This is a genomic window from Enterobacter sp. UCD-UG_FMILLET (assembly GCF_000762975.1).
GTDB lineage: Bacteria > Pseudomonadota > Gammaproteobacteria > Enterobacterales > Enterobacteriaceae > Enterobacter > Enterobacter dykesii.
Genome location: NZ_JRJC01000047.1, coordinates 115,344 through 171,690 on the forward strand (window position 1 = coordinate 115,344; position 56,347 = coordinate 171,690).

General features: G+C 54.3%; 63 protein-coding genes and 1 pseudogene (2 of these 64 only partly in view). 13 read left to right on the forward strand and 51 right to left on the reverse strand.

The features are described 5' to 3' along the window. From LA04_RS21695 to gspC, 13 genes and pseudogenes are all read right to left on the reverse strand, one after another. Positions 1–1,278, reverse strand: the start of a protein-coding gene (locus LA04_RS21695; protein ID WP_047653137.1) for a glycosyl hydrolase family 18 protein. The gene continues 1,491 nt to the left of window position 1, outside the view; the window shows 1,278 of its 2,769 coding nt (coding positions 1–1,278); it begins with the start codon at positions 1,276–1,278; its stop codon lies beyond the left edge, outside the window. A gap of 258 nt (positions 1,279–1,536) precedes the next feature. Beyond that, complete coding sequence (locus LA04_RS21700; RefSeq protein ID WP_047653138.1) at positions 1,537–2,334, reverse strand: prepilin peptidase; 798 nt, start codon at positions 2,332–2,334, stop codon at positions 1,537–1,539. Beyond that, entirely contained in the window at positions 2,331–2,816 is a 486-nt protein-coding gene (gene gspM, locus LA04_RS21705) for a type II secretion system protein GspM (protein WP_047653139.1), read from the reverse strand. The genes LA04_RS21700 and gspM overlap by 4 nt, the downstream gene beginning before the upstream one ends. Then, entirely contained in the window at positions 2,813–3,958 is a 1,146-nt protein-coding gene (gene gspL / locus LA04_RS21710; RefSeq protein WP_047653140.1) for a type II secretion system protein GspL, read from the reverse strand. Before gspL ends, gspM begins: the two co-directional genes overlap by 4 nt. Before the next feature lie 15 nt (positions 3,959–3,973). Then, the gene (gene gspK / locus LA04_RS21715; RefSeq protein ID WP_047653141.1) at positions 3,974–4,993 is read right to left on the reverse strand and encodes a type II secretion system minor pseudopilin GspK; all 1,020 of its coding nucleotides are present in this window, start codon (positions 4,991–4,993) and stop codon (positions 3,974–3,976) included. Next, positions 4,990–5,670, reverse strand: a complete 681-nt coding sequence (gene gspJ, locus LA04_RS21720; protein WP_047653142.1) for a type II secretion system minor pseudopilin GspJ — start codon at positions 5,668–5,670, stop codon at positions 4,990–4,992. Before gspJ ends, gspK begins: the two co-directional genes overlap by 4 nt. Next, positions 5,663–6,046: a type II secretion system minor pseudopilin GspI gene (gene gspI, locus LA04_RS21725; protein WP_047653143.1), complete on the reverse strand. Its 384-nt coding sequence runs from the start codon at positions 6,044–6,046 to the stop codon at positions 5,663–5,665. The genes gspJ and gspI overlap by 8 nt, the downstream gene beginning before the upstream one ends. After that, positions 6,039–6,525, reverse strand: a pseudogene (gene gspH / locus LA04_RS21730) (type II secretion system minor pseudopilin GspH). The gene gspI and the pseudogene gspH overlap by 8 nt, the downstream one beginning before the upstream one ends. Continuing rightward, positions 6,525–6,974: a type II secretion system major pseudopilin GspG gene (gene gspG, locus LA04_RS21735; protein ID WP_029739462.1), complete on the reverse strand. Its 450-nt coding sequence runs from the start codon at positions 6,972–6,974 to the stop codon at positions 6,525–6,527. Before gspG ends, gspH begins: the two are co-directional and overlap by 1 nt. Positions 6,975–6,976: 2 nt before the next feature. Further along, positions 6,977–8,185 carry a type II secretion system inner membrane protein GspF gene (gspF, locus tag LA04_RS21740; protein WP_047653144.1) on the reverse strand — a complete coding sequence of 403 codons (1,209 nt, stop codon included), beginning with the start codon at positions 8,183–8,185 and terminating at the stop codon, positions 6,977–6,979. Beyond that, positions 8,185–9,663, reverse strand: coding sequence for a type II secretion system ATPase GspE (gene gspE, locus LA04_RS21745; protein WP_047653145.1), 1,479 nt, complete (start codon positions 9,661–9,663; stop codon positions 8,185–8,187). The genes gspF and gspE overlap by 1 nt, the downstream gene beginning before the upstream one ends. Positions 9,664–9,675: 12 nt before the next feature. Further along, the gene (gene gspD / locus LA04_RS21750) at positions 9,676–11,601 is read right to left on the reverse strand and encodes a type II secretion system secretin GspD (protein WP_047653146.1); all 1,926 of its coding nucleotides are present in this window, start codon (positions 11,599–11,601) and stop codon (positions 9,676–9,678) included. A 13-nt stretch (positions 11,602–11,614) separates the two neighbouring features. Next, positions 11,615–12,346, reverse strand: coding sequence for a type II secretion system protein GspC (gspC, locus tag LA04_RS21755; protein WP_047653147.1), 732 nt, complete (start codon positions 12,344–12,346; stop codon positions 11,615–11,617). A gap of 299 nt (positions 12,347–12,645) precedes the next feature. On the opposite strand from gspC, the gene LA04_RS21760 reads away from it, so the two are divergent. Together LA04_RS21760 and LA04_RS21765 are read left to right on the forward strand one after the other, a co-directional pair. Continuing rightward, positions 12,646–14,220, forward strand: coding sequence for an ExeA family protein (locus tag LA04_RS21760; RefSeq protein WP_047653149.1), 1,575 nt, complete (start codon positions 12,646–12,648; stop codon positions 14,218–14,220). Continuing rightward, positions 14,220–14,804 (forward strand): hypothetical protein, encoded by a 585-nt coding sequence (locus LA04_RS21765; RefSeq protein WP_047653150.1) that lies wholly within the window; start codon positions 14,220–14,222, stop codon positions 14,802–14,804. The genes LA04_RS21760 and LA04_RS21765 overlap by 1 nt, the downstream gene beginning before the upstream one ends. Before the next feature lie 18 nt (positions 14,805–14,822). Here LA04_RS21765 and LA04_RS21770 read toward each other — a convergent pair whose 3' ends face one another. The 3 genes from LA04_RS21770 to LA04_RS21780 all read right to left on the reverse strand — a co-directional run bounded on the left by LA04_RS21770 (position 14,823) and on the right by LA04_RS21780 (position 16,854). Continuing rightward, positions 14,823–15,446, reverse strand: coding sequence for a helix-turn-helix domain-containing protein (locus LA04_RS21770; RefSeq protein WP_047653151.1), 624 nt, complete (start codon positions 15,444–15,446; stop codon positions 14,823–14,825). A gap of 257 nt (positions 15,447–15,703) precedes the next feature. Further along, positions 15,704–16,534 (reverse strand): N-acetylmuramoyl-L-alanine amidase, encoded by an 831-nt coding sequence (locus tag LA04_RS21775; RefSeq protein ID WP_047653152.1) that lies wholly within the window; start codon positions 16,532–16,534, stop codon positions 15,704–15,706. Beyond that, positions 16,531–16,854: a heavy metal-binding domain-containing protein gene (locus LA04_RS21780; RefSeq protein WP_023310944.1), complete on the reverse strand. Its 324-nt coding sequence runs from the start codon at positions 16,852–16,854 to the stop codon at positions 16,531–16,533. The genes LA04_RS21775 and LA04_RS21780 overlap by 4 nt, the downstream gene beginning before the upstream one ends. Before the next feature lie 97 nt (positions 16,855–16,951). Between LA04_RS21780 and LA04_RS21785 the strand changes: the two genes are divergently transcribed. From LA04_RS21785 to artJ, 6 genes are all read left to right on the forward strand, one after another. Beyond that, positions 16,952–17,470, forward strand: coding sequence for a lipoprotein (locus LA04_RS21785; RefSeq protein WP_047653153.1), 519 nt, complete (start codon positions 16,952–16,954; stop codon positions 17,468–17,470). A 226-nt stretch (positions 17,471–17,696) separates the two neighbouring features. Continuing rightward, positions 17,697–18,425 (forward strand): arginine ABC transporter ATP-binding protein ArtP, encoded by a 729-nt coding sequence (gene artP / locus LA04_RS21790; protein ID WP_047061479.1) that lies wholly within the window; start codon positions 17,697–17,699, stop codon positions 18,423–18,425. A gap of 19 nt (positions 18,426–18,444) precedes the next feature. Beyond that, a complete protein-coding gene (artI, locus tag LA04_RS21795; protein WP_033145049.1) occupies positions 18,445–19,176 on the forward strand; it encodes an arginine ABC transporter substrate-binding protein ArtI in 732 nt (243 codons plus the stop codon). A gap of 6 nt (positions 19,177–19,182) precedes the next feature. Then, positions 19,183–19,899, forward strand: a complete 717-nt coding sequence (artQ, locus tag LA04_RS21800; protein ID WP_023310941.1) for an arginine ABC transporter permease ArtQ — start codon at positions 19,183–19,185, stop codon at positions 19,897–19,899. Continuing rightward, positions 19,899–20,567 carry an arginine ABC transporter permease ArtM gene (gene artM / locus LA04_RS21805; protein WP_023310940.1) on the forward strand — a complete coding sequence of 223 codons (669 nt, stop codon included), beginning with the start codon at positions 19,899–19,901 and terminating at the stop codon, positions 20,565–20,567. The genes artQ and artM overlap by 1 nt, the downstream gene beginning before the upstream one ends. Positions 20,568–20,740: 173 nt before the next feature. Beyond that, entirely contained in the window at positions 20,741–21,472 is a 732-nt protein-coding gene (gene artJ, locus LA04_RS21810) for an arginine ABC transporter substrate-binding protein ArtJ (protein WP_047653154.1), read from the forward strand. Between the two features lie 67 nt (positions 21,473–21,539). Here the strand turns inward: artJ and LA04_RS21815 are convergent, their stop codons facing one another. The 11 genes from LA04_RS21815 to nfsA all read right to left on the reverse strand — a co-directional run bounded on the left by LA04_RS21815 (position 21,540) and on the right by nfsA (position 32,214). Beyond that, a complete protein-coding gene (locus tag LA04_RS21815; RefSeq protein ID WP_047653156.1) occupies positions 21,540–23,009 on the reverse strand; it encodes a sensor histidine kinase in 1,470 nt (489 codons plus the stop codon). Then, on the reverse strand, positions 22,993–23,700 hold the full coding sequence (locus tag LA04_RS21820) for a response regulator transcription factor (protein ID WP_047653157.1): 708 nt from the start codon (positions 23,698–23,700) through the stop codon (positions 22,993–22,995). Before LA04_RS21820 ends, LA04_RS21815 begins: the two co-directional genes overlap by 17 nt. Positions 23,701–23,772: 72 nt before the next feature. After that, complete coding sequence (gene rlmC / locus LA04_RS21830; protein WP_047653158.1) at positions 23,773–24,900, reverse strand: 23S rRNA (uracil(747)-C(5))-methyltransferase RlmC; 1,128 nt, start codon at positions 24,898–24,900, stop codon at positions 23,773–23,775. A gap of 40 nt (positions 24,901–24,940) precedes the next feature. Then, the gene (locus LA04_RS21835) at positions 24,941–25,414 is read right to left on the reverse strand and encodes a YbjO family protein (RefSeq protein WP_024907853.1); all 474 of its coding nucleotides are present in this window, start codon (positions 25,412–25,414) and stop codon (positions 24,941–24,943) included. Between the two features lie 65 nt (positions 25,415–25,479). Next, positions 25,480–26,325, reverse strand: coding sequence for a putrescine ABC transporter permease PotI (gene potI, locus LA04_RS21840; protein WP_047653159.1), 846 nt, complete (start codon positions 26,323–26,325; stop codon positions 25,480–25,482). Beyond that, a complete protein-coding gene (potH, locus tag LA04_RS21845) occupies positions 26,322–27,275 on the reverse strand; it encodes a putrescine ABC transporter permease PotH (RefSeq protein WP_047653161.1) in 954 nt (317 codons plus the stop codon). Before potH ends, potI begins: the two co-directional genes overlap by 4 nt. Before the next feature lie 9 nt (positions 27,276–27,284). Further along, the gene (potG, locus tag LA04_RS21850; protein WP_024907855.1) at positions 27,285–28,418 is read right to left on the reverse strand and encodes a putrescine ABC transporter ATP-binding subunit PotG; all 1,134 of its coding nucleotides are present in this window, start codon (positions 28,416–28,418) and stop codon (positions 27,285–27,287) included. Positions 28,419–28,515: 97 nt separating this feature from the next. Then, entirely contained in the window at positions 28,516–29,628 is a 1,113-nt protein-coding gene (gene potF, locus LA04_RS21855) for a spermidine/putrescine ABC transporter substrate-binding protein PotF (RefSeq protein ID WP_008503444.1), read from the reverse strand. 351 nt (positions 29,629–29,979) lie between these two features. After that, a complete protein-coding gene (locus tag LA04_RS21860; RefSeq protein ID WP_003858385.1) occupies positions 29,980–30,456 on the reverse strand; it encodes a YbjN domain-containing protein in 477 nt (158 codons plus the stop codon). A 63-nt stretch (positions 30,457–30,519) separates the two neighbouring features. Further along, entirely contained in the window at positions 30,520–31,422 is a 903-nt protein-coding gene (gene rimK, locus LA04_RS21865) for a 30S ribosomal protein S6--L-glutamate ligase (RefSeq protein WP_029739445.1), read from the reverse strand. 69 nt (positions 31,423–31,491) lie between these two features. Beyond that, complete coding sequence (nfsA, locus tag LA04_RS21870; RefSeq protein WP_047653162.1) at positions 31,492–32,214, reverse strand: nitroreductase NfsA; 723 nt, start codon at positions 32,212–32,214, stop codon at positions 31,492–31,494. 184 nt (positions 32,215–32,398) lie between these two features. Here nfsA and LA04_RS21875 point away from each other — a divergent pair, with 184 nt between their 5' ends. Next, positions 32,399–32,668 carry a GrxA family glutaredoxin gene (locus LA04_RS21875; RefSeq protein WP_006809455.1) on the forward strand — a complete coding sequence of 90 codons (270 nt, stop codon included), beginning with the start codon at positions 32,399–32,401 and terminating at the stop codon, positions 32,666–32,668. A 30-nt stretch (positions 32,669–32,698) separates the two neighbouring features. Here the strand turns inward: LA04_RS21875 and LA04_RS21880 are convergent, their stop codons facing one another. Continuing rightward, complete coding sequence (locus LA04_RS21880; protein WP_047653164.1) at positions 32,699–33,073, reverse strand: inner membrane protein YbjM; 375 nt, start codon at positions 33,071–33,073, stop codon at positions 32,699–32,701. Positions 33,074–33,346: 273 nt separating this feature from the next. Between LA04_RS21880 and LA04_RS21885 the strand changes: the two genes are divergently transcribed. The 3 genes from LA04_RS21885 (at position 33,347) to LA04_RS21895 (ending at position 37,774) form a co-directional block, all read left to right on the forward strand. Beyond that, positions 33,347–35,032, forward strand: coding sequence for an aspartate:alanine antiporter (locus LA04_RS21885; protein WP_014169303.1), 1,686 nt, complete (start codon positions 33,347–33,349; stop codon positions 35,030–35,032). A 452-nt stretch (positions 35,033–35,484) separates the two neighbouring features. Then, on the forward strand, positions 35,485–36,672 hold the full coding sequence (locus LA04_RS21890; protein ID WP_047653165.1) for a hypothetical protein: 1,188 nt from the start codon (positions 35,485–35,487) through the stop codon (positions 36,670–36,672). A gap of 1 nt (position 36,673) precedes the next feature. Further along, complete coding sequence (locus LA04_RS21895; RefSeq protein WP_047653166.1) at positions 36,674–37,774, forward strand: hypothetical protein; 1,101 nt, start codon at positions 36,674–36,676, stop codon at positions 37,772–37,774. Positions 37,775–37,921: 147 nt separating this feature from the next. Here the strand turns inward: LA04_RS21895 and LA04_RS24665 are convergent, their stop codons facing one another. The 23 genes from LA04_RS24665 to LA04_RS22005 form a co-directional block, all read right to left on the reverse strand. Further along, positions 37,922–38,086, reverse strand: coding sequence for a hypothetical protein (locus tag LA04_RS24665; protein ID WP_161785599.1), 165 nt, complete (start codon positions 38,084–38,086; stop codon positions 37,922–37,924). A 778-nt stretch (positions 38,087–38,864) separates the two neighbouring features. Beyond that, entirely contained in the window at positions 38,865–40,541 is a 1,677-nt protein-coding gene (locus LA04_RS21905) for a hypothetical protein (protein WP_047653169.1), read from the reverse strand. 3 nt (positions 40,542–40,544) lie between these two features. Next, a complete protein-coding gene (locus tag LA04_RS21910; protein ID WP_047653170.1) occupies positions 40,545–41,093 on the reverse strand; it encodes a baseplate complex protein in 549 nt (182 codons plus the stop codon). Beyond that, positions 41,065–41,790 carry a hypothetical protein gene (locus tag LA04_RS21915; protein ID WP_047653171.1) on the reverse strand — a complete coding sequence of 242 codons (726 nt, stop codon included), beginning with the start codon at positions 41,788–41,790 and terminating at the stop codon, positions 41,065–41,067. Before LA04_RS21915 ends, LA04_RS21910 begins: the two co-directional genes overlap by 29 nt. Then, positions 41,780–42,388 (reverse strand): tail fiber assembly protein, encoded by a 609-nt coding sequence (locus LA04_RS21920; protein WP_081957753.1) that lies wholly within the window; start codon positions 42,386–42,388, stop codon positions 41,780–41,782. Before LA04_RS21920 ends, LA04_RS21915 begins: the two co-directional genes overlap by 11 nt. Further along, on the reverse strand, positions 42,388–44,343 hold the full coding sequence (locus LA04_RS25090) for a phage tail-collar fiber domain-containing protein (protein ID WP_235211352.1): 1,956 nt from the start codon (positions 44,341–44,343) through the stop codon (positions 42,388–42,390). Before LA04_RS25090 ends, LA04_RS21920 begins: the two co-directional genes overlap by 1 nt. A 9-nt stretch (positions 44,344–44,352) precedes the next feature. Then, a complete protein-coding gene (locus LA04_RS21930) occupies positions 44,353–44,940 on the reverse strand; it encodes a hypothetical protein (protein ID WP_047653172.1) in 588 nt (195 codons plus the stop codon). After that, complete coding sequence (locus LA04_RS21935) at positions 44,933–46,117, reverse strand: baseplate J/gp47 family protein (RefSeq protein WP_047653173.1); 1,185 nt, start codon at positions 46,115–46,117, stop codon at positions 44,933–44,935. Before LA04_RS21935 ends, LA04_RS21930 begins: the two co-directional genes overlap by 8 nt. Continuing rightward, positions 46,114–46,443 (reverse strand): DUF2590 family protein, encoded by a 330-nt coding sequence (locus LA04_RS21940; protein WP_047653174.1) that lies wholly within the window; start codon positions 46,441–46,443, stop codon positions 46,114–46,116. Before LA04_RS21940 ends, LA04_RS21935 begins: the two co-directional genes overlap by 4 nt. Continuing rightward, positions 46,440–48,443 (reverse strand): phage tail tape measure protein, encoded by a 2,004-nt coding sequence (locus LA04_RS21945; RefSeq protein WP_047653176.1) that lies wholly within the window; start codon positions 48,441–48,443, stop codon positions 46,440–46,442. The genes LA04_RS21940 and LA04_RS21945 overlap by 4 nt, the downstream gene beginning before the upstream one ends. Beyond that, positions 48,440–48,634, reverse strand: coding sequence for a DUF6890 family protein (locus LA04_RS25365; RefSeq protein ID WP_404851517.1), 195 nt, complete (start codon positions 48,632–48,634; stop codon positions 48,440–48,442). Before LA04_RS25365 ends, LA04_RS21945 begins: the two co-directional genes overlap by 4 nt. Further along, entirely contained in the window at positions 48,631–48,891 is a 261-nt protein-coding gene (locus LA04_RS21950; protein ID WP_047653178.1) for a putative phage tail assembly chaperone, read from the reverse strand. Before LA04_RS21950 ends, LA04_RS25365 begins: the two co-directional genes overlap by 4 nt. Before the next feature lie 119 nt (positions 48,892–49,010). Beyond that, entirely contained in the window at positions 49,011–49,379 is a 369-nt protein-coding gene (locus LA04_RS21955) for a hypothetical protein (protein ID WP_047653179.1), read from the reverse strand. After that, on the reverse strand, positions 49,379–49,720 hold the full coding sequence (locus LA04_RS21960) for a M15 family metallopeptidase (protein ID WP_047653181.1): 342 nt from the start codon (positions 49,718–49,720) through the stop codon (positions 49,379–49,381). Before LA04_RS21960 ends, LA04_RS21955 begins: the two co-directional genes overlap by 1 nt. Beyond that, on the reverse strand, positions 49,717–50,010 hold the full coding sequence (locus LA04_RS21965; protein ID WP_039268767.1) for a phage holin family protein: 294 nt from the start codon (positions 50,008–50,010) through the stop codon (positions 49,717–49,719). Before LA04_RS21965 ends, LA04_RS21960 begins: the two co-directional genes overlap by 4 nt. A gap of 9 nt (positions 50,011–50,019) precedes the next feature. Continuing rightward, positions 50,020–50,475: a phage protein gene (locus LA04_RS21970; protein WP_047653182.1), complete on the reverse strand. Its 456-nt coding sequence runs from the start codon at positions 50,473–50,475 to the stop codon at positions 50,020–50,022. After that, positions 50,472–51,599, reverse strand: coding sequence for a DUF2586 domain-containing protein (locus tag LA04_RS21975; protein WP_047653183.1), 1,128 nt, complete (start codon positions 51,597–51,599; stop codon positions 50,472–50,474). Before LA04_RS21975 ends, LA04_RS21970 begins: the two co-directional genes overlap by 4 nt. Next, positions 51,596–52,303 (reverse strand): hypothetical protein, encoded by a 708-nt coding sequence (locus tag LA04_RS21980; protein ID WP_047653184.1) that lies wholly within the window; start codon positions 52,301–52,303, stop codon positions 51,596–51,598. Before LA04_RS21980 ends, LA04_RS21975 begins: the two co-directional genes overlap by 4 nt. Beyond that, positions 52,300–52,806 carry a phage tail protein gene (locus tag LA04_RS21985; RefSeq protein ID WP_047653185.1) on the reverse strand — a complete coding sequence of 169 codons (507 nt, stop codon included), beginning with the start codon at positions 52,804–52,806 and terminating at the stop codon, positions 52,300–52,302. Before LA04_RS21985 ends, LA04_RS21980 begins: the two co-directional genes overlap by 4 nt. Further along, a complete protein-coding gene (locus LA04_RS21990; RefSeq protein ID WP_200882539.1) occupies positions 52,803–53,255 on the reverse strand; it encodes a head completion/stabilization protein in 453 nt (150 codons plus the stop codon). The genes LA04_RS21985 and LA04_RS21990 overlap by 4 nt, the downstream gene beginning before the upstream one ends. Before the next feature lie 98 nt (positions 53,256–53,353). Next, positions 53,354–54,055: a phage terminase small subunit gene (gpM, locus tag LA04_RS21995; protein WP_047653187.1), complete on the reverse strand. Its 702-nt coding sequence runs from the start codon at positions 54,053–54,055 to the stop codon at positions 53,354–53,356. Positions 54,056–54,058: 3 nt separating this feature from the next. After that, complete coding sequence (locus LA04_RS22000) at positions 54,059–55,081, reverse strand: phage major capsid protein, P2 family (protein WP_047362322.1); 1,023 nt, start codon at positions 55,079–55,081, stop codon at positions 54,059–54,061. A gap of 59 nt (positions 55,082–55,140) precedes the next feature. Beyond that, on the reverse strand, positions 55,141–55,935 hold the full coding sequence (locus tag LA04_RS22005) for a GPO family capsid scaffolding protein (RefSeq protein ID WP_047653188.1): 795 nt from the start codon (positions 55,933–55,935) through the stop codon (positions 55,141–55,143). A gap of 172 nt (positions 55,936–56,107) precedes the next feature. Between LA04_RS22005 and LA04_RS22010 the strand changes: the two genes are divergently transcribed. Continuing rightward, positions 56,108–56,347, forward strand: the start of a protein-coding gene (locus LA04_RS22010; RefSeq protein ID WP_047653190.1) for a terminase large subunit domain-containing protein. 1,536 nt of this gene lie beyond the right edge of the window; only the first 240 of its 1,776 coding nucleotides appear in the window; its start codon is at positions 56,108–56,110; the stop codon falls past the right edge of the window.

Below are 56,347 nucleotides of genomic sequence, written 5' to 3' on the forward strand. Positions count from 1 at the left end.
ATTGACGCCGTTTTCAGTGGTGTAGTTAGTATCCGGTTTGTTCGCCGGCGCACGCAGCGCATTCTGATGGCCCAGCTCGGTGTTACTCCAGCCGCCGTAGAAGTCGTAGCTCATCAGGAAGATGTGGTCCATGTACTGCTGGGCAGTGGTGTAATCAACGTCTTCAATTTTGTCGCTGCCAGAACCGATTGCTGAGGTCAGTTCAAAGGTACGGCCGGTTTCGGCTGACAGTTCATTCATCATGGCGCGCAGTTCGCGCATCAGTGCGGTATACGTCTCTTTATCCTGCTGCGGGTTGCCCAGCGCGGCGTTTTCGCCACCACCGCCCGGGAATTCCCAGTCGATGTCTACGCCGTCGAAGAATTTCCAGGTTTTCAGGAAATCTTTTACGGACGCGACGAAGCGCGCGCGGATCGCCGGGTCGTGCATTTTGAAGAACGGATCGGAGAGGGTCCAGCCACCGATAGACGGCAGCACCTTCAGCCCTGGATTGGCTTTCTTCATCGCCATCAGCTGGCCGAAGTTGCCTTTGTACGGGTCGTCCCAGTTGCTGACGCCAGCCTGAGGTTTCTGCAGTGCGGCCCACGGGTCGTGAATCGCTACCTGGAAGTCCTGACGGCCCGCACAGGCGCGTTTCAGCGCTTCGAAGCTGTTACCGCCTTCGATGGTTTTCAGGCTGTCGTTGATGCCATCGCCGCCGCAGATCGGAATGAAGCCGTACAGAATGTGGTTGAGGTTAGCTGCCGGGATTTTATCCACCGGGAAATTACGATCGTAAACACCCCACTCAGGGAAATAGGCACCGACCACTTTATCGGTGTGCTTAGAGAGGGTTTTATTATTTTCCTGCATGGTGGTGTTGAGTGGCAGCAGATGGCTACCGTCGGTATCCGCGACGATAATCAGTTTGCTGGCGCTGGTGCTGCAGCCGCTGGCATTGCAGAGTTCAACCGTTTCCTGATAGCGACCGCCTTTCATCACTTTAAATGTTGCCGTACCGGACATGCTGCCTGCACCGGTCCAGACGGTTTTGCCGTCGAGCAGCACTTTCGCTGACGTCGGCGCCGCGCCGCTCCAGACATCCCACTGCACTTTAACATCGGCGCCATCATGGATTTTGACGAGGTTGTTGTAAGCAGAAGCAGACTGATCAACTTCAACAATGGCAAATTTATCATTACCACTGGTGATAGTTGCTTTACCGGGCACTGCTGCGAACACCGGGCTTGCAGCCGCTGCAACGAAGAGTGCCAGATATTTAGGCTTCAGAAATTTCATTATTTGATCCTGATAATACGATTTGTGAAATTAAATACCCATGCTTTTCCATTAAACATGGACAAACGTTATTTACTGATAAATTAATCGTGAACGTTTCTGGTTCGCGAAAGACCTGTTTATTATTGCGCTGTACCTTCCTCCACTCATAAAAGCTTCAACAAATCTTTTATTGCGGAGAGAAGAATACAGTGGGGAATTTATTTTCTCCTTTCATTCCCCCAATGAAAAATTTCAAAAAAAACTTGACTACATTATTTAAAGGATGAAATGCGAAGTTTGCGCGATAAATACAATCAGCCCGGAAAACGCAATATAGGGGCCAAAGGAAATAAGGTTATTTTTATTCTCAAAGGGCTTTAACAGGCAATGCACGATAATGCCCCCCAGCGCTGCGATAAGCACAATAGAGGGTAACGCCTGCCAGCCGCACCAGGCGCCCAGCGCCGCCAGCAGCTTAAAATCACCATAGCCTAATCCTTCCCGGCCGGTCAGCAGTCGGAATGCCCAGTAAACCAGCCAGAGTGAGAGATAGCCCGCCACCGCGCCATAGATAGCATCGGTCAGCGGTAGCGTATGGAACAGGGCATGGAACATCAGCCCCGTCCACAGCAGCGGCTGGGTCAGGCAGTCCGGCAGCAGCATATGGCGCGCATCGATCACCACCAGCGGCAGGAGCAGGCTCCACATCACCCACAGCGCGATCAGCGCCGAAAACGACGGTGCCAGCGCGGCGCTGGCGGCAAAAAAGAGAGTGCTACAGACTTCCACCATCAGCAGCCGCAGCGGAATCGCGCTATGGCAGCGGCGGCAGCGGCCGCGCAGCGCACACCAGCTAATGATGGGAATATTTTCCCACGCGCTCAGGGCGTGGCGGCATTCCGGGCAGTGAGAGGCGGGAAACAGCAGATTGCCGGCCCCCTCTTCTTCCATTAACAGCGGCGGAATACGCTCCGCCACTACGCCGAGGAAACTGCCGAGGATCGCGCCCAGCGCTCCGCTCATGACGCACAGACCCGGCAGATTCGCCTGCTGCAACAGCATTAGCGGGTTCATGCGCTTTTCGCCCAGCTCAGCGTAATGTGCGCTTTCACGTCACTCTGACGATCCACCGGCGTTAGCGCGAGTTTCTCCAGATGGATACCGGAAGAGACGTTCATCTCACGCAGCCAGTTTTGCAGGGCAAAAACGCTGACGCGCTCGACATCAAAGGTCAGCGACTGCCCTTCCTGACGCACGTCAGTCAACGCGACGTGCACGACTTTGGCACTTTCTTCCACCACGCTGCGCGGGTTCGGGGTATTGACCCTTCTGGACTGGAGATGGTTTTTATCAATTTCCTGGCGCATCCAGTTCAGCGTCTGCTTCTGCTTAAATAACACGGCCTCGTTATTTTTGATCAGCGTATCGAGCGGCATCATCGCGCCGTAATACACCATCGCACAGCAGAGTGCCCCACCGCAGAGTTTAAATAAATGACGCTCGCGTGAACTATAATTTTGCCAGCGGTTTTTTAACTGGGCTATTTGCGTTTTCATTTATAGCTCCCGGTAATAATGGCGGTATAAGGCGCCTCGCCGGAGATCGGCTGCATCGCAAAGTCAAAGGTTTCGGCGCTGCGGGCGACAAAATCCTGCAGGGTCTGTTTATCCATGGATTTCACATTCAGCGTCAGCTGATTTTGCGTTTCGTCATATTCCACGCTGTTGATCTCCAGAGACGATAATGACTGCCTGATTTGATTCAGCGCTTCGAGCTGCAGGAAGACCCCTTTCTTCGCCTTGCTGATATTTTGCCCGACGTAGTACTTCAGATTGCTGGTCTGGCGCAGGGTCGGAAAATAATGCTGCGCTACGGTGGTCATCTCCCCGCGGATCTCGTTTTGCTGATGAGCGAGCATCCACGCCATACCAACGCGGGGGCCGATCAGCAGGCCGACGCAAAGCAGCGCCGCCGCCGCGAGGGCCGTTTTCGCGTGGCGAAAACGCGGACCGCTGGCGCTGCGCCCGGAAAACTCACCGTGCAGCATGTTGATACGACAGCCCTGCCACTGGGGCTGGATCAGTACCAGCGGATGCTGCCACGCCAGCCGTTCATCCACCTGTACTTCCTGCGGCGCATCGCCGTAGCAGCACACTTCACCCGCCGGGCATTTACTCAACAGCAGAGGCAGAAGAACCATATCGGCTTCGCCAGCGCTGCCGGGGGAAAAACGCAGCCAGTAACTCTCCTCCAGGCTCACCAGCGTCGTGCCCCCTTCGCTCACCGGCAGCAGCCAGGCATCCGGCAGCGCCTGGACCACCGTGAGCCCCGCCTGAGCGAACAGCGCAAGCCAGTGGCGCAGACGTGCAGCGTCGATGGCCACGGCATCCACCTCCGGCCCCTTTTTGTTCAGCACCGTCCAGTGCAGCGTCTCCACCTCGCCGAGCAGCGTCTCTTCCGCCATCCACGAGAACGGCGCCGTCTGGGCTGAAAGCCCTTTTTTCGGCAGGGTAAAATGACGAAAGATCGTCTCGCTCGCCGGCAGCAACAGGCACACCTGCTGAGAAAGCGGGTGGCTGGAAAGTTCGCTCAGCGCGCTCCAGCCCGTCAGAGACTCCACCCGATCGTTACCGGATTCACACCACCAAATTTTGCCGTCCTCGCGGGTGTCGGGACGAATAAAAAGCACCTTTTTCATTATCTTCTACTTATCTTATTCAACCATTCGGTAGCGGCGTTGCCAGGTCACGACCTTGCCAGCCTCACTGTCAACGTGAAGCTGGCTGACGACGCGCAGCGTTAAATCATCGGTATTGCCGGTGGTATCCACCCGAAAATAGCGACTGTTGACCGCAACCCTGTCCTGAATCTGCGCCAGGATATCTTTGGTCTGCGGATAGTTGCTCTCCAGCACTTTGCTGAATGCCTCCAGCGACGCCCACCCCTCCTCCGGGCGTGAATCGATCAGGCGGGCAGCGTCGTCCGTGCTTAACACGCCGGTAAAAACCGCCGCCAGCAGCGGAGCCTGTTCGCGTGTTAAGGTATTCACATTTATGGTGCCATCCGTATCCGGCAAGGCGCACAGCAGCCTGCTGACCTTCGGCCACGCCGCCTGCGGAAAGGCGGGCAGCAGTCTGATTTCGTTGATGGTGCGCATCATTTGATTCGCCGGACCGCGGGCGGGCGTCACGTTCGCCCAGGCATCGGCCTCCTGGCCCTGTTTTACCGTCACGTCGTCGGCGTCAAGATAATCCACCAGCTGCTGGTAAATCTCTTCTGCCGCCAGCGTACCGACGCCACTTTCCGTCAGCAGTTGTTCGATAATTTGCTCTTTGACCGGTTTTTCCGGCAGCGCAGTTGAGTCGGCCGGGGCCGCTGGCGCCGCGTCAACGGCCAACAGACTATTGACGTTAAAGCAGGTCCGGGCATCCTCCACCTGACTCACCACGGTGTAGTTATCCCCGTGGGTTTCCAGCGGCTGGGCCCAGTCACCTCGCGGCGACAGCCCCGCCCCTTCTGAACTGGCCGCTTTCTGCAATACGTTTTCCAGTACCTTCTGTTGACGGGCAATGGCCCAGCGCAGCGTCTGCTGGCTGACCTGATAATGCGTTTTTTGCAGGTGGCGGCAGAACTGCTGACTGATTTTCGCCGCCAGGGCGGACATCATCACCAGCAGGATCAGCACCACCAGCAGCGCCACGCCACGCTCTTTTCGCGCTGTTTTGCCGCTCATGAACTCACTCCTGGAACGACTGCCGTATCGGGCTGCGGGGTTGTTACGGGCTGGGCCGCATTCTCCGCTGCCGGCTGCGCCGGGTCCGCATTCGTCTCTTTTGGCGCGGTCTGGATCTCAGGCATATCGCCGGGAGTGATAAAAACCCAGCGCCAGGTCTCGCCGTTTTCCATGGTCAGATTCAGCTCAACGCCGTCCGGCTGATGGCCGATGTCGGTCCATTTTTCCTGCCAGCCTTCGTGCCAGAAACGCCATGTCATCGCTTTCACATCGTTCAGAATCGGCACTTCTTCCGGCTGCGCGCTGGCGGGTCCGTCGATAGCAGCCCAGACGTTGCGCCACAGGCGCTTGTCCTTTAACGTCCAGCGCACCCGCTCCAGCTGCACCTGACCGCTGATGCCGTTCAGGGTTGTCAGTTCCAGACCATTCTGCTGCTGAACGAACACCTCGCCGCTGTTGCGCGGCGCGCGAGCCTGCAGCTGATAAAAGTCACGCGAGAGCAGGTTGTACGTGCGCTGAAGCGCCGTTACCTTCGTCGCCGCCTCGTCGCTGGCCGTCGAGGTGCGCATCGCCCCGTCGAGAATTTGCCAGGCGAGAATGGCGATCACCGCGAAGATGGCCAGCGCAATCATAATTTCCAGCAGGGTAAATCCCTGCTGACGCTGCACCTTACTCACTAGCCACCTCCGGTTCGGCGAGCTGAAGCGCCACCACCGGTTGCGCATCGCTTGCTTCGCTGTAAACCCGTACCTCATCGGCAAAGGTATTTTCGGCGGTTTTCACCCGCTGGATATGCCAGGTCCAGGTTTGTCCGCCCATGGTTTCGGTGCCTACCTGCTCGGCGTCCGGGAAATCGGCCTGCGCCAGCTGCGCTTGCGCCAGCTGGTTTTCCGCCACCCAGCCGGCCTGCAGCGTTTCCGACAGGCTGTGGGTAAAGCGCACGTTCAGGGTGACGGAGTTCATCAGCGCCAGCGCCGCGGTGGAGAAAATCACCAGCGCCACCATCACTTCCAGCAGGGTCATCCCCTGCTCTTTGGTTTTGCGTTTAGTCATCGTTTTCCACCACCACGGGAACAGAGCCCTGTGACGTCACGTGAAAGCGCTGCTTTTTATCCAGGCTTTCGAGGCTGAGCGTGAAGCGGCTAAGCTCGCCGTCCGGCAAAAAAATGATTTGCGGTTCATCGTCCAGCGTGGCCGCCAGCGTTCGCGATGAGAGGGAGACATGCATCTCCTCAGGAAACTCGCCGCGGGTGGNCGATTCGTCCCGCCTTGAGCGGCGCCCAATGGCGTTCGCCGCTATTGCCAACCTGCGTAACCAGTTCAAATTCTGACGAGGTCATCACCAGCCCGACAATATTTCCGTCCATTACCGCACGGTCAGAACCATATTCAACGAGGGATTTTAGCTGCTGACCAAATGTATCTGCGCCGCTGCGTGATGGAATGGTGGTGACCACCATCATGGCGCTCAGGGCGAATATCACCAGCGCCACGATAATTTCCAGCAGGGTAAATCCACGTTGCTTATTCATTACTTATCTTTTTTATCAAAAGACCAGTTGCTGATATCGTCGGCAGTATTCGCTTCTGCATCCGGACCAGCTGAGAAAATATCAACAGCGCCATGCTCACCCGGGCTGACCAGAATATAGTCATTGCCCCATGGATCCTGCGGCAGGCGACGAATATAGCCGTCGTCACGGTAGCCTTTTGGAATAGGCGCAATTTCAGGTTTGGTCACCAGCGCCTGCAGCCCCTGCTCGGTGGTCGGATAGCGATGGTTGTCGAGTTTGTACATATCCAGCGAACCTTCCAGCGCCACAATATCGCTGGTCGCTTTCTGAATATCGGCTTTTTCTTTATTGCCCATTAAATTAGGCACGACCATACTGGCCAGCACACCGAGAATAACGATCACTACCATTAATTCGAGCAGCGTAAATCCCGCCTGACGCTTCAGGCTATTTTTTTTCAAAGACATGATTAACCCACCATATTATTAAGTTGAAGAAGCGGTTGTAATATTGAAAGAACGATAAATAAGACAACGGTCGCCATAGTTACTACCAGTGCCGGCTCAAATACCGACAGCGTTAACGTAATTCGATGCTGTAATGCAGATTCCTGGTTTTCCGCCGCACGATCCATCAACGAGCCCAGCTCGCCGCTCTCCTCCCCGGACGCCACCATGTAGAGCATGGTGGGTGGGAAAATTCTCGCCTGTTCCAGCGCGTTGTAGAGGGATGCCCCCTGGCGCACGGTGTCCGCCGCCTGCTCAAGCACCTGCCGGGCATAGAGGTTTTCAATCCCGTCCATCGCGATGTACATCCCTTCAAGCAGCGGAACGCTGCTGGCCTGCAAAATACTCAGCGTGCGGATGTAGCGCGCGCTGTTGATGGCGCAGACCAGTTTTTTCAGCGGCGAATTTAGCAACAGCCACCGATGATAAACAAATCGGTTCTTTTCTTTTTTTATCCAAAATTTAAAGCTCGCCGACGCCCCGAACAGGCCGCCGGCGATAACGATGCCCCAGGCCTGTAAAAAGTCGCTCACCGCAATCAGCGTGCGGGTGGTCACCGGCAGCTCTTGTTTCATGTGGGTGAACTGGTCGATGACCTGCGGCACCACGGCAACCAGCAGAATGGAGATCACCGCGATCGCCACTACCGTCAGGGTGATGGGGTAGACCATCGCCTGGGTGAGCTTGCTTTTCATCTTCTGGCGCTGCTCGTTGTACTCGGCGAGCTTTTCCAGCACGCCGCCGAGATGGCCGGTCTTTTCACCGGCCATCACCAGGGTGCAGTAGAGCTTGTCGAAGCTGCGCGGAAACTGGCTGAAGGCGTCGAACAGCGTGTGACCTTCCACAATCTTGTCGCGGATCTCGGTCACCATCGCCGCCAGGGTTTTATCTTCCGTCTGCTTCGCAATCGCCTTCAGCGCACTCTCCAGCGGCAGCGCGGCATTGACCAGCGTCGCGAGCTGTCGGGTAAACATCGACAGCACCGGAATCGACAGTTTTGCCCCTTTACGGGCGTTTTTTCCCGCCGCCGGATCGCTGGTCGGCGCAATGTTCACCGGCATCAGCTTCTGTTCGCGCAGCATCTGGCGCACCTGCTTTGGCCCTTCGGCCTGCAGGGTGCCGCGCTGGGTTTTCCCCGCGGCGTCCGTCGCGGACCATGCATACCAGGCCATTACGCATCCCCCCCGCGCTCGGCGGTGACACGCATCACCTCTTCCAGCGAGGTCACGCCGGAGATCACCTTCAGCAGACCGTTTTCACGCAGGCTGTAGGCCTCTTTGAAAAGCTGCGTTTCGATGGACATCTCATCTTTGTCTTCATGGATCGCTCGGCGCATGGCGCTGTCGACCACCAGAAATTCGTGGATGCCTGCGCGTCCCTGGTAGCCGCTCTGGCGACACTGTTCACAGCCCGCGGCGCGATAAATCGCTTTCGGCGGCGTTTCCATAAAGGTGAACAGCGCTTTCTCATTGTCATCCAGCGGACTGGTCGTGCGGCAGTGCGGACACAGCCGACGCACCAGACGCTGGGCAATGACGCCAAGCAGCGACGAACCAATTAAAAATGACTCCAGCCCCATATCGCGCAGACGGGTAATGGCGCCCGCCGCACTGTTGGTGTGCAGCGTAGACATCACCAGGTGACCGGTGAGCGAGGCCTGTACTGCGATTTGCGCGGTTTCACCGTCACGAATTTCCCCGATCATCACCACGTCCGGGTCCTGGCGCAGAATGGCGCGCAGTCCGCGCGCAAAGGTCATGTCCACGCGCGGGTTGACCTGGGTCTGCCCTACCCCTTCCAGTTCATACTCGATCGGATCTTCCACGGTCAGAATGTTACGTTCATGACCGTTAAGCGCCGACAGCAGCGCGTACAGGGTGGTACTTTTCCCCGAACCGGTCGGGCCGGTCACCAGGATGATGCCGTGCGGACGTTCAATCAGTCCCTTTAACTTCACCAGCTCTTCGTCAATCAGACCGAGCTTGTTGATGTCCGGCTTAAGGTTGCTCTTGTCCAGCAAACGCATTACCACCCGCTCGCCATACTGGGAAGGAATGGTAGAGACACGCACGTCGATGGCCTTGCGGCCAATGCGCAGGGAGATACGGCCGTCCTGGGGGAGACGTTTTTCGGCGATGTCCAGTTTGGACATCACTTTGATACGCGACACCAGCAGCGGCGCGAGCTTGCGCGCCGGCTGCAGCACCGGACGCAGCACGCCGTCAACGCGAAAACGAATGCTCAGGGTGCGCTCGAAGGTCTCGATATGAATATCGGAGGCCCCCTCCTTCACCGCTTCGCCCATAATGGCGTTGATCAGGCGGATCACCGGCGAGTTCTCGTCGTTATCGAGCAGATCTTCGTTGTCCGGGATCTCCTCGGTTAACGCCATCAGGTCAATATCGGCGTCCATGTCGTCCACCAGCTGCTGCGAGACGCCGCTGTTCTGCTGCCAGATGTTGGTCAGCAGTTCGTCAAACGCGTCCGCCGTCAGGATCGTCGGGGCATAGGAGCGCCCCAGCACGCGGCGCATCTCCAGCAGGGCATACGCCTGCGCATCGTCGCGGATATAAACCTCATTGTTATAGAACAGGACCCCGTTCTCTTTCGCCCAGGTGCTGGTACAGAGCGCATTACTCATCTCGGTCATATCGCCTCCGCCTTACTCTTTAAACGGGTTGCGGGACGACACCGGCGCACTGGCGCTCACCGGCGCGGCGTGGTTTTGGGACGGATAGGCTGGCAGCATCGGTGAATCAGCATTCTCTACGATGCCCAGCTTGTGCTCTTCCATACGCTGCTGCTGACGCGCCTGGATCTGTTCATATTTCTCTTCCGACACCGCGCCGTAGTTGTCGTCGTCGCGCAGTACGGTGGTGTGGATAAACACCATCAGGTTACGTTTGGCGCTGTCCTGGGAGGTATAGCGGAACAGCTGACCCACTACCGGAATATCGCCCAGCAGCGGGACTTTCGAGACCGACTGTTTGGTGGCGTTTTCCATCAATCCCCCCAGCACCACCGTCTGCCCGCTGTGGACCATCACTTCGTTGTTGATGGTGCGCGTGTTAAAGGTTGGGCCGAGGCTGGCGTCTTCCGTCGCGCTGTTGTCGACGCTGGAGACCTCCTGCTCAATCTTCAGGTGGATCATGTCGCCGTCGTTGATTTGCGGAACGATTTTAAGCTTGGTACCGACGGTCTTACGCTCAACAGAGTTGAAGACGTTATCGCCGCTGGTGGTCTGTGAACCGGAGAGGACCGGAACATCCTGGCCGACGTTGAACGACGCCTCTTTGTTATCCAGCGTCACCACGCTCGGTGTCGACAGAATGTCGTTTTTGCCGTTAGTGGACAGCGCCGTCATCAGCGCGCCAAAGTCGCCGTTAAAGAAACCGGTCGCCAGGCCCGTATAGCTGCCAATGACTTTTGACTTCTTGATCTGGCTGATCGGCAGGCCGGTCGAACCAAACTGAACCCCACCGTGTTTACCGGTCCACTGCACGCCCAGATCCAGACCGTTACCGTCCTGAACTTCGGCGATGATCGCCTCCACCAGCACCTGCGGACGGCGGATATCCAGCTTGTCGATCACTTTTTCCAGTGAATTCATGACGTTTGGCTGGGCGGTGATCACCAGCGAATTGGTAGACTCGTCGGCGGTAATATTCAAATCGCCTGCCATCGGCGCGGCTTTGCTCTTGCCGCCACCCGCTTTATCTTTCAGCTGCTCGCCGATGCCCGTCAGCACCGGCACCACTTTGCTGGCGTTGGCGTATTTCAGGTAGAAGACGCGGGTGTTGCCCTCGTTGTTCTGCTCGCGATCGAGCTGGGAGATCAGCATTCGGGTGCGCTGACGCGCGTCCGGGCTGCCGCTGATCACCAGGCTGTTGGTTTCATCGTCGGCGACCACTTTGGTCGCCAGCTGCGGGGCGTTTTGCCCTTTCTGCTCTTCGTTGTTGAGGTTGTTCAACATGTCAGAAAGCTCTTTGGCCGAGGCAAAACGCAGTGGCACGATTTCACGGCGCTGGACGCCGCTTTGATCCACACGCTGCACCAGATCCACCAGGCGGTTAACCACCGAGGCTTTGCCGGTTAACAGCAGCACGTTTGACGGCTCAAAATGGACCACGTTGCCGATGCCGGAGGCGTCGTTCAGCTGACGCAACAGGGGGGCCAGCTCACGTACCGGGACGTTCTCCATCCGCACCACGCGGGTGATGATTTCGTCGCCTTTGCCAGGGTTTTTGCTGTCGGCAATCGGTGCGCCCGACATGCGGGCCACCGACGAGCGCACGACTTTCACCATCCCGTTATCCATCGGGATCACCGACAGACCATAGAGATCCAGCACGCTCAGGAAGAACTGGTAATATTCATCTTCCGTCAGTACGTTGTAGGTGCGGACCGACACCGTTCCCTGAACGGAAGGATCGACCAGAATGGTTTTATTGAGGTTACGCCCGACGGTATCGATAAATTCGCGGACATCGGTATTTTTAAAACTGGCGCTAAAGTTCGCCGCGAACAGCGAACCTGAATATAACGACAATGCGGTCAGCGCTACGCACGCCCATGGAAATTTCTTCATGTCTGTACACTTATTAATTGTTTAGAACATTGACCCGAATATTTTCAAGGTGAGCGTGACGCCGAATAATGACATCCGCTTCTTTCATTTTTGACCAGCGGGCAACGATCTCTTTTGCCTGCGCCTCTTTAGTCATATCCACATCGTCAACTTTTACCACCACATCCCCTTTTTCCAGGCCAGCATGGCTGTAGAAAGACGACGCATTGCGTGGATTAATGTTGTAGCCTTCCAGCTGGCCTTTTTCGATTAACGGTTTTAACACCAGATAATCATCCAGATGCAGATTATCCAACCCTGCATCTTTCTTCGATTTGGTTACCGGGGCGCTATCTACGCCGCCTTTGAAATAGTCTGGCTTGTTAAGTGAAATAACCTGCGGTGCGCCTTCATAATTCACCACCACATTATCGGCATGAATTTCGGCAATATAGGCATTGTCAAAACCGGCGAGCATTTCGCCCTCGCGATAGCTCTTTTGTCCGGCGGGGGTTTTTATCACCGCAAAGGACAGCCAGGCTTCATCGCTGCTGAGAATACCTTCGATTTCCGCACTGAGCGGCTTTTTCACCGCCGCTGACTGTTTCGCAGGCATCACCGCCGGCGTAAAAAGTACAAACTGGGTTTCATCGTGACTTTTTTTTTGCGTATTCTTTTTTGAATCAGACAACCTGTTCGTCACTTTCTTATAATCTTTATAAACCATATACCCTTGCTGGCCGCAGAAAATAAGCAGCACAAACATGACGCAGGGCATAATCAATTGAGCAACAAATGACATCCGCATTTTTAACGAGCCTTTCTGCCAGTCAGTAATTCACAGCACAGGGCTGTATGAGTGAGTGGTGCAAATGCTAATGTGTTTCCTCGCTCCCGCCCATTAACACTTCCGCTAACAATAATTTAGAAAAAGATTGATCGCTAAATAAACCTATGATAGAAGCGCAGACCGAGTATTTTTACCCTCCATTCAAATTGCCCCTTCCGCCTGTATCCTTTACTTTTCCGGCTCCTTGTTATGAATAAAAGAGACGGTAATACGCTATGTATATGCGCCATTTTAATTTCACTACCCAGCCTTTCCGGGCTATCACCCGGATGCCAGGTGATTTTTTTGTTCCGTATCATCAGGATGTGTTCGGTTTGCTGAAAGAGAAGTGCCAGACAACAGGCGTCACCGCGCTCTTTAGCGACGACAGCTATCTTGCCTCGCAGTTTTGCGATGCGCTGAAAAAGCATGACGGCACGCTGCTCGCCATTAACGCCTTCCCGAAACTCAGCGCCAGCGGCCTGCTCTATAAACTCAACACCACCACCAATGAGAGCAAAACCCGGATCCAGGCGATTGATGCTGTGCTGCGCCAGTGGCAGGACGAGATGTTGTCCCGCAAAACCACGCGTAAAGTGCTGGTCATTTCGCATATTCAGTCGATGAAAGCGAATTGCCATGACGCACTGTCCATGCTGTTAACCCGCGCGCAGGAGCTGGATGTGCCTCTGTCGGTTGTGCTGATGGGATCGGACGACCAGGAAGCCACCCTCCTGCAGTCCGGGTTGCGTGAATCTCTTCATACGCATCACACGCTCCGGCCCCTCACCTGCCGCGAGTCCCTGAGCTATGTTCAGGCCCAGTGTGAAGCGCATGGCAGCGACGCGACGCCGTTCACCCGGGCCCGCATGCGCAAGATGCACGCTCTGACCAAAGGACAGGCTGGCAAACTCAACGAGCTGGCGCACCTTGCGATGCTAGCCGCCTGGACCGAGCGTTCAGCGCAGGTATCGCCGCGCCATCTGCGCCTCGCCGCCGGAGAAGTTCTGCCGGCGAAACCGAAGGGCAAACGCCTTGCCGTTATGGGTCTTTTTGCCTCTGTACTGTTTGCCGCCTGCGGCTGGACATTCATGCCCACCCTTACCGCCAGACTGCCTGTAGAGCTGCCCGTAATGGCGAGCTGGAAACCGCAGGCGCCAAAAACCGACGCCCCAGCGGTGCCGGTTATTGATAATGAAGTGGTGAATAAGCCCGATGCGATGCATCAGCTCTATACCATGTGGGGTTATGACGCCACCATGGAAGAGGCAAACTGCCAGAATGCCGGGCGGGTCAACCTGATGTGTAAGGAGGGCAGCGCGCCGGTCGAGGAGCTGGCGAAAGAGGGTTACCCGTGGATCGGCGAGATCAAAACCGGCGATCACCTGAACTATGCCGTGGTGGCCAGAGTAGATGATAACTCGCTGGATCTGCTGATGAATAATCGCACCTGGCAGGTGAGCCGCAGCTGGTTTAACCAGCATGCAACGGGCAATTACACCCAATTGCACCGTCTTACGCCGCAGGGGAAAGATGCCGTGAGCGCCGAAAGCAGCGTCAAAGATCTGGGCTGGATGGATCGGCAGCTTAGCCTGGCGCTGAATCTTCCCGAAACCCACGCAAAGGTGTGGACCGCCGAACTGATGCAACGTACCCGCGAGTTTCAGCAGAAAATGCATCTGCATGTGGACGGGATTGCGGGTGAAGATACATTGATGCAGTTAATGCGTGAAGCCAGGACAACGCCAAGCGTACTTATTCAGTCCGCAAATATATCTGCGACCCCCACCGCGCAGGAGAAGCATTCATAATGTCGACGATTACTCTGGCTGCCCAGCGCAGCTATACCCTGAACGCACCGGTCTGGTTTTCTTACCGGCGCCCCTCGCTGAAAAAAGTGGTCTGCGCCACCCTGCTCTGGGCGATGGGAATAGTGATGACGATCGCTGCGGGACTCTACGCTCATCTCTACTGGGATCTGCGCCATCCGGTACCTGAGCCAATAAAAGCGAGCGCCGTTAAGCCAGAAACGACGCTATCGGATATGCATTATGTCTATGTCAGTAAACCGTTCCCGCAGCCTGAACCAAAGCAAGAACCTGTGACAAAAGAGATGCCGCCGCTGCAGGAGATGCCCATTGATAGCGGCGATGCCGACTGGCAGCAGGCGCCCGACGGTGAAATGCCGCATGATATTTCCCGGGAGACATTGCCAGGGACAGAGGTGAACCATCAGAACCTTGATGACGGGGCGATCAAGGCATTATTAATGAAGGCGTTAAAAGAACAGGAAAAAGATTATTCGCAGGGGAAAATGCCCACGCCTCCCGAGGAGGAAACCACGGCAGGAACGCAGGCAAATAATTCACTGAAACATAGCGCCCCTTTCACTTAAAAAGGAGTTGGAAAGCGATTAATATTTCTCCGGCAGTGCTGACAAATGCATTAGACGACCTTTGTCCACCTGAATGTAATTACCTTTCTTCAGGTCGGCGAGAATTTTAATAATGGTACTCCTGGCCAGGCTGGTATATTCCTGAATATAGTCGTAAATATTGATATCGCGCTGATGGTGTACCATCAGTTCGTTAATTTCCAGCAAGAATTCGCGAACAATCGAGTACGCGCTGCGGGCCACCAGCACTTCGTCACGCTTGCTGAGCAGGCAAACATACCAGGAGAGGACTTTACTCAAGGCTTCCCACAGATTTTTTTCGCTCATCAGACGGAAAAAATCCTCTTTTTTAAGGGTGCGCACCACGGTATTGGCACGAACCAGGCCGTACATATGCGTTGAGTTGTAATAAATAGAGGAGAGACCAAAAATACATTTATTCTGTAAGGTGAACATACACAGCTCATCCGACTCGCGACGAAATTCAACTTCACCGCTAACGATAAAATGAATATCTTCGTTGTTATCGGTACTGATACGCTGCCATTTGCGTAAGGTTCTTTCTTCAAGACCTTCAGTTGCCGCGATAATAGCGTCGATTTCAGCTTGTGGACGGCTATTTTTACCATAGATACTTAACATAGTTATACCTATTAAATTAAATTGAAAAGGTGAACGTGCGCAATCACAGCGCATAAATGCGTAGTCCATTTAACAAATGTAAAGTAAAGTTAAAACGTTAGCAGATCGGCGTTTCTTATTTGTCGTGCTGATATATTTTCAACCACGTTTGCGAGTAATTTCGACTGAGAAAACTATAAATCATCAACGCGATGAATGTGATTTAAAATCAGTCCAAAAGAAGACCGTGAAAAAGTGGAGTCGGGTAACCCGAAGGATTACCCCTGCCCGTAGCGCTCCAGCAGCGCCTCCGCGATAGCCAGCGTTTCGCGATCGGCCACGCCGTCCCAGCGTGCCGGGCGAAAATGCATCTGAAACGCGACGATCACGCGCTTCTGCTGTGCGTTCGTCATGTTATCGGTCACCTCATAGCCGTATCGCGCCAGCAGATCGAGCAGCACCTGCGGCTCCACGCGCTCATCGCGCGGCTTGCCGTTCAGGTAAAACGCCACTCGTGCCGGGTCGGGCCATGCGCCAATCCCCTGCAGCGCCAGCTCACGCCACGGGAACAGCGGGCCGGGATCGTCTTTGCGCTGCGGGGCGATGTCCGAATGGGCCACCACATTTTCAGGTTTGATGTTGTAGCGGGTGATAATGTCTTTGGCGAGCGGCACCAGCGCCGCAATTTGCGCAGGCTCAAATGGGGTAAATTGCTTAACGCCCGACGTTTTTTGCCAGCCACGGTTCTCAAGCTCAATGCCGACAGACGTATCGTTAATCCGGTTGGTGCCGCGCCAGAAGCTAATGCCCGCATGCCAGGCCAGTTCGCTTTCAGGCACCAGCTGCCAGATGCGCGGTTTGCCGTCCGGTGCCGGGGGGTTAGCCGGAATCAAATAGTGAGAGCTGACGTTCTTATCCGTCAGCGTGGCCAGCGAGCTGTCAAAGTCATCCGCGGTGTAGTGGATCACCAGCACCTTGATGCGCGGGTAAGCCGCCTGCGCCTGATGGCGCGTATCTAGCTCGTAGGCGCCTTTGTCGATAATCCCTTTTTCCGTGACGCATCCTGCCAGCAGCAGCGCCAGCAGGAGCGTGGCAAGCGAACGCCTCATCGGAGGGTTTTCACCGCCGTACCGCTTACGCTCACCATCAGCATGCTGGCATCTTTCCCGACCGTTTCGTAGTCGATGTCAATCCCCACGACCGCGTCCGCACCGAGGGCTTCCGCCTGCTCGCCGAGCTCTTTAAAGGCGATTTCACGCGCTTTGCGCAGCTCTTTTTCGTATGCACCCGAGCGACCGCCCACGATATCGCGGATACCGGCAAAAAAGTCACGGAAGATATTGGCGCCGAGAATCGCTTCACCGGTGACCACGCCGCAATACTCGGTTATTGTCTGCCCTTCCAGGGTTGGCGTTGTAGAAAACTGCATGGTTTCTCTCCTTCTTTAGCGTTCAATGCCTTAGGCACAGCATTATCGGTTCGTTACGCTATGATTGAAAGGATAGTTAATAAATAAGGAAATCAACATGCGCTATTCTGCTTTAACACTTTTCGTGCCCTGCGCGCTGGTGCTCAGCGCCTGTACCACCACGGTCACGCCAGCCTTTAAGGATATCGGTACCCGCAGCGGCCCCTGCATTGAGGGCGGCCCGGACGCCGTGGCGCAGCAGTTCTATGATTATCGCATTCAGCACCGCAGCAACGATCTCACCGGCCTGCGCCCGTATCTGAGCGATGGACTGGCAAAACTGCTTAACGACGCCACCCGCGATCCGCAGCATAACGCCCTGCTGAAATCCGACCCGTTCTCCAGCCGCGCCACGCTGCCGGACAGTGCTGAAGTAGCCAGCGCGTCAACCATACCGAACACGGATGCCCGCAATATTCCGCTGCGCGTGAAGCTGACTCAGGGAACCCAAACCTGGCAGGATGAAGTGCTGATGATCCGTGAAGGACAGTGCTGGGCGGTTGACGACGTGCGCTACGTTGGCGGCAGCGTTCATGCCCCGGCAGGCACGCTTCGCCAGTCGATTGAGAATCGCTAAACCCGCCGATACAACCCGGTAACCCCCGTAAAATGTGCGGCATTTCATGCGGAATGCCGACATTTATACTCGCCGACCTTACCGTTCGCTATTTTGTGCTATGTTTAAGAGGAAACACGGGTTATATTTAACTTTTAACGCAGAAATATTGCATAACTATTCTGTCAACGGTACTATCTGCGGCCTCAATTGCTATAGATTGCCTGGATGAGTAAAGACTGCCCCGATGAGTATTAAACTAAACGGCATTAACTGCTTCTACGGCGCACACCAGGCGCTGTTTGACATCACGCTGAACTGCCCGGAAGGCGAAACGCTGGTTTTGCTTGGCCCAAGCGGTGCAGGCAAAAGCTCCCTTCTGCGCGTCCTTAATCTGCTTGAAATGCCCCGTTCAGGTACGCTGGCGATTGCCGGTAACCATTTTGACTTCGCAAAAACGCCGTCTGATAAAGCGATTCGCGAACTGCGTCAAAACGTCGGCATGGTCTTCCAGCAATACAATCTCTGGCCGCATCTGACCGTCCTGCAAAACCTGATTGAAGCGCCGTGCCGCGTGCTGGGGTTAAGCAAGGATCAGGCGATCGCGCGCGCCGAAAAGCTGCTGGATCGTCTGCGTCTTAAGCCATATAGCGACCGCTTTCCGCTGCACCTTTCCGGTGGTCAGCAGCAGCGCGTAGCCATTGCCCGCGCGCTGATGATGGAGCCTGCGGTACTGCTGTTTGATGAACCGACCGCTGCGCTGGACCCGGAAATCACCGCCCAGATCGTCAGCATCATTCGCGAGCTGGCGGAAACCAATATTACGCAGGTTATCGTCACCCACGAAGTGGAAGTGGCGCGTAAAACCGCCAGCCGTGTGGTCTATATGGAAAACGGTTATATCGTTGAGCAAGGTGATGCGAGCTGCTTCGCGAACCCGCAAACCGATGCCTTCAAAAACTATTTATCTCATTGATTGTGTCAGGGGAAATATAATGAAAAAAGTATTACTTGCCGTGCTGCTTGCTGGCGTTACCCTTTCCGCTACCGCAGCCCAGACCATTCGTTTCGCCACGGAAGCCTCTTACCCTCCGTTTGAGTCCATTGATGCGAATAACAAAATTGTTGGCTTCGACGTTGACCTGGCTAACGCCCTGTGTAAAGAGATCGACGCGACCTGCACCTTCAGCAACCAGGCGTTCGACAGCCTGATCCCAAGCCTGAAGTTCCGTCGTATCGACGCCGTCATGGCCGGTATGGACATCACCCCGGAGCGTGAAAAGCAGGTTCTGTTCTCTACGCCTTACTACGACAACTCCGCCCTGTTCATTGGTCAGAAAGGTAAATTCACCTCTGTCGATCAGCTGAAAGGCAAAAAAGTCGGCGTGCAGAACGGCACCACGCACCAGAAATTCATCATGGATAAACATCCGGAAATCACCACCGTTCCGTATGACAGCTACCAGAACGCCAAGCTGGATCTGCAAAATGGCCGTATCGATGGCGTATTTGGCGATACCGCTGTCGTGACCGAATGGCTGAAAGCCAACGACAAGCTGGCGCCAGTGGGCGACAAAGTGACCGATAAGGATTACTTCGGTACCGGTCTGGGGATTGCCGTTCGTCAGGGCAACACTGAGCTGCAGCAGAAATTCAACGCTGCGCTGGAAAAAGTGAAGAAAGACGGCACCTACGAAACCATCTACAAAAAATGGTTCCAGAAGTAATTCCTGATGAATGAAATTTTTCCTTTAGCAAGCGCCGCCGGGATGACCGTCGGCCTTGCCGTTTGCGCACTGATTATCGGCCTCGTGCTGGCGATGTTCTTTGCGGTGTGGGAATCCGCGAAATGGTTCCCCGTCGCCTGGACAGGCTCCGCGCTGGTCACCGTGCTGCGTGGGCTACCGGAAATTTTGGTGGTCCTGTTTATCTATTTCGGCTCCTCGCAGCTGCTGCTGACGCTGTCGGACGGCTTCACGATCAATCTTGGCTTTGCGCAGATCCCGGTGCAGATGCAGATTGAAAACTTCGACGTCAGCCCGTTCCTGTGCGGCGTGATTGCCCTCTCCCTGCTCTACTCCGCGTACGCGTCGCAAACCCTGCGCGGTGCGCTGAAAGCCGTGCCGCAGGGTCAGTGGGAGTCGGGTCAGGCGTTAGGCCTGTCGAAGTCAGCCATCTTCTTCCGTCTGGTCATGCCGCAGATGTGGCGCCATGCCCTGCCGGGCCTCGGCAACCAGTGGCTGGTGCTGCTGAAAGATACCGCGCTGGTGAGCCTGATAAGCGTTAACGATCTGATGCTGCAAACCAAAAGCATCGCCACCCGTACCCAGGAGCCCTTTACCTGGTACATTGTGGCGGCGGCTATCTACCTGGTGATCACGTTACTCAGTCAGTACATCCTCAAGCGTATTGACCTGCGTGCGACGCGCTTTGAACGGAGACCAGGCTGATGCTTGAATATTTCCCCGAGCTGATGAAAGGGCTGCACACCAGCCTGACGCTGACCGTGGCGTCCATTATCGTGGCGCTGATCCTGGCGCTCATCTTCACCATCATCCTGACGCTGAAAACGCCGGTGCTGGTGTGGATTGTGCGCGGCTACATCACCCTGTTTACCGGTACGCCGCTGCTGGTGCAGATCTTCCTGATTTACTACGGCCCGGGCCAGTTTCCGTCGCTGCAGGAGTATCCGGTTATCTGGCATCTGCTCTCTGAACCGTGGCTGTGTGCCCTGATTGCCCTTTCGCTGAACAGTGCGGCCTATACCACCCAGCTGTTCTACGGGGCGATCCGCGCCATTCCGGAAGGACAATGGCAGTCCTGCGGAGCGCTGGGCATGAGCAAGAAAGACACGCTGGCGATCCTGCTGCCATACGCCTTTAAGCGCGCGCTCTCCTCTTACTCCAACGAAGTGGTGCTGGTGTTCAAGAGTACCTCTCTGGCCTACACCATCACCCTGATGGAGGTAATGGGTCACGGACAGCTGCTGTACGGACGCACCTATGACGTGATGGTGTTCGGTGCGGCAGGCGTGGTCTATCTGGTGGTTAACGGCCTGTTGACGCTGATGATGCGCCTGATCGAGCGTAAAGCGCTGGCGTTTGAGCGCAGAAATTAACCACTCGAGTGCATAAAACTAAATTCATGAAGCGGGTAACCTGATGGGTTATCCGCTTTTTTTTGTCAGATAAATAATACTTAATCATTTTTATTGCATATAAATTCATTAAGTGGCATTGTACATCCATGCCGCAGACACGGCGCATAAATAAGACAGACGGGAGTATTACAATGAAAAAGTTAGTTCTGGCCGCATTACTTGCCACCTTCGCCGCTGGCGTATCCGCAGCTGATAAAATCAATTTTGGCGTGTCCGCCACCTATCCGCCGTTCGAATCGCTGGATGCCAGCAACCAGATCGTGGGCTTCGACATTGACCTGGCGAAAGCGCTGTGCAAACAAATGCAGGCCGACTGCACCTTTACCAACCATGCCTTCGACAGCCTGATCCCGTCGCTGAAGTTCAAAAAATACGACGCGGTGATCTCCGGGATGGACATCACGCCTGAGCGCAGCAAACAGGTGGCGTTTACCGACCCGTACTACGCCAACTCGGCGGTCGTGATTGCGAAGAAAGGCGCGTATACCTCTTTCGATCAGCTGAAAGGCAAACGCATCGGAATGGAAAACGGCACCACGCACCAGAAATACCTCCAGGATAAGCATCCGGAAGTGAAAACCGTGGCTTATGACAGCTACCAGAACGCGATTATCGACCTGAAAAATGGCCGTATCGACGGCGTGTTCGGCGATACCGCCGTGGTGAACGAATGGCTGAAAACCAACCCGCAGCTGGGCACCGCAACGGAAAAAGTGACCGATCCGCAGTACTTCGGCACGGGCCTCGGCATCGCGGTACGTCCGGATAACAAGGCCCTGCTGGAAAAACTAAACGGTGCGCTGAAGGCGATTAAAGCGGACGGCACCTACCAGAAAATCAGCGAGCAGTGGTTCCCGCAGTAAGATTTTTTTGCCGGGTGGCTCGGCCTACGGGGGTGGTAGTCTGTAGGCCGTGCCACCCGGCAATTTCTCACAACGGCACAAAGAACCTGAACCGCGCCCCGCTCACCGACTCCATCAGCCTGATCCCACCGCCGTGCAGCTCCAGCATACGTTTCACGATTAACAGCCCCAGCCCACCGCGATTCTCCCGTGATGCCTGGGTATTCAACGCCGATGGCCGCTGGAAAAGATCGTCGCGCAGCGCGGCATCCACGCCCGTTCCGCTGTCAGCCACTTCAACCTGAAGCCGTTCATTCTCCTGCCAGACCGCCAGACGAATTTCCCCACCAGATGGCGTATGGCGCATCGCGTTATCCAGCAGGTTGGTCACCACGCGTTCGATCATTGACACGTCGGCGTTAATCAGCGGCAGCGGTCCCGGCACGTCAATATGCAGATTCACCTCGCGCGTGCGGGCGGTGAGCTCAAACTTCTGCGCCACGTCGGAAATCAGCTCCCCCATCGCGAAACGCTCGCGCTGTGGCTTAATGCCGCCGTGCTCAAGGCGCGCCAGCTCGAACAGCTGCTGCGAAAGATGACGGACTTTTTGCCCCTGACGCAGCGCGGTGGTGAGATACTGCTGGTGCTCCTGCGGCGTCAGCGTGGCGGACTTCAGCGACAGGGTTTCCAGATAGCCCAGCAGCGAGGTCAGCGGCGTGCGTAAGTCGTGCGAGATATTGGCGATAAATTCCCGGCGCTGGCGATCGCTGTCGGCCAGCTGGTCCCACTGGCGGGTGATTTTGCGCGCCAGCTCGATAAAACTGTTGCGCAGGATCGCCACTTCATCCTTTGCCGCCGCGTCCGACGGCTGTGCCGCCAGCTGCCTGATAGCGCTTATGCTGTCCTGCTCCAGCCCGGCGACTTCGACCGTCAGCTGTTTTACCGGGCGCGTGACCCAGTACCAGACCAGTAAACCTGCCAGCAGGCCAAACAGCGCGACCCACAGCATTGACCACAGCACCGTGCTCCACAGCGCCTTGTGCCAGGCCATTTCCGCCAGGGCGTTGGACTCCTCGCCTTGTAAAATAATGTACAGGTAGCCTTTTAGCTCGCCGTCCTGCCGCAGCGGCGTGGCGCTAAAGACCTTTTTATTTTGACTGCGAGGATCGTCGCCCAATACCGGCATGGGCGCGCCGCTCAGGAAGCTCTGCACCGGTGCCAGGTCGATTTTTTGCCGCTGAATATGGCCCGGAGGTGCGGCATCGGCGAGGATATCGCCGTCCGGGGAGACGACGTACAGCTCAACGCTCGGATTAAAGGTCATCAGCCGATCGAACAGCGGCTTGAGTGCCGTTCGGTCGACCCTGCCCTGCCCGTCCAGAATCGGTTCCCGCTGAACGATCTGCTGCGCCAGCCCACCCGACAGCCGCTGCACCATCGCGTTACCGTACTGCGTACTGCTGTAGAGCTGTACCGCGCAGGCGACGGTGGCGCAGAGCATCATCAGCAGGATGAACAGCAGCGTCAGGCGCTGGCTCAGGCTAAAGCGGCGCATCATGATTTGGCTCCGCAAATTTATAACCCTTGCCCCAGACGGTGCGAATAATCTCCGGCTCAGCGGCGTCCTTCTCAATCTTGATGCGCAGGCGGTTGATATGGGTATTGACGGTGTGCTCGTAGCCTTCGTGCTGGTAGCCCCAGACCTGCTCCAGCAGCGCCAGACGGGAAAATACCTCGCCGGGATGACGGGCAAAAAAGTACAGCAGCTCGAATTCACGCGGGGTGAGATCCACCACATGGCCGTGAAGCAGCACGCTGCGCGCCAGCGGATCGATGGTCAGACCGTGGGCCTGAATTTGACCGTCGGTTTGCGCCTGCCCCATCGCCTGCTGGCGGCGGAACAGCGCTTTGATGCGCGCAATGAGTTCCTGCACCGAAAACGGCTTAGCCAGATAATCATCGGCGCCGGTTTCCAGCCCGGTGATGCAGTCGGTTTCGCTGCTGCGGGCGCTGATGATGATCACCGGCAGGTAGCGCGTCATCTGACGGACACGGCGGCAAATCTCCAGACCGTCAACGCTGGGCAGCATCAGGTCGAGGATCACCGCATCCCACGGCTGTTTTTCAAGACGCAGTAAGGCCTTGCCTCCGTCGGGCTCGTGGGTGATGGCGTAGCCTTCGTCTTCTAAATTGAGTCGCAGAAGCGCCGCGATATCGTGGTCGTCTTCCACCAGCAGGATCTGCTTCATGGGTAAGCCTTTATTGATTTCTTATGACGTAAGCTTACCTGATTTCGCAGGAATGAAGAGTTCACATTTTGTTTAAGACTTCACGAGCAGCGTCAGCACTTCATAATGCGCGGTATGCGGGAACATATCGAAAAGCTGAACGCGTTCAATGCGGTAGCCCGGCAGGCTGGCGATGTCTTTCGCCATGGTCTGGGCGTTACAGCTGGAATAGACGATGTACTCGGGCGCCATCTGGCTCAGATAGTCGCACAGCGCCTTGCCGATGCCGCGGCGCGGCGGGTTGACCAGCACCAGCTCCGGCACGTTGCCCTGGCCGGTCGCAAACTGCGTGGAGTCCAGCGCCTGGAAGTGCAGATTCGTTAACCCCAGCCCGGCGGCGGACTGCTTCGCGCAGGCAATTGCTTCGGCAGAGATCTCAATGCCGGTGAGCTGCATCTCCGGCGTGGCGCAGTGCAGGCCAAAGCCGCCCACGCCGCAGAAGAGATCCCACATATGCTGGATGTTTAACGCACGGACCCAGTCGCGGGCGGTGGCGTACAGGCTGCTTGCCACGGTCGGGTTGGTCTGGAAGAAGCTTTGCGGGCGGATCCACAGCGGTACGCCGTTGAAGCTTTCGGCCAGCGCGTGCTGGTCGGTGAAGAAAATCTCTTTCTCCCCTTCCATGATCGCCATATGCACCGGCTGAACGTTTGCCGTAATGACCTTCAGCTGCGGCAGCTGTTCCTGCAGCCACGGCAGCGCCGCGCGCAGCTGCTCCAGCTTGGCTTCCGAGCGCAGCACGAAGCGCAGCATCATACCGCCGTCGAGTTGGCTTTCGGTCAGCAGAAGATATTTCAGCTCGCCGCGCTTACGAGCCACGCTGTAGGGCGTTAACCCTGCCCGCGCGATAAACGGTTTCAGGGCGGCAAAGACGGGCCCAAAGGAGGCGGGATAGAGCGGGCAGTCGGTTAAATCTTCCTGCGTGCCGTCGCGGTGCAGCATCCCCAGCAGCGGTTTTTCAACGCTGCCGCTGACCACCATTTTGGCTTTATTACGAAAGCCCTGCTCCGGGCCGCTGACGGGTGCGCACCACTCGCCCACCGCGTGTGCTGCCAGCAGCAGTTGCAGGTCGGCCATTTTGGCGGTGAGTTGTTGAGAGACCGGCTGTTCTATCCACTGACAGGAGCGGCAGCGTCCGGCGTCATAGAGTGCGCACTGCATATGAGAACCTTAAGAATCACGAGGGCTGCGATTATACACATTATTGCAGGCGGAAGAACCGCCGACTGGAGGCGGGAACAAACAGCAGGAACAGAACCAGCATGTCCGGCAGTTTTTGCATAAACAGCGCGCGCAGGATCTCGCGCTTGGATTCCCCGGCAATGCTGAACAGCTCCGGGTAGCCGTATCCCAGCGAGGCGGCCCACAGATAGCTGGCGGCGGTAATTTGCGTCAGCAGATAGACCCAGCGCGCCCAGTTGCGCCCTTTGACCAGCGAAAACGCGCAGTAGATCTCGATAAACACCAGCACCAGGCTGCTCAAAAAGACCAGCGTCAGATTCCACGTCTGCACGCTGCGGTGAATGAATTCACCGATGCCGCGCACGCCCAGGGTGTTCAGAATCATCAGCACGTCCAGGCAGCGGATCATAATAATGGCGAGCGCCGCCACCTGAACCAGTGCAGGTACGTTAGGACGCGCGTGCGTAATACGTGATTTTTTTAATAATCCCAATGTTTTACTTCCCTGAAAAACAGTGCCGCGTCATGCGCGGCACATCACTGGAAATTTTAAATCCTTCAGCCGCGTCTTGCACGCTGGATATCGCGCACGCGCTGTTTTTCCGCGCGCGCCATCAAATACCAGGCGATAAATCCGACAATTCCGACCACGCCGAGGATGATAGAGGCCAGGGCATTAATCTCCGGGTTGACCCCCATGCGCACGCTGGAGAAGACCAGCATCGGCAGCGTCGTCGCGCCCGGCCCGGAGACAAAGCTGGCGATAACCAGATCGTCAAGGGAGAGCGTGAACGCCAGCAGCCAGCCGGAGATCACCGCCGGCATAATCATCGGCAGAGTAATGATGAAAAAAACCTTCAGCGGCGTCGCGCCAAGATCCATCGCCGCCTCTTCAATGGAGCGATCCAGCTCGCGCAGGCGCGAGGAGATCACCACCGCCACGTACGCGGTACAGAAGGTGACGTGCGCCAGCCAGATGGTGAGCATACCGCGGTCTGCCGGCCAGCCGATGGCGTGCGCCAGGGCCACGAACAGCAGCAGCAGCGACAGACCGGTGATCACGTCCGGCATCACCAGCGGGGCGGTGATCATAAATGCGAACCCGTTTGAGCCGCGAAAACGGCCGAAACGCACCATCACCAGCGCGGCGATCGTCCCCAGCACGGACGCCATGGTCGCCGCCAGCGCCGCAATGGTCAGGCTCAGCCCCACCGCGCTCATCATCGCATCATCGTGGAACAGCTCGCTGTACCAGCGCGTCGACCAGCCCGCCCAGACCGTTACCAGCTTAGAGCTGTTGAAGGAGTAGATCACCAGCATCAGCATCGGCGCATACAGGAAGGTAAAGCCAATAACCAGGATCGCTATTCGCCACGGGGAGCGCACTACCGGTAAGTTGTTCATCCGTGATCTCCCATCTGTTTCTGCTGATGCTTGTGGAACCACATGATCGGCACGATCAGCAGCAGCAACATGACAATCGCCACCGCAGAGGCCACCGGCCAGTCGCGGTTATTGAAGAACTCCTGCCACAGCACGCGGCCAATCATGATGCTGTCCGGGCCGCCGAGCAGTTCCGGGATCACGAACTCCCCTACCGCCGGGATAAAGACCAGCATTGACCCGGCGATAATGCCGCCTTTGGTCAGCGGGACGATCACGCTGAAGAAGGTCTTCAGCGGACGCGCGCCGAGATCGAGCGACGCTTCCACCAGCGAATAATCAATGCGCGTCAGCGCCGTATAGATCGGCAGCACCATAAACGGCAGGTAGGCGTACACAATACCGATATAGACCGCGAGGTTGGTGTGCAGGATCGTCAGCGGCTGATCGATAACCCCGAGCCACATGAGAAAGTTATTCAGCACGCCGTTGTTTTTCAGGATCCCCATCCAGGCGTAAACGCGGATCAGGAACGAGGTCCACGACGGCAGGATCACCAACAGCAGCAGGATGTTGCGCGTCGACGGCTTGCTGTGCGCCACCGCCCACGCCAGCGGGTAGCCCATCACCAGACAGCAGAGCGTCGAGATCGCCGCCACCTGCAGCGACTGCAGATAGGCTTCGAAATAGAGCGGGTCGTCGGTGAGCTGCAGGAAGTTGCCGAGATTAAGCGTCAGCGTCAGCTGCCCGTCGGCCCAGTCCAGCAGGTTGGTATAGGGCGGGATCGCCCGCGCCATCTCCGCCAGGCTTATCTTGAAAACAATCAGAAACGGCAGCAGGAACAGCAGGATCAGCCACACGTACGGCATGGCGATCACCAGCTTGCGGCCGTGCTTCATCTGCTTGCGCGTCAGCCACTGGGCAAAACCGCCCGGTTTGCCTGCGCGGGCTGGAGGTTCAAGTGCACTCATGATCGCTCCTTATACCGTCAGCACTACGCAACTGTCAGCATCCCAGCACAGGCGCACTTCGTCACCCCATGTTGGTTGCCCCTTGCGGTAGCGATGTTCGTTCTGTAGCTGTGCGCTGAGCATCTGCCCGCTTTTCAGCCGCACGTGGTAGATAGAGAGATCGCCAAGATAGGCAATGTGCACCACTTCGCCGACGGCAAAGTTATAGCCATCGGCAGGCGGATCCTCACAGAGCATGATTTTCTCCGGACGCAGCGCGACGTAGACCGGCACGTTGTCCACCACCGAGTTATCCGGATCGACCTTAAGCGGATGCTGCAGCCCCGGCGATTCGATGACCAGGCCATCTTCCTGACGATCTTTCAGCAGCCCTTCGAAGACGTTGACCGAGCCGATGAACTCCGCGCTGTAGCGGGTGGTCGGGTGCTCATAAATCTCTTCCGGCTCGCCAATCTGCACGAACTTCCCGCGGTTCATGATCGCGATACGTCCGGCCATGGTCATCGCCTCTTCCTGGTCGTGGGTCACCATCACGCAGGTCACCCCCACGCGCTCGAGGATATCCACCACTTCGAGCTGCATACGGTCGCGGAGTTTTTTATCCAGCGCGCCCATCGGCTCATCGAGCAACAATAATTTCGGGCGTTTTGCCAGACTGCGGGCCAGGGCCACGCGCTGGCGCTGGCCGCCGGAGAGCTGGTGCGGTTTGCGCTTCGCGAACTCCTGCATGTGCACCAGGCTCAGCATCTCGGCCACGCGCGCGGTAATTTCGGCCTTCGGCAGCTTGTCCTGCTTCAGGCCAAAGGCGATGTTCTGCTCGACCGTCATGTGCGGGAACAGCGCGTAGGACTGGAACATCATGTTAATCGGGCGCTGATACGGCGGCACGCTGGAGAGATCCACACCATCGAGCATGATTTGCCCGGCGGTGGGCTGTTCAAAACCGGCCAGCATACGCAGCAGGGTCGATTTACCGCAGCCAGAAGCCCCCAGAAGGGCAAAAATCTCGCCTTTATAAATCGTCAGGCTGACGTCGTCCACGGCATGCTGGCCATCGAAAGATTTGGTGAGGTTACGAATTTCAAGAAGCGGGGTCAGCGCTTTACGGACTTTCGCCTGCGGGCGGGGGATCGCGTCATTCACGGGGTGTTCTCCGGCAGAAATCAAAACATGGTGCAGGCGCACCAGAACGGTGCGCCTGTTGCCGGGGCGCTTCGCTTCCCCGGCCTACAACAACGGGTTATTTACCGCTTTTCACCTTGGTCCACGCGCGGGTACGCACGCGGTCAATTTTTGGATCCTGGACTTTCAGGGTGAAGAGCTTGGCGAACACATCCGCTGGCGGATAGATAGCCGGGTTGTTACGGATTTCTTCGCTTACCAGCGGCACGGAGGCCTTGTTACCGTTCGCGTAGTAAACGTGGTCGCTGATGTGGGCGATCACCTCAGGACGCATCAGGTAGTTGAGGAACTGATAGGCTTCGTCTTTGTTTTTCGCATCAGCCGGCATCGCGAAGACGTCGAAGAACGCCAGCGCCCCCTCTTTCGGAATGAAGTAAGAGACGTTCACGCCGTTTTTCGCCTCTTTCGCGCGGTTAGCCGCCTGCCACACGTCACCTGCCCAGCCGATCGCGACGCAGATGTCGCCGTTCGCCAGGTCGTTGATGTACTGAGACGAGTGGAAGTAACGAATGTTTGGACGCAGCTTCAGCAGCAGATCGGTCGCCGGGCCGGTGTAATCATCGGCTTTATTGCTGTTCGGGTCTTTGCCCAGGTAGTTCAGCACGGTGGCGAAAATCTCTTCCGGCGCATCGAGGAAGGAGACGCCGCAGCTTTTCAGCTTCTCAAGGTTTTCCGGCTTCAGCACCACGTCCCAGCTGTCCAGCTTGACGTCCGGGCCCAGCGCCGCTTTGACTTTATCCACGTTGTAGCCGATACCGGTGGTCGCCCACAGGTAAGGCATCGCGTATTTATTGTCCGGGTCATGCTTCGCCACCAGCTTCAGCACTTCCGGATCGAGGTTTTTCCAGTTCGGTAACTTGCTCTTGTCCAGCGGCTGGAAGACGCCTGCCGTCAGCTGGCGCTCGAGGAAGCTTGCGGAAGGCACCACGAGGTCAAACCCGGTGCTGCCCGCCATCAGCTTTCCTTCCAGCACTTCGTTGGAATCGAACACGTCGTAGACCACTTTAATGCCGGTCTCTTTTTCAAAATTTGCCACCGTGTCCGGCGCAATATAGTCAGACCAGTTATAGACGTGCAGCGTTTTTTGTTCCGCAGCGAGCGTGCCGGCAGAGACGGCCATCAGAGCACCCGCAACCAGACCCGATAACCATTTTTTATTCAAGGCGATCATATCTTTATTCCTTCTGAAAGCTCGTTAACAAACGAACTAAAACTGTGCAATCTGAAGATATGCAATAATCATGCATAGTTTGTCGCTCTGCTCAAAATAAAAAGAAACCTCTTTACCCGGCAGCTTCCGCTCGCTTTTTTAAGCATCGCAAGAATAACTGTAGCCCGTGTCCCCGGCTATAGCCCAGACGAAAAAACGCCTTTTATCAATTTTTTATGCAGGTTATGTCTACGTGATAAGCCGAAACGGCCTTCAGGGAGGTGAAAAATTCTTTAAAGAAAGGTTAAAAGCAGCAGAAAAAATGGCCTTCTGCAGCCGCTATGGCAGCGACTGCGCAAAAGTCAGACAGGCTTAGTGAAGAAAATTGGGAGATGCATCATTATTCTCTGCATCATCTTCCGCGCTATACAGCAGATGGTGTGCATTGGCTTCCATCATAACCATGGAAATTTGCTCTTCGCTCAAGCGCATAAACCAGGCGAACTGCTTGAACGACAGCCCTGCCCCGGAGAATAAAGACTGGCAAACGACCAGTTTTGGCAGATTATCATCCTGTATGTCGAGAAATGCCTTCACCGTCAAAGAACTGGCATTGATTGCCGACAGGTCGGAAGCCAGCGCCAGCAGCGCGGAGGGCTTCACTTCGGCCAGCGCGGAGAAAAGGATCACGTCGTTAATGAGATCGATTTTGGCATCGAAAATGCCGTCGAAATTCTGCATATGAGGCAGATGCAGCGCCTGGCAGGAATCGCATTCGAAGAACGTAATTCCGGCATCATCAAGCCATTGACGTAACGTATCCAGTGTAGGTACGACCTGTAAATCCATCGCTGTGCAGCCTCTTCAATATAATCTGTGCATAGGGTACGCAAAAAGTGCGCGGTAATCTATTCAACCACCCGTTTTCAGGCAGTAGCCCGGCGTGGCATGACGCTCGATCCATGCGATCATTTTACCCGCAATATCGACACCTGTGGTTTTTTCCACGCCTTCAAGCCCCGGCGAGGCGTTCACCTCCATGACCAGCGGCCCGCGCGTCGCCCGCAGAAGATCTACGCCCGCCACGTCCAGCCCCAGGGTTTGCGCCGCTTTGACGGCAATTTCCCGTTCGCGATCGCTGATATCGGCTACCCGCGCCACGCCGCCGCGGTGAAGGTTAGAGCGGAAGTCGCCCTCTTTCGCCTGACGCTCGATGGCCGCCACCACTTCATTGCCGACCACGAAGCAGCGAATATCGCGCCCTTTCGCCTCTTCGATGTACTCCTGCACCAGGATGTGCGCATTGAGGCCCCGAAAGGCGTCAATGACGCTCTCCGCCGCCTGACGCGTTTCCGCCAGCACCACGCCAATGCCCTGCGTGCCTTCCACCAGCTTAATCACCAAAGGCGCGCCGCCCACCATGTCGATAAGATCGCTGGTGTCGTCAGGTGAATGGGCAATACCCGTGACCGGAAGATCGATCCCCTGGCGGGCGAGGAGCTGCAGCGAACGCAGCTTGTCGCGGGCGCGCGAAATGGCGACGGATTCGTTAAGCGGATAGCTGCCCAGCATCTCAAACTGGCGCAGCGCGGCGGTGCCGTAATAGGTTATCTGGGAGCCGATGCGGGGGATCACCGCATCAAAGTGCGGCAGCTTGCGGCCTTTGTAGTGAATCGACGAGGCGGCCGGGTCAATGTTCATATAGCAGGACATCGGGTCGAGGATCTCAACCTGATGCCCGCGTTTCGCCGCCGCTTCTCGCAGGCGCTTACATGAATAGAGCGTTCCATCCCGGGACAATATGGCAATTTTCACCCTGCACCTCTCTGAAGACATGGAAAAATCCTGCATATCATATACGCAGGCAGGCGCAGGCGGAATGGACTATCGCGTCGCCCAGCCCTGTTTGTGCAGGTAATCAAGAATAAACGGACGGTTTTCTTTAATGATGGTGCGACGAATATGGTCAGTCCAGGTATCACGACGGTTATTGCTGTCGCGCGTCAGGTAGTAGTTCGCCAGCTCTTCGTCATATTGATTCAGGACGTCCCGATCGACCGGCTGGTAGTGGTTTTCGTGCACCAGCATGGCGGCAGGAATGCGCGGCTTCAGATCTGGGTTATCCGCAGGCCAGCCGAGGCACAGGCCAAACAGCGGGAGGACGTGTTTTGGCAGCTTCAGCAGCTCGGTTACGCTTTCAATGTTGTTACGCAGCCCGCCGATGTAGACGCCGCCCAAACCCAGCGACTCCGCCGCCGTAAAGGCGTTTTGCGCCATCAGTGCGGTATCCACCACGCCCAGCAGCAGCTGTTCGGCCAGCCCCAGCTGCGCTTCAGGGCAAATTTGCAGGTGGCGGTTAAAGTCGGCGCAGAACACCCAGAACTCGGCGGCCTGGGCAACATGCTTCTGCCCGCCGGTCAGCGTGACCAGCTGTTCACGCATGGCCGGGTCGGTGATGCGGATAATCGAGCTGCACTGCAGGAAGCTGGAGCTGGAGGTCGCTCTGGCGCTGTTAATAATCGCTTCGCGCTGCGCCTCGGTAATCGGCTCGTCGGTGAAGTGGCGAATGGAACGGTGGGATGTGAGCAGGTCTATGGTTGGCGTCATCTTGTCTCTCTTTGTCTTGCTTAAACCGTATGGCAGCCAGTATAGGCAATGATTTGCGCGGTGTAATTGGCGAAACATAGCCTTACTGTATCAAAGCGACAGGCGAAACCTTCTTTAATGGCGACAGGTTATCGGGCACTATATGTCCTATTCGCCGTCAGGCTTGTTTTTTGAGGAGAGAGAAATGTTTGCAGTAATTTTTGGTCGTCCAGGGTGCCCTTACTGTGTGCGCGCGAAAGAGCTGGCTGAGAAACTGACCGAAGAGCGCGATGACTTCAACTTCCGCTACGTGGACATCCACGCGGAAGGCATCACCAAAGCGGATCTCGAAAAAACCGTCGGCAAGCCGGTTGAAACCGTACCGCAGATCTTCCTCGATCAGAAACACATCGGCGGTTGCACTGACTTCGAAGCCTACGCCAAAGAGCATCTGGGCCTGTTTGCCGCCCAGTAATGCGAAGACGCCCTCACCCGGAGGGCGTTTTTATTTGTGGTGCCGTTGATGCTTAATCAGGCTGCACACAAACAAATAGCACAGCGCGCCGACGGCGCACCAGAAGACGCCGCTCAGCAACCACGCCAGCTCCTGCCAGAAACTTCGCGTTGATACATACAGCATGCGCATCAGCAGCAGACACAGCGGTGCCGCCAGCATTGCGCCAATAAGCGGCTTGACCACCTCCCCTTTACGGGAAAGAAAACTGGCTGCCGCTCCCGGCAGGGTAAAAAAGAGCAGCCCCAGCTCCGGGTGTCCGGCAGCCCTGAATGCCCCTTTCACATTAAAAGCGAGCGACATGCACACGACGGTAAACAGCAAAAAGCAGCTGATCACCCCCGCCCAGTTTCGTTTAATGTTCAAACTATCCTCCTGACTTATCTCTATCAAATACACCTTCGTCGGGTAGACGCCCAGTCAGATAAAGCAATGCGGCAATCCATGCCAAAGTACGCAATGGGTGATGCGATAATAGGTAGCTGTCAGTAGCTAATACGATTAAACTATCGGCCAGCTAATGTTTTAGGGAATAAATTAGGTAACAGGGAGGGTTGAACGCGTTCCCTGTCCTAAAAAACAGTAGCCCAAATAGTCCTTTCATTCAACAACTTACTGGTAAACAAGAAGTTAGCCTCCGTGAATATAAACGTCGCAGACTTGTTAAATGGGAATTACATCCTGTTATTATTTGTGGTACTGGCGCTGGGCCTTTGCCTGGGTAAATTGCGCCTGGGTTCAGTTCAACTTGGTAATTCCATTGGCGTTTTAGTGGTTTCCTTATTATTAGGCCAGCAGCACTTCAGCATTAACACGGACGCGCTCAACTTAGGCTTTATGCTGTTTATTTTTTGTGTTGGCGTGGAAGCGGGACCGAACTTTTTTTCAATTTTTTTCCGCGACGGCAAAAATTATCTGATGCTGGCGCTGGTGATGGTCGGCAGCGCGCTGCTGATCGCGTTAGGGCTGGGTAAACTGTTTGGCTGGGATATCGGGTTAACGGCCGGTATGCTGGCAGGCTCCATGACCTCCACCCCCGTGCTGGTGGGTGCCGGTGATACCTTGCGCCATTCCGGCATGGCCGGCGCGCAGCTCTCTACCGCGCTCGACCACCTGAGCCTGGGCTATGCCCTGACCTATCTGATCGGTCTGGTGAGCCTGATCGTTGGCGCGCGCTACCTGCCAAAACTGCAGCACCAGGATCTGCAGACCAGCGCCCAGCAAATCGCGCGCGAGCGCGGTCTCGATACCGATTCCAAACGTAAAGTCTATCTCCCGGTGATCCGCGCCTATCGCGTCGGGCCAGAACTGGTGGCATGGGCAGACGGCAAAAACCTGCGCGAGCTGGGGATTTACCGCCAGACGGGCTGCTATATCGAACGTATCCGCCGCAACGGCATTCTGGCGAACCCGGACGGCGACGCGGTGCTGCAGATGGGCGACGACATCGCGCTGGTCGGTTACCCGGACGCCCACGCCCGTCTCGACCCGAGCTTCCGTAACGGCAAAGAGGTGTTCGACCGCGACCTGCTCGACATGCGTATCGTCACCGAAGAGATCGTGGTGAAAAACCATAACGCCGTGGGCCGCCGTCTGGCGCAGCTGAAGCTGACCGACCACGGCTGCTTCCTCAACCGCGTGATCCGCAGCCAGATTGAGATGCCGATCGACGATAACGTTGTGCTCAACAAAGGCGACGTTCTGCAGGTCAGCGGCGACGCGCGACGCGTGAAAACCGTTGCCGACCGCATCGGCTTTATCTCCATTCACAGCCAGGTCACCGACCTGCTGGCCTTCTGCGCCTTCTTTATTGTTGGCCTGATGATCGGGATGATTACCTTCCAGTTCAGCAACTTTAGCTTCGGCATCGGTAACGCCGCCGGGCTGCTGTTCGCCGGGATTATGCTGGGCTTCCTGCGAGCGAACCACCCGACCTTCGGCTACATTCCGCAGGGCGCGCTGAACATGGTGAAAGAGTTCGGTCTGATGGTCTTTATGGCAGGCGTGGGCTTAAGCGCGGGCAGCGGCATCGGCCACAGCCTGGGCGCCGTCGGCTGGCAGATGCTGGTTTCCGGACTTATCGTCAGCCTGGTGCCGGTCGTTATCTGCTTCCTGTTCGGCGCCTACGTGCTGCGCATGAACCGCGCCCTGCTCTTCGGGGCAATGATGGGCGCGCGTACCTGTGCGCCTGCGATGGAAATCATCAGCGATACCGCGCGCAGCAACATCCCGGCGCTCGGCTATGCGGGCACGTACGCCATCGCTAACGTACTGCTCACGCTGGCGGGTACGCTGATCATTATCATCTGGCCCGGACTCGGATAACTCCTAAGAATGCGCGTGGCGGAAAATATTTTCGTTACGCGCAGAACTTTTTTATCAGGGGGCAGTCATAACTAGTGCCACTGCTTTTCTTTGATGTCCCCAATTTGTGGAGCCCATCAACCCCGCCGTTTTGGTTCAAGGTTGATGGGTTTTTTGTTGTCTGCTATTTTATCCCTTATGAAACCGCGAGTTAGTTGAATCCATTGCTTCCAATGGCGACAAAACGGCGGCAAAAGATTTCAGCGTTTTCCAATCACTATGTTTTTTATCGAACCAGTTCATCGGTGAAAGAGGGGATCTCGCTTATCATATAGATGTTGCTTAACCTAACGACGGATTAGGACACTCATGACCAAAAGCAGCTGTTACTGTTCTGTTCTATCCAACCTTCGTAATTTCGTTAAGTTAACATAACTTTTTTTTAACAATTCAACGAATGGTAGAGAATTTTTATGCAAGATAGCCCAGTTATCAAGCTACGTGACGCAAGAAGTTCTTGCTGGTCAATCATGGCTACAGTTTCCGCAAAAGATTATTTAGAGTTAGTCGAGGCATCCTATGCTAATGATGGTGGTTTAGATGGACAGCGACCAGCGATTAAATCAAAGACTGGTCTTAAAATAAGAAATAGATTAGTAAGAGATATTAAGGATGGGGCTGTTATTCCCCCTGTTGTAATTGGTGTCGTATGTACCAGAAGTGATTATGATCTTTTGAGCGAAATCAATAATTCTAATGAACTGATAAGTGAGATAAAAAATAGAAATCTTGAAGTTAGTATTATTGACGGAATGCAAAGGACAACTGCACTCAAAGAAGCTAACGCGCAAGATAGTTTAGTTCGAGTTGAAATATGGATTTCAGAAAAAGTTGACACTCTGATTTATAGAATGCTTGTACTTAACACAGGGCAGGTACCTTGGGATCTAAAAAGGCAATTAGATGTATTATATAAACAATTAATAACAAAAGTTAATGAAAGTGTGGGAAGCATTAGAATAATAACTGTTGGGGATAACTCCAGGAGAACTCAAGCTGGCACCTATAAAAGCTCACGAGTAGTCGAACTATTTTTAGCTTTTACATCTCGTTCGATAGATGTTGATATTAAAGATAAAATGGCGGAAGAGTTTTCAAAAATTGATATTACCGATGCTGCTTCAGATGCTGATTACTTCCCTCTTTTCTTAGATGCCATAAGATTATTAGTGAACTTAGACGAGAAATTTGACAAAGTCACAAGGACAGATATTGATGCGGAGGAGGAACCTAGAATTAAATCAGGAAGAGACATATTCACTTCAGCGCCCGGTTCTATCGGTTTTATTGTAGCTGTAGCCGAATATACTCTTGGTTATTCAGGTTTTGATTATGATTTAAATGATGCAAAAAACAAGATGGAAGATTTGAAAGCTAGAATGGACAAGCTTATTGCTTATATGGATAGTTTGAATAGCATTCAATTAAATGAATTTGTTGACATACAAACACTAAATGAAGTTCTTTCGACAAGAACTAGAACTAGCCGGATTGGGGAATTAGAACGAGGCTATTATCTTAAAGCTTTCACTACCTTGTTTAAGCACGTTGAAGCTGTTATCGAAAATAATAGTATGTACCCATGTTGGCGAGTGATTTGATATGGCTGAAATGACTGATCTTGGTGGCCTGACTAAGAAAGCAATGAATTACATGGAAAACCAGTTTACAAGATGGTTTAATTCTAACTCAGGTGTTAATGCAGTCAAAAAAGTTATGGTCGTCCCCTGCGACCCTGAAGATGAAGCCACTTATTGGCCGCTAGCCATTGAAGGTGGCGATTTTTTTAAAAATTGTCAGTGGGGAATTGCACTTCACAAAGACGATTATTATATTCTACAATTATTTTCAAATGATAAAGAATTCTTTATTTATTGGAATAAAGGCTTTGAATATAAAGACTCAACCCATATGTATACTGGTGTTGTTGAGGATGACTGTCACTTTTTATCACATTTAGTTTTCTATACAGAGTTTAACATACAGCCGTCAGGGCAGTTAAATTTAATTTTAACTGGTGAATATGTTTTCGAAGAAGAATTAACCCAACTCCTTCCAAAACTTTTAACCCTTAGCCTTGAAAAGCAATATACGAACGAAAAACATGAGTTAAAAATCATAAGAGTCCTACTGCATGTCGAGCTACTTGATAAAAAGCATGAAGCTATACATGATAAAATTTTAGAGCTCGCTTTATCTTTGCCGGAAGAAAATCATGACTGGCTTTACTTCGAATTAATAAGGGCCATTCGGGCAAAAAAACAAGATAGTATGTTTTTATGTCTTTATAAAATTCTAGAGTTTTTCTTTCCATTGAAAAATGTTTTCAGTTTTTCCGAGCGCATCAAATTCGCAGGCTCCCCTATACAACTTTTAGAGCATTGCAGGAATGAACTGAATTGGAATGTTAATCATAATTATGGTCTAAGAGCAGCCAAGGAATATGCAAGTCATAACTTTTGCTCGTATCTCGGAATTGATACATCAGGTCTAGAAGTTCTTCCTGAAGATGAGAGAACAAAAAAAATTGGCCAATTAAAATCAGATGGACTCGAAAAGCTAGCATTATTAAGACACTCTTTGACTCATCAGAATTTTAAAGACTCGGATATTAAGGAGGAAGAGATATCAAAATCGATTACTGCCATAATAATATTCTTGACAGAATCATTCAAGGAATATGCACAAATTTTAGCTAAATAATAATAAGACAAGGATGTGTTACTTACCAATCATCCTTGTTTTTAAATAATACTCATCAACTACAATAATAATTTAATCTCTGTGAAATCAACCAATGGCTTGAACGAATAAGTCATCATGGCATACGTATACACTATCGAGCTCAAGTCAAAAGAAATTGTTGGCCTCAAGGTGACTGAAGGGAAACTCTGACTGGTAATCGTCATGTTTTTTCTGCGGCGCGGTTTTTTTACTTCGATTCATCCAGTGCTCATATGCTGCTTGCCATGCTTCCGCCTCATCGGCAAACAGCGTTTCGTTATCGGTAGCCATTCCACCCCCTCAGCGCCAAACACCAAATAACGCACGTCCCACCCATCCCCGCGCGGCCATAAAACATATTTACTGTCCGGCAGTCCGTTGGAAGGCATCCAGTCAGAATCCTTAAGCTTTTCACCTCTGGCCATAAAGATAAAAACCGCGCCGTTGATTGAAACTTTCCGCATTGCCCCTCCAAAATTACTGTATGCATAAACAGCATTATAGTGTGCAACTTTTTCAGTTTACCAGTACCTTTCTCTTTGCCCCTGCGCCGCGCCAGGCCTGGCTTCAGCTCTAGCAGAGTAAAGGTCGCCAGAAAATAAAAAAGATCCCGCCAACTCACATAAAATCAACATTCCCCTTATTTTTCTGTTAGTTATATTTTCCGCTAGATCCTTCGCAGATCCATGAAAGTGAAAAACACTGATATTCTTTTCAATCTTTTCAGTTCTGGTTTTACACATAGCCGCCAGCACTGTCGCGGTCTGGCGGTATGGTTTGTAGAAAAATAAAACTGAAAAATTTTTATGATCCAAAAACCGCAGGCGGGTGCGGTGTAGTGCGATTTTTGTCTGCGAAAGATTTTTTTTGCCATGCTGTGACGTGCCAGCGCCCTGCTGTGGGTGTGATCTGCTTCAAGGGTGACGCTGACTGCCTGAAAGGCTGGAACACGCCACAGCGCTACTGATTGCGCGTAGCAAAGTCTGTTTGTGAGGATTGAGAAGTGACACCCCGCTGGGAATGAAGGGCATAAAAAAACCCGCTTGCGCGGGCTCAGGTCTTAAACGGCTTATTTGCCAATCACCGGGGAGTACTTGCCGTTCAGCGTGTCCGCTTTCGCTCCGGTGCTCCGGATGGCTCCCGCGTTGGTTGGTGCTCCTGTATTGCTGTGCGTGTGGTCTGCCGTTTGCTCTGCCAGCTCTTTTACCACGTCCAGCGTGTCCAGCATCAGCTGTGCAACGTTGATGGTGCCAGAGCCAATCCACACTACCGGGGCAATAATCTGCTGTTGTACTGCCGCCACGCTTTTACGTATTTGGCCAATTTTCTCGATCAGGTCTTTACCCGTTGTGACTGTCTGGCTCCCGGCAATGTCCATTTCATCATTGCCGCCGATACTCGCAACGCGGTTATTGACTGCCTGGCTGTAATCGCCTGTACATACCTGCTGAATGGCTCCGGCCATCAGCGTAGACGTGCCCAGCACCGTAACTTTATCCGTGGCCTTAATGGTAGTTTCCCGGCTCACCAGCTCCCGCTGTTCCGTATCGGCCTTAACCATCCGCGCCATAGATGTTTCACTGATCGTCTGGTCTGTCTGCCTCACCCAGTCGCCCGCCTGGGTGACGCGCTGCGACACTTCCGCACGCTGCTGTTGCAGCTGCTCGCCAGGCTGGATATCCGGTAAGCTGGTTCCCTCCGGCACGGTCTGCCGCACAAAGGGCTTATCCGGCCTTCCGCCAGTAAAAGCAATTTCAACCAGCGTCCCTTCAGGGGGAAACTGGAACATACCGGAATCGTTACCCGCCATAGGAACCGGCAGAGGCACAGCTGAGTAAACAGGCGTGTCTTTATCCGGGTTGCCGTCCGCGTCTAACAGCTGCACATCAACCGCATAACGAGGACGGAACGGATCGGAGAAATTGCCGCTTTTCACTGCCTCAACGGGATTCATGACGCGGGCGAATTTTGGTAAGTGCATCCCGGATGCCAGCTCCGGATAATGGCTTTCAATCTGGCGCTGAACGGGCGTTTTTTGCAGTGGATTACCCGTAGCACGGTTGCGCGGCGTCCAGGTCACAGCCATGGTGTCATTGTGCAGGTGGACTTTTGTCACCCTCTCCCCGTTCAGATCCACGCCGGGGCGCAGACTCTGCACCAGGGGAAGCATCATGGAGTTCCCGCCAGCCGCCCCCTGGTTAAATTCATGGGGGATCTCAATCGGGCGATCAGCAAACAGGGCTTTTTCCGCGCCGCCTACATATACCCCGCCGTCCGGCAGCTGGTACCAGACGTAATCCGTAACGCCAAAAGCTTTACCCAGATTATCCAGCAACTGATAACCCGTACCACTATGGGTAAAGTGTGGGATCGGACGGTCTGAATACTCTGCATCCGGTACACTGATTGTCAGCCCGCTATGCTCCGTCAACCAGCTGGCTACATCGCGCAGCGTAGGATGCTGGAACGAGCATGGCCACAGACGTTCAAACACGCCGACCAGCTCACGAACAAACAACCGCTGGAAACCATTTTCGGCAGGTTGCGAGCGCTCCACATACCCGGTGAACCAGCGCAAAACCAGATCGGTATAACCCACATCGAGACGCACCAGTTTGCCTGTGTAGTCCTGCGTTGTTCCGGCAGTAATAAACCCCCGGCCGCAGCTGTTCAGCTCCAGAACCAGGCTGGCATCAGCCAGGTGGATTTCATCCGTTGAAAGGTACAGGCGTTTAATCGGCTTCATTTTTTATCCCAGCGCATCATTTACGGGCTTGAGTACCTTGCGTTCAAACCACGTCAGTTTTTCTTCATCCTCGCCAGCTTCCTGGCTTCCGTTCTGGCCGCTGCCACCTCCCGGCGTTTGTTTCACGGCTTTGTTTTTGCCGCTTGCCCTGGCCTCACGTTTTTCCTGCACGCTGATATGCTCGGTTAACGTGAACGTAACCAGCCAGGACATGCGCCCGTCCTGCGGCGGCGCGTCCAGGGTTCCGGTAAAAGTCGCCTCACGAAAATTCACAGCCCGCGCCGCCTCATGCGCAACGCGGTATTTCTGGCGCTGGCCGCTGGCATCCGTCGCGCTGCCCAGCTCAAAGATACGGCGCAGGATCTCCGGATTTTTATACGGAATTTCACCAGATACGCGCAGCTCTTTGCCTTTGATACCCTGCTCTGATTTAGTCGTGGCACTCGTCTGGCCGGACTGGTCTTTGTCCTGAAATTGCTGGGAAACCGTAACGCGCATGTTTTTCAGCAGTATGGCTTCACCGTTAAGCGCCAGTGTCGGGTTCGATGTCATGGATCATTCCTTTTATGCCGTCGAGATTGTCGCCAACCAGCATCATGGCGGCGGTATACACTGAGGACTGAAGCGGAATCCCTTTTACCAGCTCCAGAAGCGTGGACGGCAGATCGCCACTGGCGGTAAATACCCATGCCCTGGCGCTTTTTCCCTGTAATTCCGTCAACCCGCTGGCAATTTCAGAAATCAGGCTTTCACGCTGCTGTGTGAAATCTTCCATCAGTTTTTTTACGCCAGTTAAATCCGCAACGGCAGCAGCTTCCTGCTGGGCTTTCTTCACCGCTGCTGCTGCCAGTGCGGTGCGACTTGTGGGCACTGAAAGCGGGATCGCTGCGGGTAAACTCTGACTATATTTTGCCGGGATTTGCATCTTCTCAGTTGCCAGTTGCGCGGCGGACTGCGCCAGCCTCCGCACCTGGGTGAATGCCGGACTGGGGAATACTTCAACAAGGCTATTCAGGCTTTTCAGGAAATTTTCATGCGTCTGGCCAGAAACCATCATGATCACCAGATCAGCCTCTCCGCCCGTTCCGGCCAGTTTTTCAGCCAGATACGTGATTGCATTAACCGGGCTGAGATAAGCGCCGTTATCCGTCTGCTGCCCCAGCCCATAAATCCAAGGGTGAGCAGGAATAACGGAACAATTCAAAGCCGCAACAGAATCGCTGAATGCAATCCGCGCCTCACGCCACATTTCCCGGGACCTCCGGCCAGACAGGGGCAGTAACATCAACCCGACTCAATAAGACACGATATTTTCTCCACTGCGTAAGATCGTCAGCATCTTCTACAGTGGCCATATCAAGTTCAACCGCATCCTGAAGCGTGGCAATCACGTTATTAGCCTGGTTCAGTAGCTCCTGTTTTCTGCTTTGCGCTTCAGCTGCATAATCGACTGGCGCGGCAATAATCTTTCCACCATCAAAAAGAAATGCGCCACCTAATGCTTTTTCGCCCGCTGCGGTAAATTCATCCGGTACATTCTCCGGCGCGACTTCAACGACAACCTGATTAATCGGGAAAATTGCGCTTGCATCATAAGAGAAATGGATAATTTCTTTCGTGTCAGGGTTAAATGATATTTTTAGCGTTTCCTGTGAAAGCGTCTTAAGCCACAGATACCAGTCATTGCCGTTATCATCTCTCAGGAAAACAATATTCACCTCTGGTGATTTTGCAACGTAATATAATTCGAGTTCCTCCGGCGATAGTTTGGCTACCTTCGCCGGGGTATATTTCCCCCACTTATCTAATGGGTCATATTTTTTAAACACTCCAGACTGCTTCGTCATTAAGCCACCCATGCTGTGTACCAGTTTCCGCCGATGTTATATTGAAGAGAACGATACTGTACCGCCGTGTAATTCGTTCTTTGTTGCACAGCAGTAACTACCGTTCCGTTAGGCGCATACGCAAATTCGTTATCATTATTTCCGTTTGTGGCGACTCCTGCCGAAGCCAGCCTGAGCCCCCCTTGCAGGAAGTTAGCGATAGTCCATGATGTTGTTGCATAAGCGCTTAAATTTGGGGGGTTGTTTGAAGAATAAACCCGCACACCTGGAGTATCGAAAACGCCAGCGCCAGCTACTACTTTGTCACCTGCGGAAATTGCACCGGTAGATATTAAATTACCATCCTTATCTATTCTCAGGCGCGTATATCCGTTGTGCTGAAATACTAAACCGTTTGTGCCGGTGCTTCCGTCGCGGGTAATGCCGACTGTGAATTTTTGACCGTACCAGTTAAATTCAACACCTGACACAACCCCGCCATCACCAGCCCGCACATTATAAAGAGCAGACATATTTGATTCTGTTGGCAAGGTTTCAACTCTTCCCAGCTTGAATGTGGCGTTATAATCACCTCCATTCGCAGACACCGCACCGATATCTGATGGTACAGGTTTATTGGCTGAGTCATACTGTTTTGCCCATGGCGTCCATGTACCATTATAATAAATACGGATAAATGAGCGTGAATCGGCATATATCCGGTATACCTGCGTAACACCTGCATGTTTGTATACTTCAAGCGACCCGGCCACCTTTTCGGGATAATTAGTTCCAGCTTCCGCCTGCGCATTGGATGACTGGTAATATAATCCCGGTGTAGTAAAGCTATTCAGATCGGCAGCATTCCCAATCAGCACGGCCTGACCGTTAAAAATGTCCTGCGAAGTGATATTGATATCTTCTGTCAGCGCTCGCCCGTTAACCTTCCGCCCTGACGGCACGCGGCCATTTGCATTGTCGTTAGCCGCCTTTACTGCTTTCGGCGTTGCCGCTAGCGCCTCAGAATCGCTATCGGTGGCGCTACTTAATTGGGTAAAGCCTTTGGCAGCCGTTGTTGCGTCAGGGTGGTTTCGGGATTGTTCATGCTTTTTTAGCGCATCACTGGCGGACTGATCATTTAGCGTTCCTTTTGGGCGCAGATCTGTGATATTGCCGTTTGGATCAATGCTGGCTACTGCAAATACGAAGTGCTGAACACCATTCTGCACATAATCGGCCAGTTCATTGGCGACGGTGATTTTACTTTCCACTGCCCAGGCGCTTGTCAGCGTCCCTGTCCAGGCTACGTCCAGCCAGATTTTTACCGGCTTCGTTGTCACAATAATATTTTGGCTTACCGTGAGCTGTGTGCGCAGCCCGCGTACGTACCCCACACCTGGAGTTACGTAATACTGCGCGCCATTTTTACCAACCAGATAGCCGTCACCGAAGAATGCCGCCGCGCCGTAAATGTCGATATTCTCCAGGCGCTGGCGTTCATCCATCCCGGCCATACGGGCAGTGAAGTCAATCTGCCAGGTTTCCGCTGGCGTGTTGATTCCTGTTTCAGTCTGTGCGCCGTTAAACTCCATTAAAAACGAACGGGTAAGAACGTTCCCCTGCTGTCCATCTTTCGTTTTCAGCTTTTGCTGTAACGGTGCGTGCACAATCATGGCCAGCGTGTTACTTGCTTTGTTAATCAGGCCGATCCAGTTAAATGAAAAATCGCCCACGTCAGCACCCAGCACAACGGAGTGCACCACAGCATTTTCGTTTACAACGCCCTTACGGCTTACAGCCTGACGGTGAACAATTTGCGCATCTGGCGGCAGCGTTTCATTTCGATCAATTGGCTTAGTGGCATCCAGTCCCGGTACGCTGGCGAAAACAAATTCATCCAGCAGAACGGGCTCACCAGTGACGGACTGGCTTGCTTTCCACTGCTCAAAAGCCAGTGTGATAGCAGTCTGTGACATAAATACTCCCTATAAACTCGCGCTAAACGTAGCGCCTATGGCTTCCGTGCTGTTTAGCCGTGCCGGATAAACCACATATTCACCCTGATCCCATCCCGCCCGGATGGCCAGGCGCTCCGACGTAATCACTTCAAACTGATAGCGGCGGCAGGTTCGTCCGTACTGCCGGATTATCTGAATCATCAGCTGCGTGTTGTCTGCTATCTGGCTATCCGTGACACGCACCATGATCACGTCCCAGTCAATGTCCGGCTGGCGTTCAACCAGCTCCACGTAACCAATCCCCAGCCGCTCGAAAATGTTAATAAATCCCTCAACCGAACCTGCATCCCGCGCGTTAATAAAGGCGTAGGCCACACGCTTACGAAAGAGGCTTAAGGTTTCACCGCTAAAGCGGGTAATGTCCCTGTCATAAGCGATTAAATTCAGAACCGGCTCAATACAGGTCAGCGGATCAAACTGCCGCAGCGGCCATGTTATCCAGTCGTACACCTCCGCCCAGAACGTCCGCGCGGTCTTAAGCAATTTCAGCGGCTCGCCCTTATTCATCCAGGACGGCAGCGCCATACTGGCCAGCTTTTTCAGAAATTCAGTCATCTTGCAAAACCACCGTTAAAGAGTTGAGGCGCGGTACATCCAGAACGCTCGTAATATCTTTCAGTGAAAACTCAACCGAATCCGCATCAGAAAAGGTTTTATGAATCTCCCGCCCCAGCTGAGAGAATGAAAACCGGGAATAAGGCCACGTCTTTTTCACGTCGTAATCCGTGTTTTCCCTGAAAGCACAGCGGATCAGGTTTTCAATCCCTTTTTTCAGCGTGTCCTGCTGTTCCGGTTCAAGGTTGCCCAGGCTCCTGACATAAACCGTAACGCTCAGATCGTGTCGGGTTTCCGGCATCGCAAAACACTGCATATCATCCCCGTGGCCGTGGTGGCCTTGCGTGTTGATATAGTCATTTACCGCCTCAATAAACGGCTCGGACGTTACCCCGCTATCCAGCAATAAATACGCGTTCGCCGTACCTGGCCCACGCGGCGCATCGTGAAGAAAGAAGATGCGATCAATACTCAGCCCTGCCACACTGGCAATCATCGAACGGTAAACTGCATCCGTGTGGTAGTTCCCCACCAGGTTGAACTGATTGCGGCAACGCTCACGCAGTTCATCATCGCTTTCCTCATCCGCCCCCGGTACTGTCAGCCAGTCCTCTTCACTGGCCACATGGCTGATGCCATCCACGGCCACGGGCAAAATGCGAAAATAACCCGGCGCGAGGTTGTACGCGCCGCCTGTTCCCGTAGCTTTGACGGCAAGCAAAGCGCTGGCCGTGCCGGACGGGATCACCACATCAGCTACGGTTGCCACGGCGTAAATTTTGCCGTTAATCCTTTCAGTCTGAATGACCGTCCCGGCCTTCACGGTGACGGACTGGTTTACATCCTCTTTGTAGAATCGGATCACCCCTTCCGCCGCGCTGGCGGGTTTAGCCGTAACGTTCACCGCCCAGGCCAACAGGCGCAGCATCTGCCCACCCGCCGTGGCCACAAACATATTGACCATGACTACAGAAACCAGCGCGTCCTTAAGCCACATCACTGGCGCGGTCACAATCGCGGTAATGAGTCGCCAGAATGGCGACATGCGCGACGTGTTAGTAATGAGCCCTTCCTGGGCTGCAATCGCATTAAAACGGGTGCGCACAGCCTCTTCAGTCACGGGCATCCCGCTGGACTTCACTACCTCTTCAAAATCAACCTGCGGCTTTTCCGTCATAAATCCACCTGTGCCGATATTCCGCCAAAGTCGTACGTGCTGGCCGTTACCCATAAACGCTTCTGGTTTTCTTCGCTGACCTCCACCGTGCCAGGCACAATCCGTTCATCCTCTTCAATCAGCAGCTCCAGCTGCGTGAAGATATCGGCGCGTAAAGTCGGGCTGCGCTCACCAATTAATTGCGTGGCCAGCCCACTTTCCAGAATGCTGTGAATAATGTCCTGGCCGATACTTTTTCTGTTATTACACAGTTCCGGCTCTTTCCCGGTATTCAGTACGAAATTACCGTTTTCAATCAGCAGATCGATGTAAAGCAATTCACTCATGCGTTTAGCTCCTGCCACTCCTGCAATTGTCCCGGTGAAAGCGTCTCTTTCGGATAAATATTTACCGTTCCAATTTTCCGGCTGTTGTCCGTCACAGATTTAGTATTACTGCTTATGGTTTTACTGATTCCGCCTCGCTCAATCCCTTTAAGCTCGCCTCCCGTTAAAAGAGCATTAGGAGAAATTACAGAAGGCAGCTCAGGCAATAATGTATTTTGCGTTAACTGGTGCGCTTCAGTACCTAAAGAAATATTCACGCCGGGAATTTTATTTAATTTCCCAACAATCCATCCCCACGACTTATGAAAGCTTCCTTTAATGGTTTTCCAGACATTATCAAACATCGTGATAATACCGCTGGCCATTCCGCTTAATGCCTCAGAAGGTGAAAAACCTTTGAGTAACGCAATGAAATTATTCCAGCCGTCACTGATATACTTCCAGGCGCTGGAAAATATACCTGCCAGCCACTCCACTACAGCAGCAACCACAGTAAAAGCTTCAGTATTCATTACCGCGGCTTTGATCGCATCCCAGTGTTTAATCAGGAGATAGAACCCAACGGCAAGGAGAGCTATAGCACCAATAATCAGGAGAATGGGCCAGCTCATAAAATTGATACCAACCCCGGCCAAAATCGCTGCCATTCGAACCGCCAGAAGTATTCCGCGCAGCGCACCCAGCGTAATATTCCAGATAAGCACCGCCTTTTGCGCCAGCCAGATTGTCGCGGTGTAAATCTTCGTTACCGATGTAAGGGCTTTCCAGAGCCCACGCAGCCCCCCCATTACAAACGAGGAAACGCCCATAACGATATTGGACACAGCTCCTACAGCAGCAAACCCCAACAATGCCATCGTGGCATAACCCACCACCCGCGCGATATTGGGAAACAGCTGCATCCAGCGTGCAAAGGTCTGCCCCATATCTGCCAGGCGATTCAGCAGTGGATAAAGCACCGGGATCAGCGTCAGGCCAATCACTGTCTTAATGGCCGTCAGGATGGCGATGAAGCGATCCCACGGCTTCACCATTTTGGTTGCCATTTCCTGGGTACGCTTCAGCCCGTCAGCACCGCCCAGCTCGGTGATATTCCGCTGAAGTAAGGCCACATTCCCGTAAAGCTGTTTGACTACCGCCGAACTGTCCCCAAACGCTTCATCCAGCTCCGCCTGTGCCTTCAGGTTCCCTTCCAGGCTCTTGCCATATTTGCCCTGAAGCTTCGCCAGCATTTCAGGCATGGACAGCATTTTTCCGGTAGCGTCTGTGAATGACAGCCCCAGCTTTTTAGCGCCATCAATCGCGCCCGTCATAAAGCCCTCGTAGGCGCTGCTCGCTTCCGTTCCCAGGGTGCGGCTAAGTTGCCCCAGCACGGCCAGCTGTTCATCCAGCCCGATGCCGTAGTTAGTCCCCACGCCGCGCGCGCCTTCCATCAGGTCTTTGATAGTGGCCATTTCCGTGCCGAACGTTTTGCGCATGAAAACCATCTTTCCTGCCAGCTGCTCTGCAAACTGCACTTTGCCCAGGCGGGCAGCATCAGAGGAAAAGTTGCCGAACATCTGCCCCATGAATTCCGACGTTTCCGCAGCGGTTGATTTCATGGCAAACGCCAGGACGTTGGCAACCTTTGTCACTTTCGGCAGCTCATTGCCCGTGAGCCCGGCGATGGCTGCGTTGATTTCCTCCGTGGATTTAACAAACTCCACCGCGCTGGCTCCGTATGTGGTACTGAACGTCAGCGCATCACGCTGAACTGTTTTAAGCGCGGTACTGTCAATTCCTTTTGCAGCCGCATCATTCAGCGCGTCATACATTTCAATGGCCGGGGACAATGCACCTTTAATGGCCATTCCCGTTCCGGCCAGCGCCAGCACGCCGCCGCCAATACGCGCAAACGCTGCTTTTGATTTATCCGCAAAGCCGGTCACATTGTTCTGCACCTGTTTTAACGGGCGGGACAATTTATCGATCAGGCTTAATGTAAAATCTAACTGTTTCATTCAGCGCCTTTAAAAGCAGTGCTTATTCCGTTTGCAGTGGCAATACGCATATTTTCCCAGTAACGATTATCCAGCCAGACAGCGGCAGCGATATCATCAATGGAATCATCCCCGTGGGGTAAATAGTGGCGGCGTAAAATTAAATACTGGTCGAGTCCGTTTTTCTCTATAGCCCGGACTCGCTTTGTCAGTTTTTTACTTCAATTTCCAGCTCAGGCGCGTAAATGTCATTTACCTTACCCGTTAGCTGCAACGCCGCACCGGGGCGTTTCAATACCTCAATGAGCGCATCCTTACTTTCTGGCTCCACAATGCGGGTCAGATAGTTATGCGCCGGGGCAACTTTGTTATCCATCGCCATTTCATTAATAAATTTGTTGTAGGCGGTCTGATTAGGCGCGAAAACAATTTCTTTACCACATACAACCAGATTAATTTTCTGTTCCATTTAATAAGCTCTCTCGTTTATTTATTTCGTCAATCAGCGCGTTATGACGCGCCGCACACACAGAATATAAATTCTGATATTCAACAGCAGGGGCAGCAACATCCGCCCCGGTATTACCTTTAATGCGCGGAAGATTTTCCGTTGGGCATTTGCGCTTCAGGTTTTCCTGATAAGGTACGTTCGGTATTTTCGACGGTTGCGTTATACATCCGGATAAATTCATCAGACACGCAAACATTAGTGAATACCGGCTTAAGGATTTCCGTCCTGATTTCCTTCGGTCTGCCACTCTCCAGCGCCTCCAGTTTATCTTCCAGCCCCCTGGCGGATTCGCTGGCTATCTCCAGCATCGCCTTTTGGGACTTGTTACCCGCAACCTGCGCGGCGGAGTTGATCGCCAGCTCCAGGCTGTCACGCCGCCAGTCAGCGGTCAGCCAGCCCCAGACAAACGCCAGCGCAACCACTACCAGCCACTGGCCGTTTGTCATCAGCGCACCCCGTTATGTTCCAGGCTGAAGTGATTGCCGTCCGGACGGGATTTGAAGCGGCCGCCCCACGTACCACCCAGCGATTCCCAGTATTCACCCAGTGGGAGATAATCGGCGGTGTCTGTTTTGTACTGGCCATTCACGAACAGATTAAAGTCCACGGCCAGGCGCTGGGTATGCAGACTGTTTGTGATACCGCTGCCTTTTTTAGCATTCAGCGCGGCCTGTTCCGGCGTGCGGTACGCCTCGCCAAACGTCAGACGATAGTCGTGCTCTTCCGCCCAGTGGATCAGACTGGCCACCATCACGGTAAACAGCTGCTGTTTCTCGCTTAACGTCATTTCCCCACTCCTTTACCCAGAAAGTTAATCCCCTTTTTACGCAGCCAGGCTTCAACACCGTTAAGCCCCAGAATACCCAGCGCAGAACCAATCCCGGCGAGCGCCAGAGGGTGAATGTCCGGCACAAAGTACAGGGCAACCCCTGCGGCCAGCGATAAGGCGCTGCCGACAATGACGCGCCCCAGAACCAGGCGTAATGTGATCGGCTCGTCACTGTTAAGCATTTTGCCCAGGGCAATCAGCGCCCCCATCAGAGCCAGCGCGATAAACCCCTTTTCATACTCCTGCATCCCTGCCCCTTATCCGATCAGGTTTTCCGTGGCTTCCGCTTCCAGATACGGAACGCCGTTGATGTTTACGAACTTTGGACTGGTCACAAAATATTTGATTTTGTGCGTGGACACGCTGCCACCTTTCGGATCGATATCCAGCAGGTTACTCAGCTGAAGCTTGCAGCCGAACGTCTCCACCTTGACTTCCTCGCTACCCGCTTTGGCATAGAAGAGAAAATCCACTGGCTCAATACCGCGCCAGGAACCCGCCGATCGTGCTTTTGCCGTCAGCACGCTCAGCACTTTGGAACTGACTTCAATTTCCCCCTCAGCGGCCACATCGCCATCAACGTGGCCATCCGGCACGCCACGGGTCTGCGCGGCGGCGCTGTTGTCCGTGATATCGAGAGAAATTTTCTCGATGTGGATCAGATCGCCGTCAACGTAAGCATCAAACGACATCCCCGAAATACGCTTACTCATGCGGCGGCCTCCAGGCTGGCATCCAGTAACAGACTAATGGTGATTTGCAGCGGTACTTCCCAGGTGCGCACCACAATGTAAATCTCCACCGCCTTTTTGTTTTTCCAGACAATGGTCACATCACCATCCTGCGGCGGCTTCACTTCGCCAGGGAACGACACGCCATTGATATTCGCTGCTGTGGACATTTCACGCAGCGGCTTCGCAAACAGCGTCTGGTGTGCGGCAATGCTGCCCGGCGTACTGTTAAGCGAACGGTCTGCAATTTTGCCGATGGCCAGCAGACGCACCCGGCGTGCGGCTTTATCGGCCACGCGCAGCGTCTCGATGGACTGATAATCGCCGCCTTCCACGTCGAGCGTGCGGCCGTCAGACCAGTAGAAGCCGTCATAGTCCGGATACCACATCGGCACGCTGAAGCGCTGCGCCTCCAGCGCCTGAAGCGTGGCCAGCTCCAGCACTGCCCCTGTGCCATCCAGCGGCAGTTCATCGCTGCCCAGGCTTACCAGCGCACCCGTTTTGACACGCGCCGGACTGTCCGCCACGGTGACGGCACGACTGCACAGGCGGCCAGCCAGCACGCCCGGCTCATTCCCCCAGAGACGGGGAACCAGCTGCACGGCTTTTTCCGCAATGCCAGCCTGAAGCGTGGACATACGCGCAAGGTAATCCGCCTGTCCCTCTTCGTCCTGCATTCCCTGCGTGGCCAGAATGAACCATACCCAGCGGCCATACTTCGCAATCAGATCCGCACGCAGCTTAAAGGCCTGATTAATTTCCGCCTTCGTTGAAATGTCATTGCTCAGCACCACGCCTTCAACCGAGCACGACACCTGAGCGGCCAGCACCGCTTTAACCCATGCCTCCGGCTCACTGTCAGCAGCCAGCACATGGACGAACCCCCACCAGTTTTGGCCAGCATTCGACACCGCCGCCAGCACGTCACTTTTTAACTGGCTGTCAGCCTCACCCAGAAGCGCATCAAAATCGCTCTGGGTGTTCACAGCCAGGGTCTTGCCTGTATTTTTGGTTCCCGTACCGATAAACAGCACCGTGCGTTCCACCTCATTGGTTTCGCCCAGTAGCTGGTTTACCTGGTCAACGGTCACATTTGGCCAGGTCATGTTCTCCCCCTGATATCCTGCGCATTTACATCCCAGCCAAAGCCAATGGCCTGAAGCTGGCGTGCCAGCGCCTTGTTAAAATCTTCATCACCCATTCCCAGAAATACGCGGGAAGGGAGATCGATAGTCCAGCTCGTTTTTACTGCCTTGCCGCTTAACTTCCGGATAAGCAACCCCGCCTGTGCGTATGGCATTTCGCTGGTTATTTCCCGGATAGTGGGCTTCTTCCAGCGCTTCCCCCGGCGCACCCGGTAGCCCAGCGCACGCAGTTTTTTTCCCTGTGCAGCAGTGGCCATCTTGCCTGGCCGTGCCTTCCCTGGCTGGCTTGCACGACTCACCCGGACGCGCATGCCGTTTTGCTGCGAATAGCCCACCGTGCCAGCGGGTACAGGCGTTTCCCCGTTCCGGTAGCCGCCACCCTGCAAGTAGATCCGCACTGCCTGAATTTCAGGCATTTCACGGATATGCAGCAGTTTCGGCATGTTGCGCAGCATCTTCCCTTTGCGCTTTGTTTTGCGTCCTGCCCAGGCTCCCCCTTCCGGCGTTTCCTGGTTCCGCACGTTGCGTTTAGCTTCGGCAATCACGCCGTATTCCGCCATTCGCCACAGCAGCCGCTGTCGTTTTTTGGCCGGTAGCTCCATGCTGGCCAGCGCCTTTTTCAGCTCCGCCAGCTGGCGCTTGTTAAGCTCCCCTCCGGCAATCACGGCACATCGCCCACAGGCGCACCGGATTCATCCACGCCGTAAATCGTTGCTGTCAGCGCCGTCCAGATCTCCGGCTCAACCAGTGACCAGCGCTTGCCCTGCCAGGGGATTAATCCCTTTTCGTCCTCACGGATCACCAGCTCTTCCGCCATAGGAACCGTCAGAACGATATCGGCGGTTTCTTCATCGGCCACCGACACATCCCACTGCGGATCTGCCTCAGTTACCCCGATGTCGTCCAGTAAGTTCCGGTCTGCCTCATCGAGCCAGGCAGCCATCAGGGACATAAGCAACTGCGGCGGACACAGGCGATACGGGAAACGCTCCCAGCTCAGTACCGCGTCATAGCGGATCACCGCCTGGCGGTACTGCCCCAGCCCCAAATCCTTTGCAGCCGGTACGAACTCCATTTCATCCACTACGCTGTTAAATGACTGCATCGCACGGGCTGGCACGTTGTCGGTAAAGAACGCCGTCAGGTTTTCAAGCTGTGTCTGATTCATACCTTTTTCACCGTTGCCCGTTTCAGTCCCTTTATGCGTCGGATCACCACAGAGGCTTCAGTCAGCAACCCGGCGCGGGTTTCCGTGCTTTCCTGCCCGGGGTGAGAATCGCGCCGCCCAACCGTGGCGAACTCTCCCAACAAGTCCGCTTTTGCTCTGGCGAAAACCGCCTTTATGTACTGCGCACAAAGGGCGTTTAATTCCCCCATCCGTGCCCCCGGCGCGTCCTCTGCGCTCAGAATCCCCCTTGCCTTCCAGCTGGCTTCCACTTTTTCCAGCTCCGCATTCACCTCCGCCACGGCCGCCAGCAGCGCCTGGGCAACGGTGTCCGCGTCAACATCAGCCGGGATCGCTCGCTGTGCCTGAAAGTCTTTCAGGTTCAGGTCTGGCCAGAACCCTTCGTTTTTTAGCGGCTCATCCAGGTAATCAAGCGGCTTTCCACTAAACATGGAACCCCCGAAAAAATAGGCGGGCTGTCCGGTTTCCACGGCGCAGCTTCACATTGTGTTTCTGCCCTCCACCGCGCCCGCCTGGCTTGCGGTAGTCTTTAACCCTGCGTCAGTTTTCGGATGCGTGCGGCAATGGTCTGCCGCTGCGTTTTAACGCCGATTTTTGAGTAATACTGTTCAGCGGAGGCCAGCAGCTGATCGGCTTTCTGAAGTGTTTCCACATCATCCACACCCGCTGCTGTTTTCTGGCCATCCTCACTGCGCAGCAGCTGCAACCCGGCGAACTTGTACCATTTCGCTGTCACCTGCTCATGCAGCCGCCACCTGGTGGCCACGTTCTCAAACGTACGTGAGAAATACGGCTCAATGCTTTCCCCGCGCCCGGCAGACTCCTCCGCCCAGGCCAGCATCGTATCGGCCACGAACGTTGGGAAATTGCTGCGCAGCCGTTCCGGCGTGGCCTGTTGCTGGGCAATAGCGATATCAGCCCACTCCAGCGCCTTATCCAGATCGCCCACGTCAAACAGCCAGATCACGCACCACGCCAGAACCGGATTGGCATACACCTGGCCGCTGGCCAGATACGCTTCCACAGTCGGAACCCATTTCGGCAGCAGCACACTGCGCTTATGCTCAACGCGATCTGCAATCAGCGGCAGGCTTCGCACCTGCTCCACGTCTGTTTCCAGTGCCTTAATCAGCAGGTGCATGCTTTCCGTGGTGCCAACGGCCAGGCTAAGCTTGAGCTTTTGTTCCATCGCAATGCGCTGGTTATGACGCTGCGCGGGTGAAAGAGACATTGTTTAACCCTCCACTGGCTCTGACGGCTTGCCGATCGTCACGGCATCTTCATCAATCGCCGCGTACAGCTCCGGCACTTCAATCGCATAACCTTCGTTACGCAGATAGCTGTTCTCAAACTGCTTGCGGTCATCTTCAAACCGGGCTTTACGCTGGCGCGTATTGCGCTGGGTGTAGATGTGCAGGTTGGAAAGTGGCGTTACCACCATGCGTTTGCCAGGCATGAACGGCGGGATAATCGCCTGACGGCCAGCAATGGTGTTACCCAGCAACTGCGCCGCGATTTTTTCCGTTGGGCGGTCAGCAGCCTGGAACAGGCGGTACTGTTCAGCAGCCACCAGGTCAGCACCTACCAGCACCACCAGGCGCGGGTCATTGCGGAACTGAGCCGGGATTTTGGCGTTAATCAGATCGGAGGCCATCGCATCCAGCGATTTGTAATCACCTGCCTGATCGAGCACCACCGGATCGGTCATGATTTGCTTGCCACCCAGCATCGTTTTCATGATTTCATGCCAGCCAATGTTCACATCTTCGCCGTTCGGATTGGCGATCGGGTCTGTGGTTTTGGCGCGGTGTGTACCGTTAAAGCCAATACGCAGCATGTCCATCGCAAACGCCTGAGTGCTGAAGGTCTGCACCAGGTTGTAAAACTCGTTTTCTTCCTTTCCGGCGTTCGCCCAGACGGAAAGCAAATCCCAGCGCAGCGCCGCACAGCTGTCCGTTTCAACCAGTGAATAGGTATTGCCATCAACCCCTACCTGGCGGACGAAACGGCCTGTTTCGCTGCGCCCGGTGTGAAGCACAGACGCACCCACGTTGACGACCTGGCCACTCAGCTGGTCAACGTCCAGCGTGGTGATCCAGTTCAGGAACTCCACGGACTCCAGCATGGCCAGGCGCAGTGCGGTTTCCTGCGGGTCATTTAGCGAAAAATAACGGCCAGGGTTTTGCGTGCCAAAATGCTGCGCCAGCCCTGCCGTATAATTGTCCAGTAAATCCCGCGCACGGTTATTCAGTAACATAAGACTCCCTCGCAATTACGCGATAATAAAAATGTTTTGCTTATTCGCGTTGCGGTTAATTACAGGTAACTAAATTTACCGGATTTGGCTGGCACCTGACGCTGTTTGCGCTGACCGCCTTTATTCCCCAGATCGTTAAATCGGGTAACAATCTCTTTTGCATTGTCACGAATAGCGGCAAACTCTTCCGTGTCCACTACTTCGGTAATAGTGTCAACATCGTCCTGCACGGAATTAAGCTGGGTTTCAATTGCACCCACACGCGCTTCCAGATCGTTCAGAGCACTCGCCAGCGCCTGCAATTTATCATCAGCAGGTGGATCGTCCTGCGAATTTTCATCTTCAAATTTCGGCTTAATACCAAACAATTTTTGCCAGTTTTTCATCTTCCCTTCCTGCGTAATTTTACCGTTACGGGAAATCACACAACTGTAATATCCCTGTTTGTTTAATTTGCGCCGACTAAAGCGCAGCCGTGTAGTTCCCACACTTGCCGGGTTGTCAGTAACAGCCAGCCCCTTCAGATATGTACGATCCCCTCCGCGCCAGTTCAGCTCCGGCTCAACAGAGAAATAAAGCAACTGGCCTTCGTCGTTTGCATAAATCAGGCGCTTATTCGGACACAGGCTGACATACAGCCGCGCCAGCCCGTCATCACCGTCCTGCCACATCGCTTCCAGCACCTCACCAAAGTTTCCGGCGTAGCGCTCATGTTCCGGCCAGAGTAATGCGGCGTAATGTTTAGGGTCATAGGTTTCCCCCATGTCGATAATCCATTGCCGTTCCAGCACCCGTCCATCAACCGTATCGCCTTCAGTAGCAACACACAGCCAGCCAGTTTTTAAATGCGACACATATTTCCCCCTCTGTCGATTAACTGCTTCCCTTGCTGTGGATTTGATTATTGCTAATTAAACACATCCCCGCATTACGCTTTATTCTGAACAGTTCGGTTATAAGCCATTACCGAACAACCCCGAATTAACCCCGCCGTTTTTTCATCAGCACCACGGCATAATTAAATCTATGGCTAAATACTCAGACGAATTAAAAGGCGTTGTCCGCGCTCTTTACCTGCGCCGCTACACGCCGAAAGAAATTGCATCAGAATTAAATCTGCCGAACGCGCGGATCGTTTACTACTGGGCGGAAAAATATAAATGGGCTGACCTGCTCAGTTTCGAAAGCACAGAGGAGGCAATTGAACGCCGCTACCAGCTGTTAGCCGGGCGTGACAATAAAACGGATCTGGATTTAAAAGAAATG

Bases quoted from the DNA above. Each gene is read 5' to 3' on its own strand.
- LA04_RS21700 (WP_047653138.1), bottom strand. From the start codon at position 2,334: ATGAACCCGCTAATGCTGTTGCAGCAGGCGAATCTGCCGGGTCTGTGC.
- gspM (WP_047653139.1), bottom strand. From the start codon at position 2,816: ATGAAAACGCAAATAGCCCAGTTAAAAAACCGCTGGCAAAATTATAGT.
- gspL (WP_047653140.1), bottom strand. From the start codon at position 3,958: ATGAAAAAGGTGCTTTTTATTCGTCCCGACACCCGCGAGGACGGCAAA.
- gspK (WP_047653141.1), bottom strand. From the start codon at position 4,993: ATGAGCGGCAAAACAGCGCGAAAAGAGCGTGGCGTGGCGCTGCTGGTG.
- gspI (WP_047653143.1), bottom strand. From the start codon at position 6,046: ATGACTAAACGCAAAACCAAAGAGCAGGGGATGACCCTGCTGGAAGTG.
- gspG (WP_029739462.1), bottom strand. From the start codon at position 6,974: ATGTCTTTGAAAAAAAATAGCCTGAAGCGTCAGGCGGGATTTACGCTG.
- gspF (WP_047653144.1), bottom strand. From the start codon at position 8,185: ATGGCCTGGTATGCATGGTCCGCGACGGACGCCGCGGGGAAAACCCAG.
- gspE (WP_047653145.1), bottom strand. From the start codon at position 9,663: ATGACCGAGATGAGTAATGCGCTCTGTACCAGCACCTGGGCGAAAGAG.
- gspD (WP_047653146.1), bottom strand. From the start codon at position 11,601: ATGAAGAAATTTCCATGGGCGTGCGTAGCGCTGACCGCATTGTCGTTA.
- gspC (WP_047653147.1), bottom strand. From the start codon at position 12,346: ATGTTTGTGCTGCTTATTTTCTGCGGCCAGCAAGGGTATATGGTTTAT.
- LA04_RS21760 (WP_047653149.1), top strand. From the start codon at position 12,646: ATGTATATGCGCCATTTTAATTTCACTACCCAGCCTTTCCGGGCTATC.
- LA04_RS21765 (WP_047653150.1), top strand. From the start codon at position 14,220: ATGTCGACGATTACTCTGGCTGCCCAGCGCAGCTATACCCTGAACGCA.
- LA04_RS21770 (WP_047653151.1), bottom strand. From the start codon at position 15,446: ATGTTAAGTATCTATGGTAAAAATAGCCGTCCACAAGCTGAAATCGAC.
- LA04_RS21775 (WP_047653152.1), bottom strand. From the start codon at position 16,534: ATGAGGCGTTCGCTTGCCACGCTCCTGCTGGCGCTGCTGCTGGCAGGA.
- LA04_RS21780 (WP_023310944.1), bottom strand. From the start codon at position 16,854: ATGCAGTTTTCTACAACGCCAACCCTGGAAGGGCAGACAATAACCGAG.
- LA04_RS21785 (WP_047653153.1), top strand. From the start codon at position 16,952: ATGCGCTATTCTGCTTTAACACTTTTCGTGCCCTGCGCGCTGGTGCTC.
- artP (WP_047061479.1), top strand. From the start codon at position 17,697: ATGAGTATTAAACTAAACGGCATTAACTGCTTCTACGGCGCACACCAG.
- artI (WP_033145049.1), top strand. From the start codon at position 18,445: ATGAAAAAAGTATTACTTGCCGTGCTGCTTGCTGGCGTTACCCTTTCC.
- artQ (WP_023310941.1), top strand. From the start codon at position 19,183: ATGAATGAAATTTTTCCTTTAGCAAGCGCCGCCGGGATGACCGTCGGC.
- artM (WP_023310940.1), top strand. From the start codon at position 19,899: ATGCTTGAATATTTCCCCGAGCTGATGAAAGGGCTGCACACCAGCCTG.
- artJ (WP_047653154.1), top strand. From the start codon at position 20,741: ATGAAAAAGTTAGTTCTGGCCGCATTACTTGCCACCTTCGCCGCTGGC.
- LA04_RS21815 (WP_047653156.1), bottom strand. From the start codon at position 23,009: ATGATGCGCCGCTTTAGCCTGAGCCAGCGCCTGACGCTGCTGTTCATC.
- LA04_RS21820 (WP_047653157.1), bottom strand. From the start codon at position 23,700: ATGAAGCAGATCCTGCTGGTGGAAGACGACCACGATATCGCGGCGCTT.
- rlmC (WP_047653158.1), bottom strand. From the start codon at position 24,900: ATGCAGTGCGCACTCTATGACGCCGGACGCTGCCGCTCCTGTCAGTGG.
- potI (WP_047653159.1), bottom strand. From the start codon at position 26,325: ATGAACAACTTACCGGTAGTGCGCTCCCCGTGGCGAATAGCGATCCTG.
- potH (WP_047653161.1), bottom strand. From the start codon at position 27,275: ATGAGTGCACTTGAACCTCCAGCCCGCGCAGGCAAACCGGGCGGTTTT.
- potF (WP_008503444.1), bottom strand. From the start codon at position 29,628: ATGATCGCCTTGAATAAAAAATGGTTATCGGGTCTGGTTGCGGGTGCT.
- LA04_RS21860 (WP_003858385.1), bottom strand. From the start codon at position 30,456: ATGGATTTACAGGTCGTACCTACACTGGATACGTTACGTCAATGGCTT.
- nfsA (WP_047653162.1), bottom strand. From the start codon at position 32,214: ATGACGCCAACCATAGACCTGCTCACATCCCACCGTTCCATTCGCCAC.
- LA04_RS21875 (WP_006809455.1), top strand. From the start codon at position 32,399: ATGTTTGCAGTAATTTTTGGTCGTCCAGGGTGCCCTTACTGTGTGCGC.
- LA04_RS21890 (WP_047653165.1), top strand. From the start codon at position 35,485: ATGCAAGATAGCCCAGTTATCAAGCTACGTGACGCAAGAAGTTCTTGC.
- LA04_RS21895 (WP_047653166.1), top strand. From the start codon at position 36,674: ATGGCTGAAATGACTGATCTTGGTGGCCTGACTAAGAAAGCAATGAAT.
- LA04_RS24665 (WP_161785599.1), bottom strand. From the start codon at position 38,086: ATGGCTACCGATAACGAAACGCTGTTTGCCGATGAGGCGGAAGCATGG.
- LA04_RS21905 (WP_047653169.1), bottom strand. From the start codon at position 40,541: ATGAAGCCGATTAAACGCCTGTACCTTTCAACGGATGAAATCCACCTG.
- LA04_RS21910 (WP_047653170.1), bottom strand. From the start codon at position 41,093: ATGACATCGAACCCGACACTGGCGCTTAACGGTGAAGCCATACTGCTG.
- LA04_RS21915 (WP_047653171.1), bottom strand. From the start codon at position 41,790: ATGTGGCGTGAGGCGCGGATTGCATTCAGCGATTCTGTTGCGGCTTTG.
- LA04_RS21920 (WP_081957753.1), bottom strand. From the start codon at position 42,388: ATGACGAAGCAGTCTGGAGTGTTTAAAAAATATGACCCATTAGATAAG.
- LA04_RS25090 (WP_235211352.1), bottom strand. From the start codon at position 44,343: ATGTCACAGACTGCTATCACACTGGCTTTTGAGCAGTGGAAAGCAAGC.
- LA04_RS21930 (WP_047653172.1), bottom strand. From the start codon at position 44,940: ATGACTGAATTTCTGAAAAAGCTGGCCAGTATGGCGCTGCCGTCCTGG.
- LA04_RS21935 (WP_047653173.1), bottom strand. From the start codon at position 46,117: ATGACGGAAAAGCCGCAGGTTGATTTTGAAGAGGTAGTGAAGTCCAGC.
- LA04_RS21940 (WP_047653174.1), bottom strand. From the start codon at position 46,443: ATGAGTGAATTGCTTTACATCGATCTGCTGATTGAAAACGGTAATTTC.
- LA04_RS21945 (WP_047653176.1), bottom strand. From the start codon at position 48,443: ATGAAACAGTTAGATTTTACATTAAGCCTGATCGATAAATTGTCCCGC.
- LA04_RS21950 (WP_047653178.1), bottom strand. From the start codon at position 48,891: ATGGAACAGAAAATTAATCTGGTTGTATGTGGTAAAGAAATTGTTTTC.
- LA04_RS21955 (WP_047653179.1), bottom strand. From the start codon at position 49,379: ATGACAAACGGCCAGTGGCTGGTAGTGGTTGCGCTGGCGTTTGTCTGG.
- LA04_RS21960 (WP_047653181.1), bottom strand. From the start codon at position 49,720: ATGACGTTAAGCGAGAAACAGCAGCTGTTTACCGTGATGGTGGCCAGT.
- LA04_RS21965 (WP_039268767.1), bottom strand. From the start codon at position 50,010: ATGCAGGAGTATGAAAAGGGGTTTATCGCGCTGGCTCTGATGGGGGCG.
- LA04_RS21970 (WP_047653182.1), bottom strand. From the start codon at position 50,475: ATGAGTAAGCGTATTTCGGGGATGTCGTTTGATGCTTACGTTGACGGC.
- LA04_RS21975 (WP_047653183.1), bottom strand. From the start codon at position 51,599: ATGACCTGGCCAAATGTGACCGTTGACCAGGTAAACCAGCTACTGGGC.
- LA04_RS21985 (WP_047653185.1), bottom strand. From the start codon at position 52,806: ATGAATCAGACACAGCTTGAAAACCTGACGGCGTTCTTTACCGACAAC.
- LA04_RS21990 (WP_200882539.1), bottom strand. From the start codon at position 53,255: ATGTTTAGTGGAAAGCCGCTTGATTACCTGGATGAGCCGCTAAAAAAC.
- gpM (WP_047653187.1), bottom strand. From the start codon at position 54,055: ATGTCTCTTTCACCCGCGCAGCGTCATAACCAGCGCATTGCGATGGAA.
- LA04_RS22000 (WP_047362322.1), bottom strand. From the start codon at position 55,081: ATGTTACTGAATAACCGTGCGCGGGATTTACTGGACAATTATACGGCA.